This window comes from Sphingomonas sp. P3_C6 (genome assembly GCF_056402595.1).
On record NZ_JBFUHB010000004.1, the window covers coordinates 1 to 57,671 of the forward strand.

Genomic DNA, 57,671 nt, shown 5'->3' on the forward strand with positions numbered 1-57,671 from the left:
CCATCAGGCCGGCCGGCGTCTGGGTCGCCATGCCGAGATGGATCGAACCGTGGCGCGTCACCACGCCCGCCTCGTCATCATAGCGCGCGTTGATCATCGGGAAGTCGGGGATCGACTTGCAGATCGCGACGATCATCAGCGGCAGCATGGTCAGCTTGGGCCGGTTGCCGCGATTGGCATTGAGATCGGCGCGCATGTCTTCCAGCGCGGTGACATCGATCTCGTCGACATAGGTGAAGTGCGGAATGGCGCGCTTCGACGCCGCCATGTTCTCGGCGATGCGACGGCGCATGCCGATGACCTTGATCGGTTCATCGGCGCGGGCACGCGACGCATGCGGGGCATGATAGCCCTGGCCGGAGCCGTAGCGGAGATAGGCGTCGAGGTCGGCGTGGCGGATTCGGTCGCTTTCCGACTTCACCGAGGCGAGGTCGATGCCGAGATCGGCCGCGCGGGCGCGGACAGCGGGGGACGCGAGGACATGGGTGTGCGGGTTCGCGAGCGCCTCTTCCTTGTTCCCCGGCGAAGGCCGGGGCCCWGTTGCGACGTCCCCCGACTGGGCCCCGGCCTTCGCCGGGGAGCTKTCTGGTTCGATCGCGTCGTCCATCCCAGGCGTTTCTGCCTCGATCTGCTCCTCGACTTCCGCGGCTTTCATCACTTCGGCGCGCAAATTGGCCGGCGCAACGTCAGCCACGGTCTCTGCCGACGGCCCGATCGCCGCCTCATCACTCTCGCCTTCGGCCGCGTCCGTCTCGATCACCACCAGCGCAGCACCGATCGACACCTGGTCGCCGACCGCACCGGCCAGTTCGACCACAATGCCGGCAACCGGCGATTCCATCTCGACCGTCGCCTTGTCGGTCATCATGTCGGCGAGGCCCTGGTCCTCCTCGACCCGGTCACCGACCTTGACGTGCCACGCGACGATCTCCGCCTCGGAGATGCCTTCCCCGATGTCGGGAAGCTTGAATGTGAAACGTGCCATGTCAGAGTCCCATCAGGCTGATATCGGCCATCACGCGATGAAGTGCGGCGGCGACACGGGCCGGCCCGGGGAAATAATCCCATTCGAACGCATGCGGGTAGGGCGTATCCCAGCCTGCCACGCGCTCGATCGGCGCTTCGAGGTGATAGAAGCAGCGTTCCTGGACGAGCGCGGACAGTTCGCCGCCAAAGCCGCCGAACCGGGACGCCTCGTGCAGGATGATGCAGCGTCCGGTCTTCTTGACCGACGCCACGATCGTATCGACATCGAGTGGGACGATCGACCGCAGATCGATGAGTTCGGCATCGACCCCGCTGTCGTCGATGCCCGCCTTTGCGACATGAACCATGGTGCCATAGGCGATGACGGTCGCATCGTTGCCGGGGCGGACGACCGCGGCCTTCCCCAGCGGTACCGTATAATGGCCTTCGGGTACCTCGGCCGAAGGATGGTCGGCCCAGCTCGTCACGGCCTGGTCGTGGCGGCCATCGAACGGGCCGTTGTAAAGGCGCTTGGGCTCGAGGAAGATCACCGGGTCGTCATCCTCGATCGCGGCGATCAGCAGACCCTTCGCGTCATAGGGCGTGGAGGGGATGACCGTTTTCAACCCGGTGATATGCGCGAAGATCGCTTCGGGGCTCTGGCTGTGGGTCTGGCCTCCGAAGATGCCGCCGCCATAGGGCGAGCGCACCGTGATCGGTGCCCAGAATTCCCCGTTCGACCTATACCGCAGGCGCGACGCTTCCGACACGAGCTGGTCGAAGGCCGGGAGGATGTAATCGGCGAACTGGATCTCGGCGACGGGCCGCAACCCAAAGGCTCCCATGCCGATCGCCGTGGCGATGATCCCGCCTTCGGAGATCGGCGCGTCGAAGCAGCGCTTGAGGCCGTGGCGCTGCTGCAGCTTGTCGGTGACGCGGAAAACACCGCCGAAATAGCCGACATCCTGGCCGAAGACGAGCACGTCGGGGTCGCGTGTCAGCATGGTGTCGAGCGCCGAATTGAGCGCCTGGATCATGTTCATCGCGGTCATGACTGGATCCCCAGCTCACCGCGCTGCTCGATCACCCGCCAGTCGGGCTGTTTGAACACACCCTCGAACATCTCGGCGACGTCGGGCTTCGATTTGCCTAATGTGCCGACCGCTTCTGCCTCGCGCTGGGCGTCGCGCAGGATCTCGCTCAGTTCGGCCTCCATCTGTGCATGACGCTCCTCGGACCATTCGCCGATCAGGATCAGGTGCCGTTTCAGGCGTTCGATCGGATCGCCCAGCGGCCAGTGCGCGGCTTCGTCCGCCGGGCGATATTTGGTGGGATCGTCGCTCGTCGAATGACCCGAGGCCCGGTAGGTGACGAATTCGATCAGCGTCGCGCCGCGATTGGTCCGGGCCCGTTCGGCGGCCCAGAGCGTCGCTGCCCAGACCGCCAGGAAATCATTGCCGTCCACCCGCAGACCGGGCAGTCCATAGCCGATGGCCTTGGCGGCGAAGGTCGTGCTCTCGGCGCCCGCGATCCCCGAAAAGCTGGAGATCGCCCATTGGTTGTTGGTGACCGCCAGGATAACCGGCGCACGGTAAACCGCCGCGAAGGTCAGCGCCTCGTGGAAGTCGCCCTCCGCCGTCGTGCCCTCACCGATATAGCCAAGGGCGATGCGATGATCGCCCCTATAGGCAGACGCCATCGCCCAGCCGACCGCATGGCCGAAGCGGCTGCCGACATTGCCGGACAGTGAGTAGAACCCATAGTCGCGCGCCGAATAGAGGATCGGCAATTGCCGCCCCTTCAGCGGGTCGCGCGCGTTGGAATAGATCTGGTTGATCATGTCGACGATCGGATAGCCGCGCGCGATCAGCCAGCCTTGAACCCGGTACGTCGGAAAGCACATGTCGTCGCCGGCAAGCGCGAGCGACTGGGCGACGCCGATCGCTTCCTCGCCGGTCGATTTCATGAAGAAGCTGGTCTTGCCCTGGCGATGAGCCCGGAACAGGCGATCCTCGAACAGACGAGTCTGCACCATTGCCCGCAAACCCTTGCGCAACACGTCCGGGGCGAGTTTCGGGTCCCATTGGCCGACTGCCGCCCCATTTTCATCCAGTACGCGCACCAACCCATAGGGGAGCTCTCGCATCTCGGCTTCGTTCGCCGAAATATCAGGGCGGTGCATCGCACCGGCCGCGTCGAACCGCAGGTGGCTGAAATCGGCAACGTCGCCCGGACGTGCCGCGGGTTCTGGAATATGGAGCGACAACGCTATCGCGTCGGCCCCCGGTGTCGCCGGCTTGGTCATGGCCGCGTTATTGCCGATCCGGTGAGGAAAGGCTTATTCTCGTTTTTCCGATTTTACTGGCAATCGTGCAAGGATGTGCGAGTTATAACGATGAAATTAGGATACGGATTGCGTGGATAAGATAGATCGTAAAATTCTTGCGTCCCTTCAGGCGAATCCCCAGCGGTCGGTCGCCGATCTGGCGAGCGATGTGGGCCTGTCGCACACGCCGTGCTGGCGGCGCCTGAAGAAGCTCGAAGAAAGTGGCGTAATTCGCGAACGCGCGGTGCTCCTCGATCCGCTGCTGCTCGACCTGACGGTCAACGTGTTTGCCGAGCTGCGCCTGAAACAGCATGACGAGGAAACGCTTGAGGCGCTGGAGGCGCAGGCCCGCGACCATCCGGAAATTGTCGAATGCTTCTCGATGAGCGGGCAGGGCGATTATCTGATGCGTGTCGTCGTGCGCAGTGTCGGCGACTATGAGGTGTTCCTGAAGAAGGTGCTGCTCCACCTGCCGGGCGTTGGGTCGATCAATTCGAGTTTCGCGCTGAACTGCATCAAGCTGACGACGAAACTGCCGCTCTAGCGGTCAGGCTCGTCGCCTGGCTCGGTCTGGAACAATGCGCTGACGGTCGGGAGTTGGAGCCTCGGGCTATCTGCCGGTTCAATGCGTGAATCTGCTGAACCGGCAAAGACGAGCGCTGTAGCCGAGTGCCGCCCGCGGCTACGGCTTTACAAGATGGAAGGTCTCATATGGCATCGAGGCGAATGACAGCCGCGGATCTTGCGCGTCGCCATAGAATTTGATGCGATCATAGGGGCCACCCGCGCCCGTGCCGGTGATTTCCTCATATTCGTTCGGGCCGATCTGCTCGAAGGCAACCTTGCGGCCGGCGGTTGTCACCGTGACGATATGGTCGCCGCTCCCTTCCACCTTGATGTCGTCTTTGGGGTCGGGGGTTGCCGAATAATCGCGGCGATTGGCGCGATAGGCGCCGAGTTGTGGCTGGCTGCTGCCGGCGTAGCGCGGCGCGCGGGCCTGCGGGAACAGGCGCCCGATCAGCGCATTGCGCAGCTCGGTTCGCGCGATGCCGCTATCCGCGCCACCGGTGAACGAGATGAAGAAGCCGATGCCGCGTTCCGGCGCGATAACGAGATCGGAATGGAAATCGACCGTATTTCCGGCATGTCCCACCATCCGCGGGCCAGCCTCGCGCTCGACGAGGAATCCATGCGCCATTCCCGGCAAACCGGGGACGTTCGCCTGCAGGTCGCTTTCGAGCAATGCGACCGATTCCGGACGCAGGATGCGCTTGCCGCCGAGCGCGCCGTTGCCCAGCAAGGCGAGCATGAACCGGGCCATATCGGGCGCGCTCGCGCTCGCGGACCCTGCGGGCATGATCGAGCTGAGATACTCACGGAGCTTCGGGACCAACTGTCCGTCGACCAGTTTGTGCCCGTCCGCCAAGCGCGCCGTGAGCGCGGCGGGCTGGGGCTCGCGGAAGGTGGTGGAACTCATTCCCAGCGGCGTGAAGATGTGGCGCTCTACATAGTCGGCATAGGTCTCGCCCGAAACACGCTCGACAATATAGCCCGCGAGGGCGGCGCCATAGTTCGAATAGGCGATTTCGGTGCCCGGCGCCCACAGGCGCTGCGGAATGTGCGCCTTGATCCACTGTTGATAGGGGACGTTCTTGTCGGGGCTGTCGAACAGGAAGCCGCCGACATCGCTCATGCCGGGGCTGTGTGCCATAAGATCGCGCACGCGGATCGGCGCACCCTTGAAATCGGGAATCTTGAAATCGAGATAGCGATTGACGTCAGCGTCGAGATCGACCTTGCCGCTCTCGATCTGCTGCATCAGCGCGACCCAGGTAAACAGCTTGGAGACCGAGCCGGGGCGGAACAGCGTGCGTTCGCCGTCCACCGGCACCTGGTTCGCGACATTGGCGAAGCCGTAGCCCCGCGTGAACAGCACCCGGCCATCGGCCACCACGGTCACCACCGCGCCCGCGACCTGCCGGCTGGCGACCTGCCCGGCGACGACGCCGTCAACGAAATCGGCGAGCCCGGATGTTCGGTCCGCAGCGGTGACTGCAACGGGTGCCTTTTGCGGCGCCCCCGCTAGCGCGAGCGACGAAGAGGACGCGAGGGCAACGCAGGTGACGGCTCGAAACCATTGCATCAGGCATTCTCCAAATTCGTAACGTATGTCGAAAACGATTGACCGTGAGGGAGCCGACTGGCGCCGAGCCCGGGAGGTGCCTGCTTCATGGAGCGCCCAGGCAGTTCGCCACCAGCCGATCGAAAGCAGGGCCGCGCCTGATAGGATCTGCCACGGGCAGGCCCATTCGTTCCTCGTCGCGCGCCATCAGGCGGGCTGCGTCGTCGGGATCCAGCGCCGAGGTGTTGTAGGAAAAGCCGCCGCAGCGGATCGCCGGATTGGTGCGCCGGCCCAGCAGGATCGTAAGCTCGACGATTTCCTCGATGCTCGGAACACCGTAACCGGGTACACCGAGCATCTGTTCGCGACCGGGCTCGTGGCAGACGACGAACACGTCGGGTTGGCTGCCATGAAGCAGGCCGAGCGAGACGGCGGCATAGGCCGGGTGCAGCAGCGATCCCTGGCCCTCGATCACGTCCCAATGATCGGGCGCGGCGTCTGGCGAAAGCTGCTCGGCGGCGCCTGCCTCGAAATCCGAGATGATCGAATCCATCGGGATTCCGCCGCCGGCGATCATGATCCCGGTCTGCCCGCTCGCGCGGAAATCCGCCTCCACGCCACGCGCTGCGAATGCATCGGCGAGCGCGAGAGCAGTATATTTCTTGCCGAGTGCGCAATCTGTGCCGACCGTCAGCAGCCGCTTTCCCGAGCGCTTGCGCCCGGTGGCGACCGGGATGCCGGCAGGCGGCGTGCGTATGTCGATCAGCTTCCGGCCACGTGCGTGCGCCGCATCGGCAAGACCCGGCACATCGGTCAGGCGAGCGTGCATACCCGCGATGAGATCGAGCCCGGCGTCGAGGGCTTCGAAAAGCGCCGGTTGCCAGTTCGGCGCGATATAGCCGCCCTTGTTGGCGACGGCGATCACCATCGCCAGCGCACCCTTCGCGGCGGCTTCCGCGGGGCTCAGATAGGGCAGTCCAGTGCTCACGGCAGCCGGATCGCAAGAATATTCGCCGATGCATTTGTCACGGGCCCAGTCGCGCAAGCCGAAGGCGGTCTTGGCGAACCCCGGCTCGGCGACATCGCCCAGGAACAGGAGATATGGTGTCGGAAGGGTGAGAGCGGGGCCGCCGATATTGTCGGACTGGTCGGCTTGGATGGAGCCGGGCGCTTCTTCGATCAGGATATTCTTGTCGGCTGCCATTCAGGTGATCCTCTCGTCGCCGATCTCGTCCATGCGGCAGAATTTTCTGTATAGAGAATAAATTTCATATCAAGATAGTATTAGCGCCGGAATGCGCGGGCGCCGGGCATGGTGGCCGTCACGCAAGATGACGACCACCACCTCCAGGCTATCGAAAACCTGGCCCGGGATTGCGATCGGCGCAGGCAGACGGGCGGTCGCCGTGGCCAGCTCAGACGCGCGTCTGGACATCAGTATCTCGTCGAGATCGATATCAGGTTGAAGCTGAAGGCGACGTACAGCATCACCAGCGTCGCGAGGAAAATGAGCGCATTCCACAGCTTGCCGGTCCACTTGCGGCTATCGCGCAGCGCCAGCCACAGATTCCAGCCGGAGATGCCGACCGCGCCGACAAAGACGATCGCGCCGAAGCCCTGCAAGAGCACCAGCTGCGTATCGAGCGCGCCTGCGAGGTTCGTGAGATCGCCGAACATCGCGGTGACAAGCCATGCCCATCCGATCACCACGCCAAGCACGGCCCCAGCCATGATGCGCGTTGCGCGATAGCCCTTGAGTGCGATGCCGGAGAGACCGATCGACGCATTGTACCGGCGACGGACCGCCCAGCCGATCGGCCATGCAAGGAAGGTGAGCGCCAGAATGGCGAGGCTGACAAGGGCCGCCGGTTTCAGCCACGATGGGGAGATGCCGGCGGGAACGCGATCGAACACCATGAAGGGCGCGATGCCGTCGACGCTCCAGCGGACGATCCTGCCATCCACCACCTTGGCGGCAAGCCGCTCGTGACCGTAGCGATCATGCCAGACGAAGGGCGAAACCTCGACCCATTCGCGGGCCCGCCCTCCGGCTGTCTTCAGCGACGGGATGACGAGATCGCCCTTGGCATCGACGGAAACGTCGGTCGCCCCCAGCAGGCCGGTAACCGCGATGAAACTCGTACCCGTACGGCGACTGTTCCGCCACATCCCGGTCATCATCTGTGCGTGCTGGCGGGCTGTTGCCGCGTCGACGCGCGTTTCGACCGGCTTGCCGGGGAAATAGCGGTCCGCGAAATCCTCGAACAGCGCGGTGCGCACGCGGCCGACGGCTCCCTCGCGTCCGGGGCTGTTGAACGAAACATACAGGCCCACCCCGTCGTTGAGGAACAGGTGCAGCGACGTGTGAAAGGCCACCGTGTCGCCAAGATGGGCGATCACCTCATGCCCGTTCACATTCGTTTCGAAGAAGCCGAGCTCCATACGGTTGAGCGGTGGAAGCAGAGAATAGGGATTCACCCGATCGAGCGGACTGTTGTGCATCATCGCCGCTGTCCGCGCGTCCAGGATACGCTTGCCGTCCAGCTCGCCGCCTTGCAGATGCGCGAGCATGAATCTTGCCATGTCGACGCCCGAGGCGGAAAGCGATCCGGCGGGCGCGGGGCCGATGAGTTCGAACCCGGCGGCCTTGCCCGGCTTGGGATAACCGGTCGCCGCCTGACCCGCGAGGCGTTTTGGCAGCGGCTGGCGGAACGTAGCGTTCGTCATGCCGAGCGGCGTGAAGATGTGGCGCTCGACATAGTCGTCGAACGGTTCGCCAGAGACACGCTGGACGATATAGCCGGCCAGGGTCGTCGCCCAATTGGAATAGGACGGCGTGGTGCCCGCATCATAGATGCGCGTGGGCAACGAACCCTTGAGATAGGGGCCGAGGGCCTTCAGATGGCCGGCATCGAAGAAGATGATGTCCTTGGTCGTTTCCTCGAAACCAGCGGTGTGGGTCATGATCTCGCGCAGCGTGACCGGCTGGCCCTTCCGTGGCGGGATCTTGAAATCGAGGTAGCGGTTCACGTCCGCGTCCAGATCCAGCTTGCCCTGCTCGACCTGCTGCATCACCGCCGTCCAGGTGACGAGCTTCGATACCGATCCGGGCCGGAACAGCGTGCGATTGGGATCGACCGGCGTGCGCTTCGCCAGATCGGCGTAGCCAAAGCCTCGTGCGGTAACGATCTGACCGTCCTTGACTACGGTCACCACCGCGCCCGGAATGTCCCCGCTGCGCAGCGCGTAAGGCATATAGCCATCAAGCCAGACATCGACGTCGCTCCTGGTAAGCCCCGGGGCGCCTGCCGGAAGGGCTTGAACAGGCGATGTGCCTTGTCGCGCCGGGATCGGGGCAGGTTGGTTCGAGGCTGGTTTGGCATCGCCTTGGGCAAGCGCCGCACTGGCGACCAACGCCAGTGCCCCCACGGCCCAGGTCCGGATCGACCGCATTTTATGTCTCCCTGTTCTGCTCGTCGAGCAGATCGCTTCGGCCGGATAGGACAGATCGCTTCGGCCGGATAGGATAAATCCACCCATAATTTGACCAATATGGGATATATGATCCTAATTGGAGAAATGTGTCAATAAGCGGGTGAGCGATCGCCGGTCCCGCAGATGGCTTATCGGAAATTTCTCTGAACAGGTTAATTGTGCTCCGCGGAATGGGAGCGTTGCGCACCCGCGCGCAACGATGCTACGCGCGTCCCGATCAGAGATTTGGGGGCGCTGGAATGGTGAAACGACGCTCGACGCTAGGCGCGGTTATCAGGCGGTTGCGCGATGACAACGGCTGGACACTGCGCGAGATGAGCGAGCGCACCGGCATTCCTGTCTCCACCTTGTCCAAGGTGGAGCATAACCGGCTCACGCTGACCTACGACAAGCTGCAGGAATTGAGCGCCCGGCTCAATATCCGCATGGCGGACCTGTTCGTGGAGAACGAAACCGCGCCTGAAGCCGCCCAGATCACGGCGCGGCGCAGCATCGGCACGCGCGAAAATGCCTTTCGCGTGCAGACCGCGAACTATGATTATTACTATCTGTGCACCGAATTGCGCCGCAAGCGGATGATTCCGAACATCACCACGATCCGTGCACGCTCGCTGGACGAGTTCGGAGAGCTGGTGCGTCACGATGGCGAGGAGTTCATCTTCGTGATCACGGGAAGCATCGTCGTCCATACCGAATTCTACGATCCGGTGACGCTAGAGCAGGGGCAATCGATCTACATCGATTCGAACATGGGGCACGCCTATATCGCCGGGCCCGACTGTGAAGAGGCGGTGACGCTGGCGGTGATGTCCAGCGCGGAGGACGACCTGATGGATTCGCTCATCACGATGCACGGCGAACGCTGAGCGGCGGACGGCCCGGCCGAACGGGCCGCCCGCGACGCATGCCCTACTTCCAGGTGGCGCCGAGCAGCCGCCGGAAATTCCCGCCCAGCACCGCGCGAATATCGGCATCGCCATAGCCGCGCCGGACCAGTTCTTCCGTCAGATTGTACATCTTGAGCGGGCCGCTGAATTCCTCGATGTCGATCTTGTCGCGAAAGCCGTAGCTGCCCTTATAGCTCGCCTTCAGCATGGTATATTGGTCGGGGGCCATCTTGTCATAGCCATAGAGATCGGCGTCGGTGCCGATGCCGATATGATCGATGCCGATCAGCTTCCTGACATGATCGATGTGGTCGACGACGTCCGCGATCGTTGTCGGCTCGCCGCCCTTCACGAAATTGCGCACGCCGGTGATGCCCATGACGCCACCCTTCGCGCCCAGCGCCTTGATCGCTTCGTCCGTCTTGGTGCGCGGATGGTTGTTGATCGCGCGGCAGTTGCTGTGCGTGATCGCGATCGGGACGGGCGACGCGGCGATCGCATCGAGCGTGGTGCGGTCGCCGCAATGCGAGGTATCGACCAGCATGCCGGCGCTGTTCATCGCCTTCACGATCTCGACACCGTAATCGCTGAGGCCGCCATCGACGCGGTCCGTACAGCCCGATCCGATCAGATTCTGGCTGTTATAGGTAAGCTGCGAGCAACGCTGGCCGAGGCGGTAGAATTTCTCGACATCCTTGGCGCTGCGGAAATGATCGGAATCCTGGAGGCCCATGATGACCGCCGCCTTGCCCTGTCGCTTGGCGCGATCGAGGTCGGCGGCGTCGCGAACCAGCGTGAACACGTCGTCGTTGTGGCCGACATAGGCGCTCCACCCGGCGAGATATTCGAGCACCAGCGCATACGCGTCCGGGCCGCCGACCCCGAAGGAATTGTGGAAGGCGGTAATGCCGCTGGCCCGGAAATCGGCGATCTGCGCGGCAGTCAATTTGTTCGCGACGGTTTCAGGGCGCAGATCGAGCGACAAGGGACCGAGCATGTCGATGATGATCGAACCGCGCACCAGATCGACCACGCGCTTCGAATAGGTGCGCGGCGATGCGGCGTGGACGCGGTAGGCGCCGGTATTGAGCATCGGGAAGACGACCAGGCTCGATGCCGTGGCCATGCCGCCAATCATTGCCCTGCGTGTCAGGCGAGCCTTGTCCATATCATTCACTCCCGTTTGCGGCGGCGGCGTGCCGCGCCTGTCGCTGGCCCGTTGCCGGGCAAGGATGCGTCGCGCCGCCCGCGCCTGCAGGCGGCGCGCGCGGTTATGGCTTCAGATGGGCATCGAGAAAGCGCACCATCGCACGATCGGCACGAAGCCAGGAGTCGTGGCGAAGGAAGCCGTGGATCTCGTTGGGGAAGATCAATTCCTCATAGGGCGCGCCCTGCGCCGACAGTCGCCGTGCGAGATCCACCGTCTGGTCGAAACGCACGTTGCGATCGTCGTCGCCGTGGATCAGCAGCACCGGGGAGCGCCATCCGGCGATCGCGGACTCCGGCGAGCTTTCGAACGCGACGCGCATCACCTGGGCATAATCGCCCTGTTCGTAACGTTGCGGCGCGCTGCGCCCCATCGACCAATCGTGCACGCCGTGGAAATCCACGCCGACCTTGAACAGATCGCTGTTGCGGGCCAGCGCATGGGCGGTGAGCAGGCCGCCATAGGAGCCGCCCCAGATGCCGAGCCGCGACCCATCCACCTGGGAGAGCGACTGGAGATAGCGCGCGCCCGCGACCACATCCTGATATTCCGAATTGCCCGCCGATCCGGCCTTTTCCGGGTGCTGGAACTCGCGGCCATATCCTATCCCGAGCCGGTAGTTCACCGAGAGGACGACATAGCCGCGCGATGCCAGATACTGGTTCATCGCATAGCTGTGCGTGTAATAGTCCATGTAAGACCAGCCGAGCAGCATCTGGCGTGGCGGGCCGCCATGAACGAAGATCAGCGCGGAGTGCTTGCCGCCGCCGGCTGGAGTGAACAACTGGCCATGGATCGTCAGGCCGTCGGGCGCGGTGAAGGTGACGGGCTTCGGCGTCACCAGATTGGCGGACGGATAGGTCGCCGCGCTCGCGGGCAGAACGCGGCCGCCGCGCCCGTCCGCATCAGCCAGCGCGACGCGCGGCGGCTCGCTTGTGGTCGCCGTGACATAAGCGAGCTTGCCGCCGGCCAGCGGGACCGGCAGCCATTCAAGCCCGACGCCGTTGCTGAGCGCGGACGGACCGCCGCGATCGACCGGCACGCGATAAAGGTGTCGGCGATCGATATCGCCATCGGTCGCGCCGGTATTCGCGCTGTAGAGCAGGGCGCTGCGGTCTGGCGTCATCGCGACATGCTCGACCATGAATTTGCCCGGCGTCAGCAACACCGGCTCGCCACCCGTCGCCGCCAGCGCATAGAGATGCGGCCAGCCATCCATTTCCGCTCGGAACGTCAGGCGGTCGCCGGCTGCCCAATTCAGGAACAGGCCGCCGGGCACCTCGGGGTAGGAGCCGCGCAGCGTCTTCGGGCTTTGCCATACACGGGTGGCCTCGCCGCTGTCGGCCGAGGCCACCCAGAGCGAGAAGGGGTTGGGTGTGGCGACCAGCGGCGATTCCAGAATGTCGGGATTGCCGGTACGGCGCGCGAAAGCGACGCGCTTGCCGTCCGGCGACCAGGCGAGGGAATCGTCGAACGCGGTCGCCGGGGCAAGCCAGGTGATCGGCCTGTCGGGGCCGCCATAGACGCCGACGAAACTATGGTCGCCGCGCTGCGAGATGAAGGCGAGCCGGCTGCCATCGGGAGACCACGCCATCTCGTCGATCTTGCCGCGATCGTAGAACAGCTTCCGCGGTTCGTCCTTGCCGTCCGCGCCAACCGTCCAGACCTGATTGTCGCGGATGAACGCGATCCGCCCGGTCGCGGAGACTGTCGGCCCGTCGCCTTCGCCCACTTTCGTGGGGGATCGGCCATTCACGGACGCCCAGATCTCCATCGCCGGCTGCACGACCATTGATGCCGGATTGGCCGCCGGCAGGCCATTCGCCCAGGCGTTGTGCTCTACCGCGCCGCGCGCCCAGGCCAGCACATGGCCATCGGGCGAGAAGGCGAGTTCGGACAGTTCCTGGCCGTCGTCGGCGGTGCCGTTGGTCAATTGGCGCGGGCGATAGTCCGGGGCCTGCGCGATCCAGATATTGCGCCGCCCTTGATGTAGCTCCATCCACGCGACGCGATCGCCGGATACTGGTGCKACCAGTTCGCCCACGAATGTGTAGGAAAGAAACGCCTCGAGCGGGGCCGGCGCTTGCGCCAGCGCGACACCGGCGCAGGCGATGGATATTCCGGCGATCCCGGCAAAAATCGACGCGCGCTTCATCATGGCTTCATTCCCCCTGTCGCTCGCCGGTTTCGCTGAACATCGGGGAAATCCGACTATCGCAGTGGGGCGAACCCGAACCAATGGTGGCACGACTCGATCGGTCGATATTCCGATGAGAACGCTATTGTCCTGATTGAGACACGTCAATCGGGCTTTGCGCAGGGTGCGGCGGGCCGATTGAACGCCGTGGATACGTGACTGAGTCGCGTCACTCGATTCGATTTCAAAAAATGAAAATCGCGCTGGCGCATGGTCTGCTGCGTTCGGCGATTGGGTGTGCGCCGAATATCCTATTGATTCTATGGGTTCCTTGAGCTGCGTGCCGGCCATTCGAGCATAGTGCGGCTTCTCGAGAAAAGGTGAATTGACATAATTCCGTAATCGTGAAAATTATTCTCCATACAGAGAATCTGGTGCGTTCCGGAAACGGCGCTTCACTTTTACCATGAGGGGGTTATGCTGAAGCTCTTCGCCCATATCGCATTGATTGCGCTGTCCACGACATCCGCCAGCGCGGAACCGCTGCCCGCGAGCCCCACCGCTGCCCCGGCACGCCCGGTCGCGGCGTCGATCCAGCAAGCGACGAGCCTGCAGGTCGCCGCCCTTGAAAAACAGATCCAGGGCCGGATCGGCGTGGCATTCCGGCTGCTCGAAACCGGGGAGGGCGGGGCGGTCGCCGGTTCGGAACGCTTCCCGATGGCGAGCACGTTCAAGGTGTCCGTCGCCGGCACCCTGCTGTCGCTGGTCGACAAGGGGCAGATGCGCCTCGATCGCATGGTGACGATCACGCAGGACGACGTCGATCGGACCGGCGAGGTGGCCAATCGGCTGATTCATCCCGGCATTACCCTTTCGGTCGCAAACCTGATCGAATTGATGCTCACGCAGAGCAACAATACCGCGACCGACAAGGTTCTCGCGCTGGCGGGAGGCCCCGCGGCTGTTACCGCGTGGCTGCGGGCCAACGGCATCACCGACATGCAGGTCGATCGCGATGTGAACGGCCTGCTCAATGACTTTTACGGGGTTCCGGCCGGCTCTCCATTCGTCAAGGTCGTGATGGCGCGGGGCACGACTGACGCCGAGATCGAGAAGGCCGCCTATTCCGCAAACGCCGCGTTCGAGAAGGACCCGCGCGATAGCTCGGCGCCGTCGGCGATGGTGGACCTGCTCGCGAAGCTGCTCGCCGGCCCGTTGCTGAAGCCGGAGAGTCGCACCTTTCTGCGTGGCGTGATGGAGCGCTGCGAAACCGGGCAGGCGCGGATCAAGGGGATTCTGCCGGCCGGAACGACGGTTGCGCACAAGACTGGTACCATTGGCGGCACGATCAACGATGTCGGCGTCATCACGCTTCCGGGCGAGCGTGGACACCTGGCGATCGCGGTTCTCATCAAGAGCAGCAGCCTGCCGGCGGCGCAGCGGGAGCGCGCGATCGCGGAGGTCAGCCGAAGCCTGTTCGACTATTTCGCCACGCGCTGAGCGGGGACGACACGACTGTCGCACGCATATCAAAGGAGGACGGGGTTTATGTCGAATTCCACTTGGCGCCGCGTGGCATTTCGCCGCTTTCGCAACGAATTATGTACGACCATCGCATCCCGTCATTCGGCCCGTGCGGTAACCGCGATCACGCTGGCGACGCTGCTCGGGGCGACACCACTCCATGCCCAGGAGACGACACCCGCGGAGGCCGACAGCGAGGCGAACGAGGGCGCCGATATCATTGTCACCGGCTCCCAGGTGGCGCGCTCCGGTTTCGTTTCGGCCACTCCGCTGACGTCGGTGAACGCTGACGACATCCTCCGCGTCGGCGCGGTCAACGTAGCGGATGCGCTGAACCAGCTTCCCTCGATGAAGCCAAGCGTAACGCCGTCCTCGGTCAGCAATCTGTCGAAGCTTGCCGGCGGCAATTACATGGACCTGCGCGGGCTTGGCTATCTTCGCACGCTGACGCTGATCGACGGCAAGCGTTATGTGCCGACCACGCCGGAAGGCGTCATCAACACCAACCTCATACCGCAGGCGCTGATCGGCGGGGTCGATGTGGTTACGGGCGGCGCATCCGCGGCCTATGGATCGGACGCGGTCGCCGGCGTCGTCAACTTCAAGATCGACAACAAGTTCAACGGTGTGCGCGGCAGTATCCAGGGCGGCATCACCGACCATAACGATAATCGCAATTACCTGGCCTCGCTGGCGATCGGCACGAAGTTCGCCGGGGATCGCGGCCATCTGCTGATCGGGGTGGAAGCCGCGGAGAACAGCGGCATCAGGGATGCGAACCAGCGCAAATGGGCGGGCAATCGCTCGATGATCGTGAACCCGGCGAACGCGACCGATCCGTCGCAGCCATTCTTCATCCACGTCAATGATGCGCGCGCGTCATTCGCGGCGCCGGGCGGTCTCATCAACTCGGGCGTGCTGAAGGGGATTCAGTTCGGCCCGAACGGCACGACGCTGCCGTTCCGCTACGGCAATTATCTGACCGCCGACAATACGATGGATGGCGGCGATGGTGACGCGCTCGCATCTCCCTATGTGCTGGTCGCGCCGACCAAGCGGGAGAGCGGCTATGTCGGTGTGACTTTCGAGTTCACCCCCGCGCTGACCGCCTATGCCAGCTTCACCTATGCGCGCTCGCGTCTCAACGAACGCTCCGTTCCGTCTGACGATGTGTTCACGATCCAGGCCGACAATGCCTATCTGCCACAATCGCTACGCAATGCGCTGGCGACGGCAGGCGAGACCAGTTTCTCGTTCGGGCGCAGCCTCGAGGATTACGGCGTCGGCTCGATCAGGCAGAAGGCGACGACCTGGCAGGCGGTTACCGGATTGCGCGGCGGCCTTGGCGGGTCGTGGACCTTCGACGCCTCCTTCTCCTTCGGCAAGACCGATACGGTGACCCTGTTCACCGATAACGTGATCAAGGCGCGGCGGCTGCTGGCGCTGGATGCGGTGGTGAACCCGATGAACGGCGGCATCGTCTGCCGCTCGACGCTGACCAATCCGACGAATGGCTGCGTGCCGCTCAATCTGTTCGGCGTCGGCTCGGCGTCGCAACAGGCGATCGACTATATCACCGGCACCTCCGTTCGCGGATGGCGCCAACGCCAGCAGGTGGCGGATGTCGTCGTTCGCGGCGAGCCGTTCTCGACCTGGGCGGGGCCCGTTTCGGTCGCGTTCGGCGGCCAGTACCGCAACCTCGATGTCGACGTGACCTCCGATCCGATTTCGGCGACGCCGAATGCCAGCCTGTTCCGTGTCGGCAACGTGAAGCCTTATTCGGCGCGTGAAGCGGTGAAGGAAGGGTTCGTCGAAGCGGTCGTGCCGCTGGCGGTCGGTGAGAGCTGGGCCAAGAATCTGGATATCGATCTTGGCGGACGTATCACGGATTATCGCACCTCGGGCACGGTCGAGACGTGGAAGGTTGGCGTCAACTATGCCGTCAACAGCAGTATCCGGTTTCGCGCCACCCGGTCACGCGACATTCGCGCGCCCAATATCAACGAGATGTTCGCGGCCGGCCAGACGTTGCTTGGCGGGATCACCGATACCAAGACCGGCGCGACCTATGCCGTCAGCCAGACGACAGGCGGCAACCCGTATCTGAAGCCGGAGAAAGCCGATACCTTGACCGCAGGTGTCGTCCTCACCCCGACTTTCGTGCCGCGCCTGTCCGTTTCGATCGATTATTACGACATCAAGGTGAACGGCGCGATCGCCTCGCTCACCGCACAGACGATCGTCAATCGTTGCAATGGTGGAGATGCCGCAAGTTGCCTGCTCGTGCAGCGCGGCAGCGATGGCAGGATCGGCAACATCCTGCTGGCGCCGGTCAACTTCCAGCAGATCATTACCAACGGCATCGACGTCGAAACGGCCTATCGCCTGCCGCTTGGCGGTGGTTCGCTCGATCTGCGCGGGCTGGTGAGCTACGTCAACAAGCTCAATCTGGTGGGCCAGAACAACGATGTCACCAAATTTGCCGGCAATACCGATCAGCCGGTGCTCGACGGGCCCGGCGGCACGCCGCATTGGAAGGGCAGTGCGACCGCGAGCTATTCGACCGACGCTTATCGCTTCGGCGTGACGGGACGGTATGTCGGCGGCGGCCTGATCACGCGCGACGACGTGACGCTGGATTGGAACCATGTGAATGGTCGCTTCTACGTCGATCTTTCGGGCGAGTTGACCGTGTTCAAAATGGCGAATGGCGGGAAGGTGTCGTTCTTCGGGGTGATCCTGAACGCGCTCGACAACGACCCGCCGTTCACCGGTTATCAGTTCCAGACGGCGCGTCAGCTTTATGACGTGATCGGTCGCCAATATACCGCCGGCATCCGCTTCAATTTCTGAAGCACCGGCGAAACTTATGAAACCTGCGTCGGCTTGCCGGTGTCCCGCGCAAGCCGCGCAGGTCGAGAGGCTGTTTTGCTGAACCTCGCAACAATTCGCGACATGAGGATAAACCCCGGTGACAAGGGGCTTCCGCCCGGCTGCGACGGGATGAGACTGGGTGACGTCGCCGCCGCCGGCTGGTCGTTGCATGACGATCTCCAGTTGCCGGCGGCGGTGCTGCGGCGTTCCGCGATCGAGAATAACGGCGCGTGGATGAAGCGCTTTTCGGAGCGGTTCGACGTCGCGCTTTGCCCCCACGGCAAGACGACGATGGCGCCGCAATTGTTCGACCGCCAGTTGCGTGACGGTGCGTGGGGAATGTCGTGCGCGACGATGGCGCATCTGCGGCTCTATCGCCGCTTCGGCGTGCCGCGCCTGATCTATGCCAACCAGATCGTGTCGGCGTCCGCCGCCGGGTGGATGGCGCGCGAGATGGTAGCCGATCCGGGGTTCGAGCCATTCATATTCGTGGACTCGCGCTATGGCGCCGATCTGCTTGCGGCTGCGGCGATCGGCGCGGGACTGAAGCGTTCGATCCCGGTGCTGATCGAGATCGGCGCGGCGGGCGGCAGAACGGGCGTCCGCGGCCGCGACGCGGCGCTGGCGCTGGCCCGCGAGATCGCGGCGGAGCCTGCCTTGAGCCTGGCGGGCATCGCGACGTTCGAAGGCATCGTGCCTGGCGGTAGCGATGTGGGGATGGAACCGCACGTCGATGCATTGCTGACGGACATGGTGTGCGCGGCGGAGGCGATCGCGCGGGCGAACTTGTTCGATCCGTCGCGCCGGATCATCCTCTCGGCTGGCGGCTCGCGTTTCTTCGACATGGTTACGCGGCGGCTCAAGACCGCGGATGTCGGCGCGACGCCGCTCATCGTGCTTCGTAGCGGTTGCTATATCAGCCATGACGCGATCCATTATGAGCTTGCGTTCGAGCGCCTGCTCCAGCGCACGGGCGAGGCTCGCGACGGTGGGGGCTTGCGAAATGCGCTCGAGGTCTGGGCGGAAATCCAGTCCTGGCCGGAAGCCGGCTTGATGTTCGCCAATTTGGGCAAGCGGGATATTTCCCACGATACCGATCTGCCCGGGATCATGGTCGCGCGGGCCCGGGAGGGAAACGTGGTCGAACGCGTTCCTCCTGGCCTTTTCAACGTGGAGAAACTGTCCGATCAGCACGCGCATATCGCGGTGCACGGCCAGACCGCACTCACGATCGGCGATCAGCTGGGCTTTGGTGTCTCTCACCCCTGCACAACATTCGACAAATGGCGAACCCTGTTCGAGGTAGATGACGAGGGCCGCGTGCTGGATGCGATCGCGACTTTTTTCTGACCTGGCAATGCGGTGAACTGTCTCTCGACCCGCGCGCCGTTCGCGCGGTAAATGATGGCGGCGCGAAGCATTTCATTTTAAGGCTCGATGATCTCGTCCGGACGGTAATGGGCCGCCGGAATTTGGAGCTTGAGCATGGTATCTGGCCGCAGGACCCTGGGGGCCGTCATTACCGGTCTGCGCACGCGCAATGGGTGGACGCTGAAGGAGATGAGCAAACGCTGCGGCATCCCCGTATCGACCCTGTCCAAGGTGGAGCACGACCGGCTTTCGCTGACCTATGATAAATTGCAGCAGGTCAGTGATCGCCTGAACATCGGCATCGCCGATCTTTTTGCCGACAACAACAACAATGGCCCCACTGTGATGGGGCGGCGCAGCGTAGGCCGGCTCGACGCCGCGATCCGTGTCGATACGCCGAACTACGAATATTATTACGTCTGCACTGAATTGCGCCAGAAGCAGATGGTACCGGTGATCACCCGTATCCATGCCAAGTCGATCGGTGAATTCGGCGATCTCGTTCGGCATTCCGGCGAGGAATATATCTACGTCGTCGAGGGCAATCTGGTCGTCCATACGGAGTTTTACGATCCGATCGATCTCGCGCCGGGGGAGTCGATCTACATCGATTCAGGCATGGGGCACGCCTATGTATGCGCGGAGGGGACGTCCGAAGCGCTCACTGTCGGCGTCATGTCGAGCCCGGAAACGGATCTTTCGGAATTATCGCACGGCGCGATCCATCGGCTAACGCATGAGGGCCGCAAGCGAGCCTGATGCGACAGTCGTCGCTGATTTTCAATTTTTCACTCCATTTTCACATAATTCTCTAAACGGGATTGAAAAGTCCTGATGTGGCAAATATTGCGGAGCTGACCGATCGGGAGGGCCGCTGTGCCGGGGAGCATGGCACCCTCCCTGAAAGGCGCATCGAGCAATCACATCTGGAGTTTTCCGCAATGGCCAAATTGTCGCTGGGCGTGCAGGTCGAGCGCCTGCCCTACAAGGCGCCGTTCCGGATTTCGGGTTATGTGTTCGACGGCGTCGACTGCGTCGTGACGACGCTGACCGAGGGCGAGTATCGCGGGCGCGGCGAGGCCAACGGCATTTATTACATGGGTGACGACGCCCCCCACATGCTTGCCGAATTGGAGCGCGTGCGGTCGGATATCGAGGCAGGCGTGGATCGCGCCGACTTGCGTGAAATCCTGCCGGCGGGCGGGGCGCGCAATGCGATCGATGCGGCACTGTGGGAACTGGAGGCGCAGAAGACCGGTATTCCGGTGTGGAAGCTGGCCGGACTGCCCGAGGTGAAGCCCGTCGTCACCACGTTCACGCTTGGCGCGGACGATCCCGCCGTGATGGCGGAGCGCGCCATCCTGTTCGGTCCGCTCAAGGCGATCAAGATTAAGCTGACCGGCGACCTCGATCTCGACATCGCGCGGGTGCGTGCGATCCGCGCCGCGCGGCCCGATGTCTGGCTGGGCGTCGATGGCAACCAGGGGTTTGTGATCGCGGATCTCGACACGCTGGTCGCGGCGATGGTGGAGGAGAATGTATCGCTGATCGAGCAGCCGCTGGCGCGGGGCAGGGAGGAAGATCTCGCAGGCTATCGCTCGCCGATTCCACTCGCGGCGGATGAGAGCGCGCTGACGCTGGCGGATGTGCCGGGCCTGGTCGGCCGTTTTCAGGTGGTGAACATCAAGCTCGATAAATGCGGCGGGCTGACCGAAGGGCTGATGATCGCGAAAGCGGCGCGAGAGGTGGGGCTGGGCGTAATGGTCGGCAACATGTGCGGATCGTCGCTGAGCATGGCGCCGAGCTTCGTGCTGGGGCAGCTTTGCGATATCTGCGATCTGGACGGCCCGATCTTCCTGAAGCGGGATCGCGACCCGGCTATCGTCTATCGCGACGGAACCGCCTGGTGTGGCGAGGATATCTGGGGTGCGGAGTCGCAGGTCGCCGCATGACCAGCCCGATCGCGGCGCAATCCCCCAGCATTCTTGGGGCAGTCGATGATGCGGAAGACGCGCGCACCTGGTTCGGGCAGCCGCGCGGGCTGACCATCCTGTTTCTCACCAACATGTGGGAACAGTTTTCCTATTACGGCATGCGCGCGCTGCTGGTTTACTACATGACGCGGCAATTGCTGTTCACGCAGCCGCAGTCATCGTTCGTCTATGGTGCCTATACCGCGTGCGCATATTTCACGCCGATCGTGGGCGGCGTGATCGCGGACCGCTATCTTGGCAAGCGGCGCGCGGTCATCATCGGCGCCAGCATCATGGCGCTGGGCCATTTCATGATGGCGTTCGAGACGCTGTTCTATGTCGCGCTCGCCACCATCGCGCTGGGCAATGGCTTCTTCCTGCCGAGCCTGCCGAGCCAGATCAACAGCCTGTACAAGGCCGGCGATCCGCGTCGCGGCTGGGCGTATAATGTCTATTATGTCGGCATCAATATCGGCGGATTCCTGGCGCCGCTGATCTGCGGCACGCTCGGCGAATTTTATGGCTGGCACTATGGCTTCGGTGCAGCCGGGATCGGCATGTTCGTCGGGCTGCTGATCTATCTGGCCGGCCAGCGCTATCTGCCGGAGGACGTGAGACGGAGTGATGCGCGACCAGCAGCTGATCTGGAGACGGGTCTTCACGCCGAGGCGGGACGCGGTCGCCGGTTGGTCCTGGTGCTGGTCGCCATCGGCCTTGCGGTCACGGTGTTTCGCGGCGCGTATGAGCAGGTCGGCAATACGGTCGCACTATGGGCGGAAGGCGGGATCGATCGCCGCGCGGGCAGTTTTGCCATCCCGATGACATGGTTTCAGTCGCTCAACCCCTTGCTGGTGATGGTGCTGACCCCACCATTATTGTCATGGTGGCGGCGGCGCGCGGAGGCTGGCCGCGATACGTCGCCGGCGCGGCGCATGGCGCTCGGCGCGCTGATCGTGGCGCTCGCCTATCTCCTGCTGTCGGCGGTCACCTGGTTCTCGGGCGACAGTCGCGCAAGCTGGTTGTGGCTCGCGTTGTTCTTCCTGATTTTTACGATCGGAGAATTGTTCCTGCTGCCGACCGGGCTGGGCCTGTTCGCGCGGTTGGCGCCACCACGGCTTGGCGCGACCACGGTGGCGGCGTGGTATCTCGCGATCTTCACCGGCAGTCTGTTTGCGGGAATGGTGGGCGGGCTGTGGAGTTTGCTCGACCGGAGCAGCTATTTCGCGCTGCTTGCGGTGATCGCGGGCATGGCGGCGCTCTTCCTGCACTTGCTGGATTCTCCCATCCGACAAATCGATGGTGAATAGGATATATCGGTTGATATTTTTCCAATTAGGATCAAAATACCCAAATAGAGATTCTACTGGAAAAGGAATATGACGATTCTACATCAGCCGATCGAAGCCGGCGCGCTGACGCTCCCGCAGCCCTATCTGCTGTTTCTCGGTGACGCGACCGAGCGTGGCTATGTCAAAACCGGGCTCGGCCTCGCCGATTGGGCGGGCGAGCGCTGCGTCGGCGAATTCGTGCTTCCGGAATGCACCGTCACCACGGGGCTCGAGCGGATGACCCCGGTGGCGGCGCACGAGCGCGGCGCGCGGGCGCTGCTGATCGGTGTCGCCAATGTTGGGGGCGTTATCCCTGAACGCTGGATCGGGGCGCTGGTCGAGGCGCTGGAGGCGGGGCTCGATCTCATCAGCGGCATGCACCAGCGGTTGGGCGAAATCCCGGTGCTCGCGCGCGAGGCGGCGCGGCTCGGACGGCGGCTGATCGACGTGCGGACGCCGCCGGCCGGCATTCCGACCGGCACGGGGCGCAAGCGCAGCGGCAAAAGAATTCTGACGGTCGGCACCGATTGCGCGCTCGGCAAGAAATACACCGCCCTGGCGCTCGCCAACGGTATCAAGGCGCGCGGGATCGCCGCCGATTTTCGCGCGAGCGGCCAGACCGGGATCATGATCGCGGGCGTGGGCGTGCCGATGGATGCGGTAGTGTCCGATTTCCTGGCCGGCGCGGCCGAACTGCTCAGCCCCGATGCGGCGGACGACCATTGGGATGTCGTCGAGGGGCAGGGATCGTTGTTCCATCCCGCTTATGCGGCGGTGTCGCTGGGACTGCTGCACGGCAGCCAGCCCGACGTGTTCGTCGTCTGCCATCAGGTGGCGCGCGAGACGATCTTGGGCCTCCCGCAATTCCCGCTCCCGTCGATCCAGACCGTCATCGAGCATACCATCGCGATGGGCCGCCTGACCAATCCCGCGATCCGTTGCGCGGGCATCAGCCTGAACACCGCGGCGCTCGACCCGGAAACCGCCGCGGCGGAGATCGCCGAGCTGGCGCGCCTTCACGATATGCCGGTGGCCGATCCGGTTCGTGGTGGCCCCGCGTTCGAACGACTGATCGATTCCTGTCTCGCCTGAGCCACTATCCGGAGGCCTTATGAAGCACGTCCTCACCTCGCTCGTTCTCGCTTCGGCGGCCTTGCCCGCGACCGCGCTTGCGGCGCCGCCGAAGGGGTTCGAGGCGCGGGTGGAGGCGTTGCGCCGGGCGACCGGCGTTCCCGGCATGGGCATCGCGATCGTCGAGAATGGCGTACCTGTGCTGGTGAAGGGTTTTGGCGAAAAGCGGATCGGGTCGGGTGATCCGGTGACCGAGCACACGATCTTCCCGACCGGTTCGACCGGGAAGGCATTTACCGCCGCGGCGCTCGCGGTGCTCGTCGATCAGGGCAAGATCGGCTGGGACGACCGGGTGATCGATCACCTGCCGGACTTTCGCATGTGGGATTCCTGGGTAACGCGCGAAATCACGATCCGCGACCTGCTCGTCCATCGCTCCGGACTAGCGCTTGGGGCGGGCGATCTGTTGTTCGTGCCGCGCAGCGATACCCCGCGCGCGGAGGCGGTGCGGCGGCTGCGCTATCTCAAGCCGGTGACCAGTTTCCGCAGCGCCTATGCCTATGACAATGTGTTGTACATGGTCGCCGGGCAGTTGATCGAAGCGGTTAGCGGGCAGCCATGGGAAGGCTTTGTCCGCGATAAGGTGTTGAAGCCTGCAGGGATGCTCGATTCCACTGCCGACGACGATGATCGGTTCGCCAGGACCGATCGCGCGCAGCCCCATGCGCGGATGAATGGTGGCCTGCGCGGCGCTGGCGATCAGGAGTTGCTCGACGAACACGACGGGCTGGGGCGCAACGCAGCGCCGGCGGGCGGGCTGGCCGTCAGCCCGAACGACATGGCGAAGTGGCTGCAGATTCAACTAGGGCAGGGCCGGTTGCCGCAGGGGGGGCAGCTTTTCAGCACCGCTCAGGCGAGCCAGATGTGGAAGCCCGTTACGCCGATGCCGGTCGCATCGGAGCCGGCGGCGCTGAAAGCGACCCAGGCACAGTTCATGAATTACGCGCTTGGCTGGGTGGTGAGCGACTATCGCGGGACGAAGATCGTGCAGCACAGCGGCGCGGTTTTCGGTTTCCAGACGATCGTCGCGTTGATCCCCGAAAAGAATGTGGGTCTGGCGATAGAGATCAACAGCGAGGACGGCGAGATCCTGCGCGGGCTGATGTTCGAATTGCTCGACCATTATCTCGGGCAACCCGCCAGCGACTGGCCGGCGAAATTCGCAGCCGTCAAAAAGCAGCGGGTCACCGCAGGGCTCGCAGCTTCCAAGGAGAAGACGGCGAAGCCGGCCATTCGCGGCCCGTCTCTGCCAACCTCCGGTTATGTCGGCACATATAACGATCCGTGGTACGGCGATATCGCGGTGACGAGCGACCAGCGCGGCTTGCGGATCGATTTCAAATCGACGCCGCGCATGTCGGGCAGGCTCGATCATTTCCAGTATGACAGCTTCATCACCCGGTTCGACGACAGGACGATCGAACCGGCTTATGTGACGTTCAATCTCGACGCCGAAGGGAAGATCGAGCGCGTCACGATGAAGGCCGCCTCGCCGATCGCGGACTTCAGCTACGATTACCACGATCTGCTGTTCACGCCGGTGAAGGCGCGCTGATGCGCAAAAATCGAAGCGGAGAGAAGGACGCCATGAGGAAACATTTCACGATCGCAGCCGCGCTGCTGCTCGGCACTGCGCTTTCCCCTATCGCGACGCCGGCACAGGTGCCGACCGCCGAATATGACATCGTCATCCGCGGCGGCCGCGTGCTCGACGGCGCGGGCAATCCCTGGGTCTATGCCGATATTGCGATCAAGGACGGCCGGATAGCCAAGATTGGTGTGGTTGGTGGCAAGGGGCGCGACGAGATCGATGCGCGCAATCGCTATGTCTCGCCGGGCTTCATCGACATGATGGACCAATCGGGCGAGGTGCTGCCCAAATCCGGCGCGGCCGAGAACAAGCTGCGCATGGGCGTCACCACCGTCATCGCCGGGGAGGGCGGCACGCCAGTCGACGCGGTGGAGATCGGCAACTATCTCACTGCCATGGAAAAAAGCGGCATCGCCGTAAATTTCGGTACTTATTATAATGCAGCGCAGCCAAGGCTGAAGGTGCTGGGTGACGGGGCGGGAACGCCGACGCCGGAACAACTCGAGGCGATGAAGGCCGAGACCACGGTCGCCATGAAGAATGGCGCGTTCGGGGTATCGACCGCCCTGATCTATCCGCCCAACAGCTTCCAGTCGACCGACGAGGTGGTAGCGCTGGCATCGGTCGCCGGGAAATGCGGCGGCTTTTACGCCAGCCATATGCGCGATGAGAGCGCCAAGCTGATCGAGGCGATCGACGAAGCCATCGCGATCGGCGAGCGCAGCGGGGCAAAGGTGGAGATATTCCACCTGAAGGCGGCGTATCGCCCGCTGGCAGGCAAGCTGATGCCGCAGGCGCTTGCGCGGATCGCCGCTGCGCGTGCTCGGGGCGTGGATATCGCCGCGGATCTCTATCCCTACACCGCTGGCGGGACCGGGCTGGACATCACCGTGCCGAACTGGGTGTTCGCGGAGGGCGCGAAGGCCGGTTACGAAAAGCTGCGCGATCCGAAGGTGCGTGAACGGATCAAGCGCGAGGTCGCCGCCGGTTCGCTGCCGGGCTGGTCCAATCTGGTCGAGGCGTCCGGCGGCTGGGACCATGTCGTCCTCGCCAATGCCTATGATCCCAAGATGGATCGCTATCGTGGGCAGAGCCTCGCCGCGATCGGCAAAGCCGTGGGGCGCGATCCCGCTGACGTAGCGTGGGATATCTTGCTCAACGCGCTCCCCAACCGCGCCTATGGCCTCTATTTCATGATGGACGAGCCAGATATCGAACTGGCGTTGAAGCAGCCTTGGACCAGCATCGGCACCGATGCCGGGGCAACCGCGAAGTTCGGAGAACTGGACGCGCTCGGGTTGCCGCATCCGCGCGCTTACGGCACCTTCCCGCGTATCCTGGGCGACTATGTCCGCAAGCGCCATGTGCTGACGCTGGAGGATGCGGTGCGCAAGATGACGTCGTGGCCGGCGCAGCGGATGGGGCTCGCCGATCGCGGCGTGCTGCGCGAGGGGCTGCGCGCCGATGTCACGATCTTCGATGCCGACAAGGTGGAGGAAGGTAGTAGCTGGGAGAAGCCCGTCGCATCCCCGAGCGGGATCGATGATGTGATCGTCAACGGGGTGGCGGTGCTGCGCGGCGGCAAGACCACGTCGGCGCGGCCAGGTGTCGCGCTGCGCCATAGCTGTAGCTGACTGCTGAAGGCGGGCGGGGGAGGCGACGCCCCCGCCCACGCCAGAACCCTACCGGGTCAGGCGGCTACCTTGACGCCGCCGCCCCATACTTCCTCATCGCACCAGATGGTTCCGTCGCGATAGACGACGCCGGGCGTCCGATCCTCCTTCAGGAAGATTGGGCCGTCGAGATCGTTGAGATCGCAAAGCTGCCCCAGCACGAAGCCCGGCGCCATGCCGAGGCTGCTGCACACCATGCTGCCAACCATTACCTTCATGCCCGCCTGGCGTGCGGCTTCGGCAATCATCAGGCCCTCGGTAAGCCCGCCACATTTGTCGAGCTTGATATTGAAGACGTCGTACAGGCCGCACAGTGCGGGGAGATCGTCCAGCGTCTGCGAGCTCTCATCCGCGGCGAGCGGGATCGGTGAATCGAGGCCGTCGAGTTCTGCGTCACGGCCGCGCGCCAGCGGTTGCTCGATCAGCGACACCCGCGCGGCGACCATCGCGGCGACCAGCCGCTCGAGATCGGTGCTGGCGAAGCCCTGGTTGCCATCGACGCCCAACCACGCATCTGGTCGCGCGGCGCGCACAGCGTTTACGCGCGCGATATCCAGGTCGAGGTCGCCAGTCAGCTTGATCTTGATCGAAAGGGCGTGGTCATAGGCGATCGCGCCCGCCGCCATCTTCGCCGGTTCGTCGGCCCCCAGCGTGAAGGTGGTGCGCAGCGCGCGGGGCGACTCCATTCCAGCGACCGCCCAGACCGGCCTTCCCGCGCGTCCGGCCTCAAGTTCCCAATATGCCGCGTCGACGGCGTTGCGGGCACCACCTGGCGGCATGATCGAGCGCAGTTCCCGGTGCGGAGCACCGGCCTCTATCGCTTCGCGTGCCTGATCGAGCGCGGCGAGCATCTGCGGCAGGTTGTCGCCGATATAGTTGACGCCGCTCGCCTCGCCGCGCCCGATATGGTGGCCGTCGTCGAGGGTGACGAGGATCGCATCTCGCGCCTCGATCACTTCCCGGGCGATGCGGAACGGGGCGGCGAGACGCAGGGGCTCTACCGCGACATGCAGCTTCAGCCGGGGCATCAATAGTTCACCGACAGGGAGAGCAGGCCGAAGGTCCATGCCGTGTAGCCGAGCATCAGCAGGGCGGCCAGGATGAGCACGCTCCAGAGCCGGCTGAACCGGCTACGCCGTTCCGCGAAGGCGAACATCATGTTCCAGGCCGCCAGCGCGATGCCGCCGACAAGGACGATCAGTCCGCCGATCTGCAGCAGCCACAGCCACGGGTCGAACGCGGGGACAGGTTCCAGCAGGCCGAAGCCGATCATCCAGCCCGCCGTCAGGGCGATCGCCAGGCCGGCCGTCAATCGGACGCCGTGATAGGCGAGCAGCGAGCGGCGCTGCAGGCGGAGCGGGGCGCGATAGTGGCGGCGGACCAGGACGGCTGCCGGCCATTGCAGGACGGTGAGCAGCAGGATCGCGAGGCTCGCGATCACCGCCGGTATCATCCAGGCGCCGGATCTGGACAGCGGCACGCGATCGAATACCAGGAATGGAGACGTCGAATCCGTGCTCCAGCGCACCACCTTGCCGTCCACGACCTTGGCGGCAAGGCGATCATGGCCATCGGCGTTGCGCCAGACGAATGGGGCGATCTCGACCCATTTCATTGGCTTGCCGTTGGCATTGCGGGCCACGGGAATGACCGGATTGCCCTCAGCGTCGAGCGTCACCGAAACCTGGCCGAGCAGGTTCGGGAAGGCGAGAAGGGTGGTGTCCGCGCGGCGGCTCTTGATCCAGCGGCCGACCAGCAGTTTGGCGTGTTCGGCGGCGGTTTTGGCGTCCACCCGGCCATCGGGTGCGCCGATGGGCGGAAAGTATCGATCCGCGAATTCCTCGAATAACTGGTGGCGTACCGGGCCGATCGCGGTGTCTTCCCCCCAACTGTTGAACGAGGCGAAGAGGCCAACCTTTTCATTCATGAACAGATGGAGCGCGGTGTGGAATTGAACGGTGTCGCCCAGATGCCCGATCACCTGACGGCCGTTGATATTGCTTTCGAAGAAGCCCAGCTCCATCCGGTTGAGCGGGGGGAGGAGCGTCAGCGGCGTATCGTGCATCATTCGTGCGGTCTGTGGCTTCATCAGCCCGGCGCCCTGATCGAGATGCGCGATCATGAACCGCGCCATATCCACGCCGGATGCCGATAGCGCGCCGGCGGGCACCGTCGGCAGATATTCGAATTTCTGCGCGCTGCCGGAAGCGACACGATATCCCGAGGCCATGAACGGCGCGAGTGCCTTTGGCAGCGGCTGGCGGAAGGTAGAGTGTTTCATGCCCAGCGGCGTGAAGATATGGCGTTCGATATAGTCATTGAACGGCGTCTTGCTGACGCGCTCGACGATGTAACCCGCCAGTGTCGTGCCGTAATTCGAATAGGATGGCGTCGTGCCGGGCGCATAGATGCGCCGTGGCAATTGCGTCTTCACGAATTGCCCGAGCGGGAGGAAGTTCCTGGGGTCGCTGAACATCACATATTTGGCGTGTTCCTCGAACCCGGCGGTGTGCGTCATCAACTGACGCATGGTCACCGGCTTGCCGTCCTTGGGTGGTATCTTGAAATCGAGATAAGTGTTCACATCGGCATCGAGGTTGATCCGGCCCGCTTCCACCTGTTGCATCACCGCCGTCCAGGTGAGGAGTTTCGACACCGAGCCGTTGCGGAACATCGTGCGCGCCGGATCGACCGGTGATCGCGTCTTTACGTCCGCATAGCCGAAGCCTCGCTGGGTGAGTATCTGCCCGTCCTTTACCACCACGACGACAGCGCCCGCGATATCGCCACGCTTCAGCGCGAAGGGCATATAGCCGTCGAGCCAGGCGTCGACGTCCTGTTTGTCGAGCGACCGGGGCTCCGCCGCCGGCGCGGCCTGGGGCGTTGCCAGGCGCGCCGGGGCGGTGGCTGGCGTTGCGGGGCGCTGGGCGGTCGCGACGCTGCCGCCTAGCATTAACAGCGCGGCTGCGAGGGCGGTTACAGATCGCATGAGCCAATATTCTCCCATCGTGTCGCCGCGGGCGGCTCATCGCCGCGAGGGGCACATGTGTTGTCGGGGCCGGTATTTCGTGGGCGCTGTCAGCGCGAACGGATCATGGCGTGCCATCAGCCTTGGGCAGCGCCGCGATGATGCCGGCCATGTACTTGTTATGATCGAAGCGCTGGCCTTCCGGCGTCCAGCCCATCCGGACGATCACGGTGTCTAGCGACGGGATGATCGCGATCATCTGCTCGCTGTGCCCCATCGCCATGAAGGCATCTTCCGGCACATCCTTGAGAATCCGCCGTCGCTCGCCGCTCTCCTCGGCACGGTTGAGCCAGAACTGGCCACCATATACCGGGCGCGGCCCGGCCTTTGTCGGCGTACGGATGAAATCCACCCATTGCTGCGACAGAACGCGTTTATCCCCGACCATTCCGTTGTGGAGATAAAGCAGGCCGAAGCGCGCCCAATCCCGCGCGGTGGCATAGGCATAGGAACTGCCGACCGGCACACCCGACTCGTCCGGTTCGATCAGCGCGCTCGCCATGCCCGCCGGCTCGAACAGGCGCTTGCGGGCGAAACGGGTGACCGCGTCCAGCGATCCCCCCGTCGCGCGCGTGACGATGCCGGACAGGATATTGCTGGTGCCGGACGAATAGCTCCAGGTCGAGCCTGCCGGATGTTCGAGCGGCAGCGAGGCGGCCAGCTTCCCCATATCAGATGAATCGAACAGCATCTGGATCGAATCCGAGCCCGGAACATAAGGCTCCTTGAAGCGGAGCCCGCTGGACATCGTCAGCAACTGCTGCAGCGTGATCGCGCGGCGCGGATCGCCTTCGTGCTGCCATTCGGGTACCGGCGCCGGCGCGTCGAGCTTCAGCACGCCATCATCGACCAGCAGGCCAACCAACGTCCCCGCGATGCTCTTGCTTGCCGACCAGCCCAGCAAGCGGGTGTCGCGATCGAAGCCCGGTGCATATTGCTCGGCGACGATCTTCCCATGCTGCACCACGACGATCGCGCGCGTATCGGGATAGCCAGCCTTGTTCTGCTCCACGAAGGCGGCGTTGACCGCCGCTGCCAGCGTTTCACTGGCGATCACCGGGGTGCGGGGGCCGTCTCCTTGCGGCCAGGGGAGGGCCGGGCGTGTTTTGGCGGCAGGCAAGCGGGCAACCTGGCGCTCCAGTGCGGCGCGCGCGTTGGTGTCCGTGAGCAGGGTGCAGCCGACCGCAGGCCGGTACAAAGCGGTTCGCGTTGCCGCGTCTGGCGCCGATGCGGTCACGGTGCGACCCTTGCGGTCGACGGCGAGCGTCACGGCCTGCGTGAACGGCGCGAGCGCGTGGACGTCATCGCGCAGCACATCCTCCTCCTTGCGGCCCGCGACGAAGATGCTCGCGCACGCAATCTGTGCCGAAACTGCCGTGCCGAGGTCGGCAGGGCTCGCGATCGAGGCGGCTTGCGCGGGCGCGGCCAGTAGCATCGCGATCACGGAGAGGCTGGCGCGCTGGATAAAGCGTGGCATACGGACGTCCTTCATAAGCAGATGACGAATGGTCGGGAGTGAGTGCAGGCCGGGCTTGCTCATTTGCCGCGTGCCTTCGCTTCATCGGCGCGAACCGTTCGGATCACGTCATCCACGGCGGTGATGACGACATCCGGCCGGTCGACCTGAATATAGTGAGTGGCGTCAGGGACGATCCTCTGCTCGCCTCTGGTAGACCACTTGCTCATCTCGCTGTGCAATTGCCGCCATGTATCCTTGAAGCGCACCCCGCCTGCCGCCGGCAGGCCCAGCATCTTCAGCGCGGCGGGCTGGAGCGGCGCCATCGAGGTCAGCACGATCAGCGGCCGGTTTCCGAAATTGTGCGACGCGCGCGCCCGATCGAGCGTCCGGTCGAATCCCTCGACCTCGGACAGAGACCCGTTGATCGACTGGCTGCCATGCGCGGCGACCTCGGCGTTGGTTTGCTGCGTGAACTTTGGAGAGGCGCCGCGCGACGCCATCAGTCGCGGCACGCCCATCCACGAGAACGCCCCCGCAACGCGCAAAATGCCAACGACGCTGCTAGGATGGAGATTGGCCTTGGTGAGCGCGCCCAGGCGGGTGATCTGATCGGGGTGCGTGGGATCGACGAGCACCAGCCCCGCAACCTGATCGCCGAACTTGGCGGTGTAGATCGTCGTATAGGGGCCGCCGATCGAATGACCGACCAGCACGAGGGGGCCGGTTATCCCGGCGCGGCTCAATGTGGCGTGAAGATCATCCGCGACCGCTGCGCCATCCTGCGGCGTCGATTTGCCATCGCTCCACATGATGCCGGCCCGGTCATAGCTGCACGCGCGCGTGACGGTGGCGATCTTGTCCTGCACCAGTCGCCAATCGGTCGATCCACCGGAGCCGAGCCCGGATTCGAACACCACGGTCGGCGACCCGGATCCGCGACAGTCGAGATGCATTTTGCGACCGCCGATATCGACCAGCTTGCCGGGTGGCGGGTAATCCCGATTCGCATTCCGCCGACCGATCCATTCGTAAATGGCGCCGGCGGCGACCACGAGGGCCAGCAGGACGAGCACGCCCTTGCCGATGCGCGTCAGCCAGCGCCTGGTACGGGACCGGTGACCCGGCGTGTCGACGTTTGGCATCATCTGCACCCTTCTCCTGATCGGCGGCTTATGGCGTCAGACTCAGGAATTTTCAATATGTGAAAATTCTCTGATCAGGATTTATCGCCCTGATTGCCCCACGCATCGCTCGGATGATTTTATGATTTTATATAAAACTCTGAAAATACATATAATATTCCTGAAATTATCGAAATTCGATTGGTTGCGGCGCGGCGTTCGTCCGCGGCTACCAGATTTCAGGATTAGCATTTACAGCCGAATTGGGATTGCATTCTCCAATACGGCGTGCTCAACCCCGATCGGATTGCTGTTGTTGCGGGAGGTAATCAGCCAGCGGCGCGACATCGGAAATAGCCGATGCGGCACTGTCCACACACATAGAGGGGAGTTTAATGAGAGCGAAACGCGTATTCTGGTCGGCGGGCACGGCCCTTTCGGTGATATTGAGTTCAGCCACGGCAGTGGCGCAGACCGCGCCGGAGGCGCGCGACGCCGCTCCCGACCGTGAGGAAGCCGAGCGCAGTGATCCCAATCAGGACATCGTGGTAACCGGGTCGCGCATTCAGCGGCTGGGCTTCGATGCCCCGACGCCGACGACGGTGATCAGCGAGAACGAGTTGCGCCTCGGCAATCGCCCCAGCATCGCGCAGGTGCTGAACGATATGCCGCAGTTCCGCGCGACCTCTACCCCCTCCACGACTGTCGGCAATACCACCAGCGGCACCTCGAACGCCGATTTGCGCGGTCTGGGCGCGGTGCGGACGCTGACGCTGCTCGATGGGCACCGGTTCATAGGCAGTACCGATCTCAACACCGTGCCGCAGAGCCTTATCAAGCGCGTGGACGTCGTAACCGGCGGCGCTTCTGCTGCCTGGGGTTCGGGCGCGGTTGCCGGCGTCGTCAACATCATTCTCGATGATGAGATGAAGGGTGTGCGTCTCGGTGCGCAGACGGGCGTCTCGTCGCGTGGCGACGGGATGCGTTATAGTGTCGACGGTGCATGGGGCACGACGTTCGCCGGCGGCCGCGGCCATTTCATGGTCGGCGCCGACTATACCGACGAGAAGGGCATCTTGAGCCGCAAGGGCCGCCCCAATCTGGAAGCGGGCGTCTTCCAGCGCTCGGACGGCCAGCTTATCCTGGCCAACGACGTAAATTATACCATCGTCAATCGCGGCGGATCGATCCTTGGCCTCACCGCCGCGCCGTATAATCTCGTGTTCAACCCGGATGGCAGCGTGGGCCCGCTCCCGTTGGGCAGCCAGACGGCAGGACAGTTTACGGTCGGTGGCAACGGGCAGAACATCTACGACTATGTCGCGGTCTCGTCGCCGTACCAGCGGACAAACGTGTTCGCCCGCGCGACCTATGAACTGACCGAATCGCTGAAACTCTGGGCGAACGGCAATTTCAACCGGATGCACGGCGATTATGGCTTCTTCCCGGAAACGCCGACCCCGGTAATCAGGGCGGACAACGCGTTTCTCACGGCGGCGGCGCGCGCGCAGCTCGCTGCGAGCGGCGTCACTACTCCCTTCGTCCTTGGGCGCATCCTGGATGACGTGGGTCCCGAGCGGGTACTCAACTTCAAATATACCCGCCGCAATCTGGAAGGTGCGATCGGGCTGAAGGGCACCGTTGGCGAGAAATGGGGCTATGACGTCTATTACGATCATGGCGAGACACGATCCGATCAATCGCTCTACAATCAACGGATCACTACCCGCTTCAACAACGCGGTCGATGCCGTATTGGTGAATGGCGTGCCGACTTGCCGTATCAACGCGGTGACGGCTACCGATCCTGCCTGCGTGCCGATCAACCTGCTCGGTAACGGCAATATTTCGGCTGCCGCGCAAGCCTATGCTTTCGGCGCCAATCAGTCCATCGTCACCAACAAGCTCGATGCGGCGGGCGCGAGCGTTCATGGCCAGCCATTCTCCATGGCTGCTGGCCCGGTCGATATCGCGTTCGGCACCGACTGGCGGTGGGAGAAGCTGACCACGAATTTCATCGATCCGCTGTCGCTGGCGAAGGCGTTCGCGACGCTCAATTCTGCGCCGACCAATGGCGCGTTCAGCGTCAAGGAAGTGTTCGGCGAGGTCAATATGCCGCTGATCGACGTGACCGATACCGTGCACCTCGAGGTGAACGGCGCGGCGCGTTATTCCGATTACAGCACCAGCGGCGGCATATGGACGTGGAAGACCGGTGGCACGTTGCGCGTCGTCAACGATCTGTTGCTGCGCGCGGTATATTCGCGCGATATCCGGTCGCCCAGCATCGTCGAATATTTTCTCAACCGATCGACGAATATCGGAAACGTCCAGGATCCGTATCTCAACATCCAGCAGGCGAACGTCTTCCTCTATTCCGGCGGCAACGCAAAGCTGACACCTGAAATATCGCACACGCTGACCCTGGGTGGATCGTATTCGCCCCGGTATCTCAAGGGGTTCAGTGTGTCGGTCGATTACTATTCGATCGCTATCGACAATGTGATCACCACCGTTACCGCGCAGGATACGCTCTCGCAGTGCAAGCTGGGCGCACCGACCGATCCGACCTGCGGCGGCGTCATTACGCGCAAGGCTGACGGCACGATCGAGTCGATCTCCATCGCTTATCGTAATCTCGCGTCATACAAGACGCGCGGGCTCGATATCGAAGGCTCTTATCGGACGCGGGTGGGCGATGGCACGGTCACGGCGCGTGTGGTCGCCAACCATGTCTTCGATCTGCTGGTCAACGGCGTCGATGCCGCTGGTGTAGTCGGCGGGGATACCGCATTCTCCACGCCGAAATGGCGGGTGACGGGCGCGTTAAGCTATTCCGATGCCGGCTTCGGCGCCGATTTGCGCGCGCGCTATGTCGCTGGTGGCATCTATAGCGCCACGCTGAGGGGCGCGAATGGTAAGCCGATCCTCAACAATGATATCAGCAGCCGTACCTATTTCGACTTCGGGATGCAGTTCAAGGTGAACCAGTTCACGCTGTTCGGCAACGTCAACAATATGTTCGACGCGAAGCCCCCATACACCCCCTATACCAACCCGAACTATGATGTGATCGGGCGCTATTATTCGGCAGGTGTGAAACTGAAATTCTGAGCGCTCCCTCGCGCACGCCAGAATAGCACTCGGGCGGTGACCAACTGGTCGCCGCCCTTTTTTTGTGCCCGGTGCAACCTGGGGGGCATTTTCACCATGATCGCCCGGAGAGACCCGCCGGCGCAGCTGCGCGAGCGGACAAGGAGCAGTGGGGGGCTCTTCCGTCGACCGTTCCACAGCGGGGGGAGGGTACCGCCCTGAGGCGTTGGGATGGTGCGCACGCTGCTGGATATCGGGGGCTTCCACAGGAATAGCCGACCATGCACGGAAAAGCCCCGGTCAGCACATTGCTACAATGCGCTGACCGGGGCGAGGGGACGATCGCGCCCGGTGACGTCCGGGGCGGTATTCTGGGGCGTCAGGAGGCGCCTTCTTCGACGACGCGGGGATCTGGCCTTCGCCGCAGCAGGCGGGCGACGCCGATCGTCAGCAGCGGAACCACGTAGATCAGCAGGATCGCATAGCCCATCGTGCGATATCCCTGGGCGATCAGCTCCACCAGGCCGACATTCGCGGCGATGAAGACGGAACCCAGCGTGATCGCCGCCGGCACGACGATACGCAGCGATTGCGGCGTCTGGCGGCCGCGGTGCTCGTTATGAACGTCGAGCCGCGCCATGAACGCCTGGACGAAGCCCACGCTGCATTCGAGCAGCGCGAAGAACACCATCGCCTGAAACGCGAAGTGGAAAGCGGGGAAGTTCAAAGCCTTCAGGACGAAATCCGACGGCAGCGGCTCATGCAGGATGTTCGGATAGAAGGGGATGAGACAGACGAAGAAGGCGAGTGCCGGGATCATCGCCAGCGGGCCGGACAGAAGGCCGGCGATGACGGCGTCGCGATCGGATTTCAGGTGCCGAAGCACCGGCAGGATCAGCACCGCGCCGATGACGTTATAAGACGCATAGGTGATGCCGCCCGTCGCCCAGCCGGTGGTTGGGGCCGTCTGATTCAGGCCTGCGCGGATTTCCGGCAGGAAATAGGAAAGGCAGAGGACGAGGAAAATCGCATAGACGCCGTACAGCAGCACCGAGACATATTTGAACAGGCTCTCGGCCGCGCCTTGCCCGAGCGCCACGACGACGAGCGTGAGCGCTATCAGCGCCAGTGTTCCGACGATCTGGGGCAATTCGAACAGCGAGGTTCCAAGCGTTCCCGCGGCTGAGCCGAAAACCGACAGCACCAGAATGAGAAAGGCGAAGTAGATCACTTCAAACAGGAAATCGAACCGCCCCAGAAGGCTACGGAAGAAATTGTGGTAATCCGTGGCGCCGATTCTGAACGCGAACAGGAAGGTCAGCGCGCAGACAATGCTCCAGATCAGCGTCGCCAGCAGCATGCCTTGCAGGCCGCCGACCGGGCCCGCCGGCATGAAGAATTCGACCAGCTCGCGTCCGGTGGCATATCCGCCGCCGATCACCACGGCTTTGAAGGCCAGGCCCGGCAGCAGATAACGATTCAGCGCGCTCCAAAACTGCATCCAGCCGCTCCCCGATAGAATTTTCTTTTCGTGACAAATAAGTCCTAATCAGAAATTTTATCGAGAGCAAGGATCGAGAGCAAGGGAGGCGAGGCGCGCTTGCGGGCCTGGCGGCTGTCCGGCGTGACGAGAGGCTGTGGTGCGATCGGCTCGACCAGGAATATTGTCAGCCCGCACCGATCGGACGAAGTAAAGGTTTGAGCTCATCTTCGCCAACCGAGCACACGCACAATATGCGGCATGGCGCGTTACCGACCGCGACATAGGCATGGCCCATAACGCCATCGAAATAGATCGAATCCCCCTGCTTCATCGCAACCGGCGCGTACAGGTCGCAGTGGAACTCGCATTCCCCCTCAAGCACCATGGCATATTCCTCGCCAGGGTGGCGCATAAGGTCGCCGAATTCCTCAATCGATCGGGCGCGGACATCGATCACCATCGGATTGAGCGATTTGTGAAGCAGGTCGGCCGCTGGATACACATAATTGTAGGTGGCGGTGCGGATCGACGGGCCACTCTGCGCCGGCGTGAAGCTGCGGCGTCCGCTGGTCTTCGTCGGCGGCGTCGGTGCCGGGCCGGGTAGCGGGTTGGCGTCGGCGAACAGCCGGGTAATGTCGAGATTCAGGCCCTGGCTCAACCGAAGCAGCTTGCTGTAGTTTAGCGGCATCTTGCCGGTTTCGATCTTCGACAGCGTGGAGATCGGCAGGCCGGTACGCTTGCTGACTTCGGCGAGCGTCATTTTCTGCTCGGTGCGGAACTGTCGCAAGACCGCCCCCGGATCGGTGGGTTCGGGCACCACCGTCCGATCGCTTTCCCGATTCTGAAAATTGGCCGCAGACATTGTGATCCTTCCTCGCGTTCACTGCGATCTAGCAGGCGAAGCCCATCCTGTCAGGCACCCGATTTACCACGCGTAAACCTAGGGTTCCCGGCTCAGCGCTTCAACCTGAATGGAAAATCGTATCGATTTTTTCTAATTTTCATCCTGCATTGACAAAAATTCAGAATATGAAAAATTTCGCGTCCGCTGAGGAGATGATGATGGAACCGATTTCACGATCGCGCGCCTGGCTGGCGAACGGGCTGCTGTTATGCGTGGCGCCTTTATCCGTTGCTGTCGCATCCAGCGCCACGGCTGCTCCTGCTCCGGCTGATGCACCGTTGACCGCACAGCAGTTTGCCGCGATCGGGGCGCGGGTTGAGATGGCGGCGCAGGCCGAGATCGCGGGCAAGCAGGTTCCCTCGATCGCCGTGGCGCTCATCAGTCGCGATGGCGTCGTCTGGCAGCGGAAATGGAGCGGCGGTGCGGACGAGGACGCGGCCGACAGCCTCTATCGCGCGGGCTCGGTGACGAAATTGCTGACCGACATCGCGGTGATGAAGCTGGTGGAGCAGGGCCGGGTCGATCTCGACGCGCCGGTGACGCGCTACCTACCCGATTTCCATCCGCGCAATCCCTTCGGCGTACCGATCACGCTGCGCCAGCTGATGGCACACCGCAGTGGCCTGGTGCGCGAGCCACCGCGCGGCAACTATTTCGACGATGCGCAGAAAGGGCAGGCGGACACGGTCGCCAGCCTCGCTCAGACCACGCTGGTCGCGCGGCCCGGCACCGTCACCAAATATTCGAATGCCGGGATCGCCGTGGTTGGCGAGGTTGTCGCCCATGTGATGGGGACGTCATTCGAGCGAGCTCTCGACGAACTGGTTCTGTCGCCACTCGGCATGAAGGCCAGCATATTGTCGCGTGCGGCGTCGAAGCATCCGGTCGCGCGATCCCAGATGGCATCGTTCGATGGGCCGCGCTTCGATGCGCCGCCACTCGAACTGGGCACCCCGGCGGCGGGCAGCCTCTATACCGATACGAACGATATTGGGCGGTTCGTCCAGGCGCTGCTCAATCGCGGCGCATTGTCGACGGGCGGAGCGTTGTTGCGGCCGGATACGCTGGAGAAGATGTGGCAACCGCAATATCCGGGGGGTGACAGCAAACGCTATGGCCTGGGCTTCGCGCTCGGCGAGGCGGCGGGCCAGCGTATCGTGGGGCATGGCGGGGCGGTGTATGGGTTTGCCACCGACGTAAGACTCGCGCCCGAGGCCGGACTGGGGGTGGTAGTGTTCAGCACGATCGACGCGGGCACAAGCGCGCGCCGACTGGGAGAGTTCGCGCTCAGCAGTCTCCTTGCCGCGAAGCGGGGGGCGCCCGTGCCGGAATGGATCGGATCGACGCCGGTCGACGGGAAGCGCGCGGCGCTCCTCTCCGGGCGCTTCGTCAACGGTGACGACAGCGTCAATTTGCGGGTCTACAAAGGCGGGCTCGTGCTGGATGCGCCCGAACTGGCGGGGGAAGTACGCGAGGCGCAGGGGCGTTTCCTGATCGACGATGCGCAGACCTTCGACGATCGCCTTGCGCTCGATCCGGGCGGACAGTGGGTGGAGCTTGATGGCCGACGCTACCGGCGGGAGGAATGGCGCAGGCCGCCAGCGCCCGATGCCGAACTGGCGGCGCTCATCGGCGAATATGGTTTCGACCACAACATCCTGCGCATCTATCAGCGCGACGGAAAACCTTATGCGCGCATCGAGTGGGTCGACTGGCGACCGCTGACCCGCGTCGCGAAAGACACCTACGCCTTCCCGACCGATCGTGGCCTGTACCCGCATGAGCAACTACGCTTCGAGCGCGGGAAGGATGGCGCGGTGACGGCCGCGCTGCTTGGCGGCATCCGCTTTCCGCGGCGCGATTTCGGGGCGGAGGCCGAGGCCGCCGTTCGCGCGACGATGCGGACCGGGATCTCGGACCTGCGCCGCGAGGCGCTCGCCGCCACGCCGCCGGCGGAGCCCATTGCGGCGCGTGCATCGGACCTGGTCTCTGTGCAGGCGCTGACGCCCGCCATCCGGCTGGATATACGTTATGCGACGCCGAACAATTTCACCGGGCATCCGATCTACGAGAGCGCGGGCGCGTTCATGCAGCGTCCGGCGGCGTCGGCATTGGGGCGGATCAACCGGACGCTGAGCGAACAAGGCTTCGGACTGTTGATCCACGATGCCTATCGGCCGTGGTACGTCACCAAGATTTTCTGGGATGCGACCCCACCGCAGAACCGGATGTTCGTCGCCGATCCCCGGCAGGGATCGCGGCACAATCGCGGCGCGGCGGTGGATCTGACGATGGTCGACCTGAACACCGGCAAACCGATCGTCACGACCGGCCGTTACGACGAATTTTCGAGCCGATCCTATACCGATTATGTCGGCGGCAGCGACGAGCAACGCTGGCTGCGCGAGGTATTGCGATCGGCGATGGAAGGAAATGGCTTCACGGTTTATCCGGAGGAATGGTGGCATTTCGATCTGGACGGATGGCAGGCTTATCCGATCGGCAACCAGACCTTCGAACAGCTCCTAAGGCGTTGAGGGGGCGGGCGAGCGGCGGGCTCGTCCGGTCCTGCCCATTGGAACAGGCGGGATTGGGCAGATGAACCTCCGACATATCGACATCTTTCATTCCGTCTATGTCAGCGGGTCCATCTCGGGCGCGGCGCGCATACTCAACGTCTCGCAGCCATCGGTCACCAAGACGCTCCGCCATGCCGAGCAATTGCTTGGCTTCCCGCTCTTCCTTCGGAACAGCGGAAAGTTGATTCCGACCGAGGAGGCGCACGCGCTTTTCAACGATGTCGCGGATATCCAGGCGCGGGTGATGGCGCTGAAGCATGCAAGCAAGAACATGCGCAGAGGAATTGGCGTGACCTTGCGGATTTCCGCACTGCCATCGCTGGGGCTCAAATTATTGCCGCAATCGGTGGCGGAGTTCATGCGCGCCACGCCGGGAGTCTTTTTCGACCTGCAAACCGTGCATCATGATGAGATCGCCCGCCGGCTTTACGAGCGGGAGACGGATCTGGTGATCGCTTTCGAAGTGCCGAAGGGGCTGCCCGTGACCACCAGATGGCTGGGGGAGGGCGAACTGGGTCTTCTGTACCGCGAGGCGGAGGTGCCCGACGCGCCTGCGCGGATCCCGCTCGAAATGGTGGCCGATCGTGATTTCATCAGCGTCGCTCATAGCGGGCCGATCGGAGAGCTTCTGCGCGGTGAGCTGGGGCGGATGGAACTCGATCTCACCGAGGTGGCTTCCGCGCGGACCTTCTATATTGCGTCCGCACTGGTTCGTGAGGGCGTCGGCATGACGATCGTCGACAATTTCACCGCGCAAGCGGCGATCGGGGAGGGCGTGTCCTTTCGGCCGCTGCGTCCGTCGTTGACGTTCGATGTTCACGCGATCGCGCTCGAGAACAGGCCACCGTCCCAACTTGCCGGCGAGTTTCTCGATATGCTCGTCGCGAAGATGGACGAGCTCGCGTAACGACAGGCCTTCAATTACTCGTCCGGCTCCTCCCACCGTGCCACCACGGAGGCCACGGTTAGATTCGCGCTCGCGCTGGGAACGGTTCGCGTCATGTCCAGCAATCGGTCGAACGGCAGTATCAGGCCGACGACGAGGGCGGTCTGCTCAGCGCTCACCCCTACAGCGGCGAGCACCGCCGCCAGCATGAACAGCGACGCGGAGGGAATCGGCGCGGTGCCGAACGCCGCGAGCGCGCCGGTCAGCAGCATCATCGCAAGCATCTCGATCGTCGGGGTTATCCCGAGCGCCTGAAGCGCGAAGACGCTCAGCATACCAACGTACATCGCGGTCCCGTCCTTGCCGATGCTCGCGCCGACCGGGAGCACGGTGGACACGACCGGCCGGGGCAGCCCCAGATTGTCGGTGGCGACGCGCAGCGCGACCGGCAGCGTCGCGGAAGAGGAGGCGGTCGAGAAGGCGACCACCAGCGCATCGACGATGCTCCGGAAGAAGTGAACCGGGGACATTCGCGCGATAAATGCCAGCATCGCACTATGCACGACAAGCATTTGTGCCAGCGCGCCGATCAGCACGCATCCGGCCAGCCAGCCGATATTGACGAATATTGCGGTGCCGTTCGCCGCCAGCGCACTGGCGATCAGCGCGGCGACGCCGAATGGCGTGACCTCCATCACCAGCCCGATGACCTGAAACAACATGCTCGCGGCGGATTGCAGCAGCGAGGCGAGCGGCTGCCCGGCGTCGCGCGCCAACGTCGTTCCCACCCCCACCAGCAGCGCGAAGAAGATGATCGCGAGCATGTCGCCCTGTACCAGTGCCTCGATCAGGTTGGTCGGCACGATGCCGACCAACTGGTCATGCACCGATTTGGCGGGGCCGAGCGGATGCGCGACGATGCCGGCGAGCGTCGCGCCGGTCCCCGGCTGGATCACCAGCGCGATCGTCATGCCCAATAGCACCGCGATGATCGTGGTGGCCGCGAACAGGGCGATCGTGCGGCCGCCGATCGCGCCAAGCCGCTTGGGATCCCCGAGCGATGTCACGCCCGAGGCGATGGTGATGAACACGACCGGCACGACCAGCATGCGGATCAGCCGCATGAAGATTTCGCCGACAAACGCTGTCCAGGGCGCGGCGGCCGGCCACAACAGTCCCAGCGCGATGCCGGCCGCCAATCCGCCGAGCACGCGCTTCCACAAAATGATTCCAAACCAGGCGCGCAGGATCGTCAACGGGAGTCACCCGCCATTGGCGTGCGCATCAGCAGGCGGCAATGCCCCATGTCTCACCGCCCCTTCCAAGAAACGTTGCCGATAGTGCAATGTAAGGCCGAGGATAGGAAGCCACTGATCGGCGCTATCGATCGGCAACCTTATGCGCCGCCCCAGAAACCAGGCTCCGGAGGCGCGAGCACGCCATTCCCGGCGCGCGCGCCGCCGTCACGGTCGTGCGCCAGCCACAATGGGCCATCGAGGTCAACGAAGCGCGATCGGGCCGCGATCACCAGTGCCGGGGCGATCGACAGCGAAGTGCTGATCATCGATCCGGTCATCAGCCCGAGCCCCGCGCGCTCAGCCGCATCGGCAAGCGCGATCGCTCCGGTGAGTCCGCCGGTCTTGTCGAGCTTGATGTTTATTACCTGATAGCGGCTGCGCAATGCGTCGACGTCGTCCGCAACATGCGCGGACTCATCCGCCGCGAGCGGGATGCGGGAGGTGAAACCTTCGAGCGCCGCGTCCTCGCCGGCCGGAAGCGGTTGTTCGAGCAGATCGACGCGCAGGTCGGCGAGGTCGGCCTGAAGCCCCTCGACCTCCGCCATCGTCCAGCTTTCGTTGGGATCGACGATCATCGCGGGCGACGGCGCCACGTCGCGGACAGCGCGGATGCATGCGATGGGGTCGCTGCGATCGACCTTCACCTTGATCAGCGGTACGTCTTTCAACGCAGCCGCGGTGTGTGCCATCGCCTCCGGGGTGTCGAGGGTCACGGTGATCGCGGTCGGCGTCGCGCCGATCGGTGGCCGGCCGAGCAACGCCGCCACCGTGCGCCCGGCGCGACGGGCTTCGAGATCCCATAATGCGCAATCCACCGCATTGCGCGCGGCGCCGGGCGGCATGAGCTGCTGCACCGCGTCCCGATCCGCGCCTTGCTCGATCGCTGCCTGCACCGCCGCGATCTGGGCGAGAGACCCCTCGATCGTCTCGCCATAGCGCGGATAGGGCACGCCCTCGCCGCGCCCGACCAGTCCGTGCTCGGTGATTTCAACGGTTATCACATCGGCGACGGTTTTGACGCCGCGCGAGATGCGGAACGGCGTGGCTAGCGGGAAAGCGTCGTGGCGGGCGCGGAGAGATCGAAACATTGCTGCATCCAGTCGAGAATGGGGTCGACGCCCATGGCGAAGGGGTCGGTACAGGGCAGGCCGAGCGCGTCGGCGGTTTCGGCACACAAGCGCGCCGCTTCCGTGCGGTCGAGCTTCGAGGTGTTGAGCGCGATACCGACGGCAAGTACCGCAGGGTTGGTGAGACGTGCGGTGCGCAGGTTCGCCTCAAGCGTCTCGGCAAGGCCCGGCATCCGATAATGCGGCAGACCCCGCATATGTTCGCGCGAGGGATCGTGGCACAGTACCAGCGCGTCCGGCTGCGCGCCGTGCAGCAGACCGGTGGAGACACCCGCGAAGGAGGGGTGGAACAATGATCCCTGGCCCTCGATCAGATCCCAGCCTCCGTCGTGGCGCGCGGGCGAGAGCTGCTCGATCGCGCCGGAGATGAAATCGGCGACCACCGCGTCCAGCGGAACGCCGTCGCCCGCGATCAGAATGCCGGTCTGGCCAGTGGCACGGAAATCGGCGGTTATGCCGCGTTCGCGCATCCCGCGCTCCAGGCACAGCGTCGTGTACATCTTGCCGACCGAGCAATCAGTGCCGATGGTGAGCAGGCGATTGCCCGCGCGCGGCCGGCCGTTGCCTACCGGGATATCCGGCGCTGGATCGCGCACATCGTACAATTGACGGTCATGCCGCGCGGCGGCCTCGACCAGGCGCGGATTGTCGCGAAGCCGCTGGTGCAGCCCGCAGGCGATATCCAGCCCGGCCTCGATCGCGGCGACGGCATCGTCGATCAGCTCGGGTGCGAGGCGTCCGCCGGCGATGGCGATCCCGAGCACCAGCGTCCGCGCGCCCGCCGCAACGGCTTCGGCAAACTCCATCCGTGGCAGGTCGAGCGTCAACGGGCATTGGTCGTGCCGGAACTCACCAACACAATCGGCCCGCCGGAATACGGCCAGGCCGCGCGACGTCTTGATGTCGGCGGCGTCCTGCGATCGGCCAAGGTAGAGGAGGTAGGGGCTGTCAATCATCGAGCGTTCCCGCATAAGCTGCAACGGCTGGCCTAGCCGGAAAAGGCGCGGCCCCGCCAATATCGATGTGGGGCGGGGGTATAACCTCAGGTTATCGTGTGCAGGACTTGCGGGCGCCGCTTCGCGACCCTGAATCTACGTCATCGACGCTACCGATGGCGTCCTGGGACATGGTGTAGCTCGACGGTAGCCTTGCGGAGATTCGGATGACCGACAACAGCACCAGCTTCAGGGCGTTTGGGAAGAGCACTTACGCCGACTCCCTTCGCGAGACGATCGGCTTTGCCGCGCAGCGGCTGGTGGTCCTCGAGGTCGGTGGCCTAAGCGGCGCGGCCCGCCTCATGGGCGCGATCCTGCTCGAACAGAATGACGAATGGGCCGTCCAGCGCGCACGCTACATCTCCGGCAGGCCTGTCTTCCCGATATGGTGGCCGCTATTGTTCGTGGGCATTTCCTATCACGCGAAAACGCTCTAAGGGGCGCCGATGGCATCGTATAAAGAACCCTCCTTCAAGGACCGCGCCGCGCTTTCCGCGCAGGCAAAGCAGGCTGCTCTCGAGAAACTCAAGACCAAGCCGCCCATCGACCCAGCCGTCGCCGCGGAGCGCGCCGCAGCCCGCGCCGCCAAGGAAGAGGCCGAGGCCCAGAAGCGCGCCGAGAAGAAAGCCGCGATGGAGCAGGCCAAGCTCGACAAGATCGCCAAGGCCGAGGCCGCGAAGCTGGAGGCAGAGCAGGCCGTCGCCAAATCGCAGATGACCGAGGCCGAGAAGAAGGCGGCCCGCGACGCTCGCTACGCAGCGCGTAAGGCGCGCAAATAGGCTTCCCGTGGGCGGCCTGATGGGCTGCCGGTGACTCGCTCTCTCAAGCTGCTTCCCCGACGAACACCAAGGCGTGGCCCAGTTGGGAGAGGATCATGGCGATCGCCACACGTCGTTACGGCGATCACCGCGACTGGGCCCCGGCCTTCGCCGGGGAAGATTAAGTAGCCTAGGGCAGGTTCTTCGCCAGCTCGTCGAGCCACGGCTTCGCCGTGCCGTCCGAGGGCGCACGCCAGTCGCCGCGTGGGGACAGCGCTCCGCCGGCCGACACTTTCGGTCCGTTGGGAATCGCGGATCGCTTGAACTGGCTCGTCACGAAGAAGCGGACGAGGAATTTCTCCAGCCAGCCGCGGATCGTGGCCAGATCATATTCATGGCGCGATGCCGCGGGGAAATCGCGCGGCCAGCGGCCCGCCGCTGCGTCGCGCCACGCATGGAGCGCGAGGAAGGCGATCTTCGACGGCGCCAGGCCGTGCCGGACGACATAGTGCAGAAAAAAATCGTTGAGTTCGTACGGGCCGATCCGTGCCTCGGTGCTCTGCATCGTACCATCGGCGCCGGCCGGGACGAGTTCGGGCGAGATCTCCGTCGAGAGAATCGCCTCGAGGATCGCGTCGGTGTCGCGATCATATTGGTCGGTACGGATGCACCAGCGGATCAGGAACTGGATCAGCGTCTTGGGCACCCCGGCATTGACGGCGTAGTGGCTCATCTGGTCGCCGACGCCATAGGTGCACCAGCCGAGCGCGAGCTCGGACAGGTCGCCTGTGCCGACCACCAGCCCGGCGCGCTGGTTGGCGAGGCGGAAGAGGTAATCGGTGCGCAGGCCGGCCTGCACATTCTCGAAGGTCACGTCATAGACCGGCTCGCCGCCGCCGAAGGGGTGGCCCATGTCCTTGAGCATCTGGGTCGCGGCAGGGCGGATATCGATCTCGTCGCCATCGACACCAAGCGCGCGCATCAGTGCCCAGGCATTGCTCTTGGTGTGCTCACTGGTAGCGAAGCCGGGCATGGTGAAGGCGAGGATGCGGTTGCGGGGCAGGCCGAGCCTGTCCATCGCCTTGGCCGCGACGATCAGCGCGTGGGTCGAATCGAGTCCGCCCGACACGCCGATCACCAGCCTTTCGGCCCTGGCCGCCTCGAAGCGCTTTAGCAGCCCTTCCACCTGGATGTTGAACGCCTCGTAGCAATCGGCGTCGAGCTTTTCCGGCGTGTTGGGCACGAAGGGGAAGCGGCGGATGTCGCGTTTCAGCCCGATATCGGCGAAGTCGGGCTTGTGCTCGAACGCGACGCGCCGAAAGCGGGTCTCCGGATGCCCGGCCAAGGCAGCCGCATCGTTGAAGGTGCCAGTGCGCATCCGTTCCTGGCGGATCTGCCCGCAATCCACATCGGCCAGCACCATGCCGGGCTTTTGCGGGAAACGCTCCGACTCGGCCAATAGCGCGCCCAGTTCATGGATCATGCCCTGGCCGTCCCAGGAAAGGTCGGTGGTGCTCTCCCCGGGGCCTGCGGCCGAGAAGACATAGGCGCAAACCGCGCGCGCGCTCTGGGAGGCGCAGAGCAAGGCCCGCTCGCGCGCCTTGCCGACCACGATATTCGATGCGGAGAGGTTGCAGCAGACCAGCGCGCCAGCAAGCGCCCCCATGGTCGAGGGCGGGGTTGGCGACCAGAAATCCTCGCAGATTTCGGCATGGAAGACGAAATGGGGCAGGTCGCTTGCCGCGAAGATCAGGTCGGGGCCGAACGGCACGATCTGGCCGGCGACCTCGATCTCGCCGCTCTGGCCGGCGCCGCTCGCGAACCAGCGTTTCTCGTAATATTCGCGGTAATTGGGCAGGAAAATCTTGGGCACCACGCCCAGCACCCGCCCGCGCGCAATGACCACGGCGCTATTGTAGAGCCGCCCGTTGCGCGGGAGTGCGGCGCCTACCAGCAACACCGGGCGCAGCTTCGCGCTGGCCGCGACCACTGAGGCTATCGCATCCTGCGTCGCACGCTGGAGCGCATCCTGCAGATGCAGGTCGTCGATCGCATAGGAGCTGATGTTGAGTTCAGGGAACACCAGCAGGTCGCCGCCGCGCTTGTGGCCGTCCCTGGCCAGCGCGATCACCTCCCTGGCGTTGGCGGCGGGATCGCCCACCGACGCGCGCGGCGTGCACGCCCCGGCGCGGATCAGCTCATGGCTGTGGATCGAATGAAAAGGATGTGCCTTCGCCATGCGACAAGCGCTTAGCGGTGTTTCGTCATCAATGCATCAGGGCAGCTTGGCGATCAGCACGCCGGCCACCGCGTCGCGCCCGCCCTCGATCTGCAGCACATAAGCGCCGGGCGTCAGGGTGAAGTCGACCATCTTGCGGATTCCGGCACAGCCAAACTGGTGGGTATGAGCGACCGATTTCTGGAAGACGCCGTCCTTCGCGACGTTGATCCAGGCACTGGTGCCGAGCGCGATACGGTAAGTGCCCGCCGCGGCGACGGTAAAGCTCGCCATGCCGCTGCTGGTAGTCTCGGCCGGCGCCTTGTTGGGGGCGGTAGCGAAGCTGAGCTTCGGTGACGGCGCCAGAGTCAGATCGGTGCGAGCGCCGATCGTTACGACCGTCTTGGCCAGATCGGCCGGGTTCGTCGCGGCCACCAGCGGGGTGGGTGACGCCCAGGCCGCCAGTTCGGGCGGCAGGGCAGGGCAGGCGGGTTTCGCGTCCTGTGCGAGTGCAGGAGAAGCGAAGGCCATCGTCAGCGCCAGCAGGGGGACAATTTTCATACGTCACCTCATCGATCGATCGGTGCCCGTCTTAGCGCCGAGCGGTCTCCGCCGCCATCCGCTTGACGGCCCGCACCCCGACGTTACGCAAGTGTTTCAAGCAATTGGAGTCGGGCAATGAAAACAATGCGGGCGGCGGCGATACTGGCACTCGGGACGACCTGCCTCTGCGGGACCGGCGTTGCGGCAAAGACGGTGGCGCATCCCGAGGCCGAAGCCCAGGCGCTCGATCTTGCAAAGAAGGCGATCGCGCTGCGTTCCGTACGCGGGCCGGGCAACGAGACGAACAAGGTTGCCGCACTTTACAAAGCTGCGCTGGTCGAGGGCGGGTTCGCTGATGGCGATGTCGAGATCACGCCGGTCGACGACACCGTCTATCTGATCGGGCGTTGGCGCGGGTCCGATCCCAAGGCCAAGCCGCTGGTGATTTCAGGCCATATGGACGTGGTCGAGGCCAAGCCGTCCGACTGGCAGCGCGACCCTTTCACCGCCGTGGTCGAGAACGGTTATCTGTTCGGTCGCGGTGCCAGCGACATGAAGCTCGACGGCACCATGGCGATCGCCGCGCTGATCGAGCTCAAGCGATCAGGTTACAAGCCGAAGCGCGACATCGTCATCGAATTCTCGGGCGACGAGGAAACGACGATGAAAACCTCGGGCATCATCGCCGACAAGCTGTCCAACGCCGATATCGTCATCAACATCGACGGCGGCGGTGGCACGCTGGACGAGGCGACGGGCAAGCCGTTGTTCTTCACCTGGCAGGGCGCCGAGAAGACCTATGCCGATTTCGAGCTGACCGTGACCAATCCGGGCGGCCACAGCTCGGCACCGCGGAAGGCCAATGCGATCAACCAGCTGTCGGCGGCGCTGGCGCGGATCGGCGACTATCAGTTCAAGCCGGAAGTCAGCGACCTGACCCGCGCCTATTTCGCCGAAGCGGCGAAATATGAGGATCCGGAGACGGCCGCGGCGATGAAGGCCTTTGCCGCAGATCCCACCGACAAGGCGGCGATCGCCACGCTGACCGCCAATCCGTCGACGATCGGCAAGATCGGCACGACCTGTGTCTCGACCATGATCAGCGGGGGGCATGCGCTCAACGCACTGCCGCAAAAGGCGGTCGCGAACATCAACTGCCGGATTTTTCCGGGCCATAAGCCGGCCGACATCATGGCCGAACTGCAAAAGGTTGCGGCCGAGCCGGCGGTGACCTTCAAGGACGTGACCGAGGGCTCGATCCCCAATGACGCATCGCCGATGCGGCCCGATTTCATCGCTGCGGTAAACAAGGCGATGAAGGCGACCTATCCCGGCGTGCCGGTCTTCCCGAGCATGTCCTCGGGCGCGAGCGACAGCATGTGGTTCCGCTCGCGCAACGTGGCGAGCTATGGCGCGAGCCCGACCTTCAGCAAGGATTCGGACGATTTCAGCCACGGCCTGAACGAACGCGCGCTGGTGTCGAACATCGCGCCCGGGATCACCTATTATCTGTCGCTGTTCACGGACCTGTCGAAATAAGGACGCCCGGCCGGGCGCACCTGGGTGCTCGGGGGCGTGCCGATCTTCTCACCGCGCATAGGCGGTAAAGACGAAATCGGCACCGCCTTCGAGTTTCTCCAGCTTCTGGTGACAGGCAAAGCACGTCTGAACGACAGCCGGGTCCTTGTCGGCAAGGCCTCCCTCGAACTGGCCATAGCCCCAGCCGCCGGTGAGGGCATAGCGTTTGGTATCCTTCACGCTGACCTGCACGTTCGTCGGGTCTCCGGCGACGAATGACTGCGGCGCGGCAAACACTTTGTCGTTGCGAGGCGATGATTGATAGCGCCAGGCGAGCCGCACGATGATCGACCCGTCGGGGAAGGGGCGTTTTCCGTCCCTGAAAGCCTTCACCGCGATGTCGTTGCCAAGGATCGCGCGGATGTCGTTGTTCTTCCCATTCTCCTGCGCGACGCTGATCAGCGTCCAGTCGCGATAACCCTCGGGAAGTTTCACGCCGAAGATCGGCGATCCCTGCTCGTCCGGCAGTCGGGCGGGGGACGCCGAGGCCGAGAGCAGCCCGGCCGAGAGGTGCAGCGCCAAGGTTCCGAATTTTCCGATGCCGATTCTCCTCGGAATCATCCTACACAAGACTGTTTCCGTTGCTCGGATGCCGCCGCCGTTATGACAGGTCTGGCCGGCCAAGGACATAACTCGTGCATATCAGGGGCCGGCCGTAGCATCGTGTGTCCACCGGCTTTTCAGGTTTGTCGACTCGCCTTGCGGGCATTGCGGCCGATCTCGTCCGGGTGCCGTAGCAGCCGCCGAAGATGTCGATGCGCGGCATCTACATGTTAGGCACTCCAACAGCCAACCGCTCCAGATAAGCGCACAGCATTTCCGCAAGCGCACCCGCATAGGCCTCGATCTCGGCCGGCGTGCGCGGGGTCTCCGAAAAGCTGCTGCCTACTTCGCTCAGTGTCGTCTCGACGAGATCTCCCACCAGCGATCGTGTGCTCTCGGTGACATCAGGCAGGAGTTCGCGCAGGAATGACTGGAAGGCCTTAGCGCTGGAAGCGTGAACATCGATCGCCTCGGGCGCATCGCGATAAAGCGGTGCCGCGTCGTTGAGTGCGCCGCGGATTTCCGCTTCCTCGCATTCCGAGCGGACGAAGACGTGCACCAGGGTGCGCACCCGTTCGAGCGGTGGCTTTGCGCGGTCTTCCAAGATGTCGCGCATCAGGTCGCTGGTTGCCCGCCATTCGTCGCTTTGCAGCCTGAACAGGATCGCCGCCTTGTTGGGGAAATATTGATAGAGCGAACCGACGCTCACCCCGGCGCGCTCGGCCACGCGGGCAGTGGTGAATCGCTGCGCGCCTTCGGTCGTCAAAACCTGAACAGCGGCATCGAGAATCGCTGTGACAAGGTCGTTGGAGCGGGCCTGTTTGGGGTGCTTGCGCAAGGAAACACGGGCGCTTCGTCGGGTCGTCATCTGCGGTTCGGCCAATGCGAATAGGAAAGCTGACGAATTAGTCGTATTTCTTCCGGCGAGCAAATAGCTGCTCGAAACCGGAGAAAATCGATGCCTATCCTTACCAGCGCGCCTGTGGCGCCGCTGCTCGATCGCCTGTTCGCCGAAGCCGATGCAGCGCACCCGTCGATGAGCCCCGCCTTTGCGTCCGTCTCGGGCGACGAGCGCCGGCGGCTCATGATGAGCAAGACCGATTATCGCGAACTCTATGACGGGCTGAAGGACTTCGCGCTCCCAGTGTCGCGCGAGACGGGCAAGCTCCTTTACCTGCTGGCACGTGCCGGCAATGCGCGATCGATCGTCGAGTTCGGCACCTCGTTCGGCCTTTCGACGCTTCACCTCGCTGCCGCCTTGCGGGAAAATGGCGGCGGGCGGTTGATCACCTGCGAATTCGAGTCGTCCAAACTGGCCATTGCCAGGGACAACCTTGCCGCCGGGGGGCTGGCCGACCTGGTCGAGTTCCGCGAAGGCGACGCGCTGGAGACCCTGGCGTCCGATTTGCCCGAGACGATCGACCTGCTCCTGCTCGACGGCGCCAAGTCGCTGTACATGGACGTGCTGGCGCTCGTCGAAAGCCGCCTGCGCCCGGGTGCAGTGGTCGTCGCCGACAACACCGATTATTGCCCGGACTATCTCGACCATGTCGGCTCGGCAGAACGCGGCTATTGGTCGATGTCGTTCACCGACGATGTGGAGTTGTCGATCCGGCTCGCTTGAGAAAGTGCCGTGGAGACCTCGGCCTCTGTCTCATCGCCGATCTTGCAGCAGTGCGTCGATATGGCGCTCGGCGATCGCGCTTGCTTCGGCTGGGGTGAACGCGTCGGGTGCCAGGCAGAGTTCGAGCCACAGGCCGTCGACGATCGCGCTGATGCCGATCGCGGCGAGGCGGCGGTCGGGTTCGGGCATGTCACAGGCGGCAAGCAGGGTTTCGAGGTCGCCCCGATACGCTGCGTAGAGATTGCGATGGAGTCCGGCGATGTCCGCGTTGCTCTTCACCAGGCTCCAAAAGGCGATCCAGGTCGCGAGCAGGCCGGGATCGGCGATCGGCTTGGTGAAGCTGGCGGTGACATGGGCGAGCAGGCGGGCGCGGGGCTCCGGCTCGGCGCCCGCCATTGCGGCTTCGAACGCGGCGGATACCTGCGCGTCGACATGCGCATAAGTGGCGGCGATCAGCGCATCGATGCCGTCGAAATAATGGCCGAGCAGCCCGGGCGACACGCCTGCCTCGGCGGAAATGGTACGCACCGAAACCCCCGCCGCGCCATGGCTGGCGAGCACGCGCGCGGTTGCCTCGATCAGGCTCAGGCGGCGCGCATCCGGCTCGGCGCGGGTGAAGGCGGGTTTGGTCAATTGCTCTTCCCATCCGTCATGCCGGACTTGTTCCGGCATCCATTGGTCCGCGAACGCATCGGCGTGCGGGTATGCGGAACGATGGGCGCCGGAACAAGTCCGGCGTGACGGGCATCTTGTGTTGCCGCATTGCTTGTTATACGATCGTTCAACAAGCAATGGAGGCCGGCATGGCGCATCGATACGCGGACGCTGGCGAAGGAACTGCGAAAGGCGAGGGGCATGATCCCGACGCCGATTTCAGCCTGCCCGGCTGGCTCTACACCGATCCCGAATATTTCGACGTCGAGGTGGCGCGGGTGATCCGACCGTCCTGGCAGATCGTCTGCCACGTCAGCGATATCCCGACGCCCGGCGATTACCACACGCTCGACTATGTCGGCGAAAGCGTCATCGCGGTGCGCGGCGAGGATGGGGCGGTCCGCGCCTTCGCCAATGTCTGCCGCCACCGTGCAATGCGGCTGGTCGAAGGGCCGGCGGGCTGCGCCAGGAAGCTGGTCTGCCCCTATCACGCCTGGGCCTATGAGCTTGACGGACGCCTGACCGGCGTACCGATGAAAGCCGACTATCCGGCGCTCGACATGGCGAAGAACGGGCTGGCGCCGGTCGACGTCGAGATCTGGAACGGCTTCATCTTCGTCCGGCTGGAGGACGATAATGGTCCCTCGGTCGCCGAGATGATGATGCCGTACGAAGCGGAGATCGCGCCGTACCGGTTCGAGGAGATGCGCACGCTCAGCCCGGTCCGGCTACGCGAGCGGGGGGTGAACTGGAAGAATGTCGGGGACAATTATTCCGACAACCTTCACATCCCGGTCGCCCATGCCGGCCTGACCCGGCTGTTCGGGAAGAGCTACAAGATCGAGGCGCAGCCCTGGGTCGACAAGATGTCCGGCTATCTCGCCGACAAGCCATCCAACGATCGTTGGGAGCGGATCTACCAGGCACACCTGCCGCGTGCGGAGCACCTGCCGGAGAATCAGCAGAAGCTGTGGCTCTATTACAAGCTATGGCCGAACATGGCGTTCGACATCTATCCCGACCAGGTCGATTTCATGCAATGGCTGCCGTTATCGCCGACCACCTGTGTGCTGCGGGAGATGGCCTTCGCGCTGCCCGATGACCGTCGCGAGATGAAGCTGGTACGCTACGCCAACTGGCGGATCAACCGCACCGTCAATGCCGAGGATACCTGGCTGATCACCCGCGTGCAGCAGGGCATGGCGTCGCAAAGCTATACGGTCGGGCCGATCGGCGCGAGCGAAGTGTGCCTGCGGAGTTTTGCGAAGAAGATCCGGCGGCTGATCCCGGAGGCGCGGCTTCACCGGGCGCCGGCGCCTGGGTGGAGCCAGCGGCCTCGCCCCATCACTACACCCCCGTCACCCTGAACTTGTTTCAGGGTCCAACTCACCACCGCGATGCCATCGCCCGCTGCGCGATGGATGCTGAAACATGTTCAGCATGACGGAAGCAGAAAGACGCTCATGACTCAGAAATACGACGCGCTCATCATCGGCGGTGGCCATAACGGGCTGGTTTGCGCCTTCTATCTCGCGCGCGCCGGGCTGAAGGTCCGCGTTCTCGAACGCCGTCATGTCGTCGGTGGCGCCGCCGTAACCGAGGAATTCCACCCGGGGTTCCGCAACTCGACCGCGAGCTACACCGTCAGCCTGCTCCGCCCCAAGGTGATCAAGGACATGCGCCTGCACGAACGCGGCTGGCGGATCATCGAGCGGACCATCTCCAACTTCTTCCCCAACGAGAACGGCTATCTAAAGCTCGGCGGTGGCGAGGATCGGACGCGTGCCGAGTTCGCCCGCTATTCGCAGAAGGACGCGGATACCTTCCCGAAATATGAGGAAGCGCTGGAACGCGTCGCCGAGGTGCTGCGCGACATGGCGCTCAAGACTCCGCCCAATGCCGGCGGCGGCATCCGTGCGCTGCTCGCCGCGGCGGCACAGGGCAAGCGACTCGCCGGCATGTCGATCGAGGCGCAGCGCGACGTGATGGACCTGTTCGTCAAATCCGCCCGCGACTTCCTCGATAGCTGGTACGAGGACGAATATGTGAAGGCCGCGTTCGGCTTCGACGCGGTGGTCGGCAACTATGCCAGTGTCGACACGCCGGGCAGCGCCTATGTCCTGCTCCATCACGTCTTCGGCGAAGTGAACGGCAAGAAGGGCGCCTGGGGCCATAGTGTCGGCGGCATGGGTGCGATCACCCAGTTCATGGCCGAGGCGTGCGTCGAGATGGGCGTCGAGATCAGCCTGGAGGCGCCGGTCGCCAAGGTGCTGGTCGACGGCAACCGCGTGGCGGGCGTGAAACTGGAGAGCGGCGAGGAAATCGCCGCAGACATCGTCGCTGCCAATGTCGGGCCCGCGCTGCTCTATCGCCAGCTGGTCGACCGGGCGGACATGACGCCGGAATTCGCCCGGCGAATGGACAATTTCAAGACAGGGTCCGGCACCTTCCGGATGAACGTCGCCTTGTCGGAACTGCCCGATTTTTCGGTGCTGCCGGGCAAGGACGTGGCCGAGCATCACACCTGCGGCATCATCATCTCGCCGACGCTGGATTATATGGACAGGGCGTTCACCGACGCGAAGGCCAAGGGCTGGTCGGACGAGCCGATCGTCGAGATGAAGCTGCCGACCTCGATCGACGACAGCCTCGCGCCGCCGGGCATGCACATCGCCAGCCTGTTCTGCCAGCAATTCGCGCCGGTGCTGCCGAACGGGCGCTCATGGGACGACGAGCGCGAAGCGGCGGCCGATCTCATCATCGATACGGTCACGAAGCACGCGCCGAACTTCAAGGGCGCGGTGATCGCGCGGCAGATTCATTCGCCGCTCGACCTGGAGCGCAAGTTCGGGCTGATCGATGGCGACATCATGCACGGGCATATGTCGCTGGATCAGCTCTGGGCGTCGCGGCCCGTGCTCGGGCACGGCGATTACCGTGCGCCGATCGCCGGTCTCTACATGTGCGGTGCCGGTACCCATCCCGGCGGCGGTGTCACCGGCGCACCGGGGCATAATGCCGCGCACGAGATCCTGGCGGATCGCTCGGTGCTGGGCCGCCTGTTCCGCAAGCGCGCCTGAGCCGCCGGCTCAGGCGACGACCGGCCGGATACGAACGGGTGCAGGCTTCGGCTTGGGGCGTTTGAACCAGAAGGTCCAGACCGTCAGGCTGCCGAGCATCGCCATCGCCAGCCCGGACAGGGTCAGCAGCAAGCGATAGGCGAGCCCGCCCACTTTCGCTGCATGGAGCGGGTAGGCGCCGTTGAAGACCTGAGCCACCATCGGCATGGTCAGCGCGTCCTTGGAGGCGAGCACATGCCCGTCGGCCGCGTCGAACCACAGCACCGACCGACCATTGGGCAGCCATTCGGCAGCGCGCTTCATGCGGATCGAGATCGGGGCGCCGGGTTTGCGCGGCAGGGTGAGAATGCGGATCTGCGCATCGGGAAAGCGCCGATGGGCGGCACCTATGATGCCCTGCCAGTCGGGCGTCGGCGATAGCGGGCCGCTCTCTACCTTGGGCGGCGCCATTGCCGCCGCCATGGTCTTGGGCGAGCCGAACGGCAGGAGCACGAGTCCGGCGAACGGCTTGAAGATCATCATCGTGCCGGTCACCGCGGACATCAGTAGCAGCGGCGCCATGACGATGCCCAGGTCGCGGTGTTGCATCACGATCGCGGGGCGGCTCAGCCGTTTCGGCCAGAAGCGGAACTTGAAGGTGCGCCGGGTCCGCCACCACAGGATCACGCCCGTCACCACGAACAGGATTGCGGCCAGACCGGCCACGCCGATCACCGTCTCGCCCACATCGCCGGTGAAAAGATGATGGTGCAGGTCAAAGATCCACAGCTCGGGCCGTTCCCACTGGCTCGACCAGCGCAGCACGACATTGCCCGCCTGATCGGCATAGACGCCGGCACCCTTGGCGAGGCGTAACTGGTCGAGCCCGAACCTGTCGCTGGCATAGATGATGCTCTGCGCTTTCGGATTGGCGGTCAGCAGCTTCTCGGTCGTCGTCGCGATCAGCGCCGGATCGGCGATGCGCTGATCGCCGGAATGGGGCAGGGCGATCCAGCTGTCCTTGTGGACGAGGATCGCGCCGGTCAGGCCCATGATCGCCAGCACCAGCCCAATGATGCCGCCGGTCCAGCGATGGATGAGGTCGAGCCACTTCATCAGAAGCGCTTGTCCCAGCCCAGCGTGAAGGAACGCCCGCGCCCGGCGAAATAGCTGAGATTGTCGGCGGGAAGGCGGGTGTCGCTGCTATAGTCGATATACTGCCTGTCGAATAGGTTCGACACGCTGAGCGTGATACCGCCAAAGCCGGTCTCGTACCGGACATAGGCGTCGGTCAGCGTATAGCCGCCAAAATCGTTGCGCGGATCGCGGACAAGGCCCTGGAAGGTGCGCGACAGGTAGAATTGGGTCTGGACCCGCATCGACAGCGGCCCCCTGGCATAATTGGCGGCCAGGTTGAGGCGGTCGGGCGAGATGTTGGTGCCGTCCAGGTCGGTATCGACCTTGCCGTCTGCCACCGGGCTGGCGTCATAGCGCCCGTCGAGATGGGCGTAGCCAGCCGACACGCGCAGCCCGGTGATCGGCAGTTGCACGCCCAGGTTGATTTCCAGCCCCTGGATCTCGACCCGCTGGCGCTGCACGTCGAAGATGCCGCCGGGATTCGCGATCAGCAGCTGCCCCTTGTCGCTCGACGACCAGAAATAGGTGGCCGATGCGTCTAGCGGACCGCGCTTCACCTCGACGCCGACTTCGCGATTGTTGGAGACGATCGGCTGGATGTCGACATAGGTGTCGATATCCTGATTGGGCTTGTTCACCGCGCGGGTGATGCGGCCGATGTCCGGGACGGTGAAGCCCTGGGCATAACTCATATAGGCGCGGACGCCCTTCAGCGGCTCGAACACCACGCCGCCGTTGAGCAGCAGGTCGTTGAATTTCGGCTTGCCGCCCGAAACCGCGACGCCGCCATAGGTTGCTGTATTGGGCGCGACGTAGGTGGTCGAGGCGAGGGTGTGATAATCGTCGACCTCGATCTGTACATTTTCCCAGCGCGCGCCGCCGGCGAGGCGCAGCACGCCGTCGAACAGCTTGAGATTGGCCTGGCCGAACGGCGCGATGCTGCGGAACTGGCTTGGAGGCACCCAGGCCCGGTTGGTCGC

General features: G+C 64.0%; 45 protein-coding genes (1 of these 45 running past the window's edge). 20 read left to right on the forward strand and 25 right to left on the reverse strand.

Going from position 1 to position 57,671, the window contains the following annotated elements; genetic code table 11:
• The 3 genes from AC1DT7_RS06365 to AC1DT7_RS06375 all read right to left on the reverse strand — a co-directional run.
• A partial coding sequence (locus tag AC1DT7_RS06365; RefSeq protein WP_478034995.1) for a dihydrolipoamide acetyltransferase family protein occupies positions 1–985 on the reverse strand: 985 nt, incomplete at its 3' end.
• Position 986: 1 nt separating this feature from the next.
• Positions 987–2,009: an alpha-ketoacid dehydrogenase subunit beta gene (locus AC1DT7_RS06370; RefSeq protein ID WP_478035348.1), complete on the reverse strand. Its 1,023-nt coding sequence runs from the start codon at positions 2,007–2,009 to the stop codon at positions 987–989.
• 5 nt (positions 2,010–2,014) lie between these two features.
• Complete coding sequence (locus AC1DT7_RS06375; RefSeq protein WP_478034997.1) at positions 2,015–3,271, reverse strand: thiamine pyrophosphate-dependent enzyme; 1,257 nt, start codon at positions 3,269–3,271, stop codon at positions 2,015–2,017.
• Positions 3,272–3,383: 112 nt separating this feature from the next.
• On the opposite strand from AC1DT7_RS06375, the gene AC1DT7_RS06380 reads away from it, so the two are divergent.
• Positions 3,384–3,836 (forward strand): Lrp/AsnC family transcriptional regulator, encoded by a 453-nt coding sequence (locus AC1DT7_RS06380; protein ID WP_478034998.1) that lies wholly within the window; start codon positions 3,384–3,386, stop codon positions 3,834–3,836.
• A 138-nt stretch (positions 3,837–3,974) separates the two neighbouring features.
• Here the strand turns inward: AC1DT7_RS06380 and AC1DT7_RS06385 are convergent, their stop codons facing one another.
• From AC1DT7_RS06385 to AC1DT7_RS06395, 3 genes are all read right to left on the reverse strand, one after another.
• On the reverse strand, positions 3,975–5,435 hold the full coding sequence (locus AC1DT7_RS06385) for a serine hydrolase domain-containing protein (RefSeq protein WP_478034999.1): 1,461 nt from the start codon (positions 5,433–5,435) through the stop codon (positions 3,975–3,977).
• Between the two features lie 85 nt (positions 5,436–5,520).
• Positions 5,521–6,618: an N-acetyltransferase DgcN family protein gene (locus AC1DT7_RS06390; RefSeq protein WP_478035000.1), complete on the reverse strand. Its 1,098-nt coding sequence runs from the start codon at positions 6,616–6,618 to the stop codon at positions 5,521–5,523.
• A gap of 230 nt (positions 6,619–6,848) precedes the next feature.
• Complete coding sequence (locus AC1DT7_RS06395) at positions 6,849–8,867, reverse strand: serine hydrolase domain-containing protein (RefSeq protein WP_478035001.1); 2,019 nt, start codon at positions 8,865–8,867, stop codon at positions 6,849–6,851.
• 221 nt (positions 8,868–9,088) lie between these two features.
• Here AC1DT7_RS06395 and AC1DT7_RS06400 point away from each other — a divergent pair, with 221 nt between their 5' ends.
• Entirely contained in the window at positions 9,089–9,775 is a 687-nt protein-coding gene (locus AC1DT7_RS06400; RefSeq protein ID WP_478035002.1) for a helix-turn-helix domain-containing protein, read from the forward strand.
• A 43-nt stretch (positions 9,776–9,818) separates the two neighbouring features.
• On the opposite strand, the gene AC1DT7_RS06405 is transcribed toward AC1DT7_RS06400, so the two are convergent.
• Both AC1DT7_RS06405 and AC1DT7_RS06410 read right to left on the reverse strand, forming a co-directional pair.
• Positions 9,819–10,964, reverse strand: coding sequence for a dipeptidase (locus AC1DT7_RS06405; protein WP_478035003.1), 1,146 nt, complete (start codon positions 10,962–10,964; stop codon positions 9,819–9,821).
• A gap of 103 nt (positions 10,965–11,067) precedes the next feature.
• Positions 11,068–13,161 carry a S9 family peptidase gene (locus AC1DT7_RS06410; RefSeq protein WP_478035004.1) on the reverse strand — a complete coding sequence of 698 codons (2,094 nt, stop codon included), beginning with the start codon at positions 13,159–13,161 and terminating at the stop codon, positions 11,068–11,070.
• A 456-nt stretch (positions 13,162–13,617) separates the two neighbouring features.
• Between AC1DT7_RS06410 and bla the strand changes: the two genes are divergently transcribed.
• The 9 genes from bla to AC1DT7_RS06455 all read left to right on the forward strand — a co-directional run bounded on the left by bla (position 13,618) and on the right by AC1DT7_RS06455 (position 26,566).
• Positions 13,618–14,640 carry a class A beta-lactamase gene (gene bla, locus AC1DT7_RS06415; RefSeq protein WP_478035005.1) on the forward strand — a complete coding sequence of 341 codons (1,023 nt, stop codon included), beginning with the start codon at positions 13,618–13,620 and terminating at the stop codon, positions 14,638–14,640.
• Between the two features lie 48 nt (positions 14,641–14,688).
• Complete coding sequence (locus AC1DT7_RS06420; protein WP_478035006.1) at positions 14,689–17,517, forward strand: TonB-dependent receptor plug domain-containing protein; 2,829 nt, start codon at positions 14,689–14,691, stop codon at positions 17,515–17,517.
• A gap of 150 nt (positions 17,518–17,667) precedes the next feature.
• Entirely contained in the window at positions 17,668–18,888 is a 1,221-nt protein-coding gene (locus AC1DT7_RS06425) for an alanine racemase (protein ID WP_478035008.1), read from the forward strand.
• A gap of 135 nt (positions 18,889–19,023) precedes the next feature.
• Positions 19,024–19,668: a helix-turn-helix domain-containing protein gene (locus AC1DT7_RS06430; protein WP_478035009.1), complete on the forward strand. Its 645-nt coding sequence runs from the start codon at positions 19,024–19,026 to the stop codon at positions 19,666–19,668.
• Positions 19,669–19,850: 182 nt separating this feature from the next.
• The gene (locus AC1DT7_RS06435; protein ID WP_478035010.1) at positions 19,851–20,861 is read left to right on the forward strand and encodes a dipeptide epimerase; all 1,011 of its coding nucleotides are present in this window, start codon (positions 19,851–19,853) and stop codon (positions 20,859–20,861) included.
• A gap of 113 nt (positions 20,862–20,974) precedes the next feature.
• A complete protein-coding gene (locus AC1DT7_RS06440) occupies positions 20,975–22,189 on the forward strand; it encodes a peptide MFS transporter (protein ID WP_478035349.1) in 1,215 nt (404 codons plus the stop codon).
• A gap of 69 nt (positions 22,190–22,258) precedes the next feature.
• Complete coding sequence (locus tag AC1DT7_RS06445) at positions 22,259–23,302, forward strand: N-acetyltransferase DgcN family protein (protein ID WP_478035011.1); 1,044 nt, start codon at positions 22,259–22,261, stop codon at positions 23,300–23,302.
• A 19-nt stretch (positions 23,303–23,321) separates the two neighbouring features.
• Positions 23,322–24,896, forward strand: coding sequence for a serine hydrolase (locus tag AC1DT7_RS06450; RefSeq protein ID WP_478035013.1), 1,575 nt, complete (start codon positions 23,322–23,324; stop codon positions 24,894–24,896).
• Between the two features lie 32 nt (positions 24,897–24,928).
• Complete coding sequence (locus AC1DT7_RS06455; protein ID WP_478035015.1) at positions 24,929–26,566, forward strand: N-acyl-D-amino-acid deacylase family protein; 1,638 nt, start codon at positions 24,929–24,931, stop codon at positions 26,564–26,566.
• Between the two features lie 56 nt (positions 26,567–26,622).
• Here the strand turns inward: AC1DT7_RS06455 and AC1DT7_RS06460 are convergent, their stop codons facing one another.
• The 4 genes from AC1DT7_RS06460 to AC1DT7_RS06475 form a co-directional block, all read right to left on the reverse strand.
• A complete protein-coding gene (locus tag AC1DT7_RS06460; protein WP_478035016.1) occupies positions 26,623–27,633 on the reverse strand; it encodes a dipeptide epimerase in 1,011 nt (336 codons plus the stop codon).
• Positions 27,633–29,594, reverse strand: a complete 1,962-nt coding sequence (locus tag AC1DT7_RS06465) for a serine hydrolase domain-containing protein (RefSeq protein WP_478035018.1) — start codon at positions 29,592–29,594, stop codon at positions 27,633–27,635. The genes AC1DT7_RS06460 and AC1DT7_RS06465 overlap by 1 nt, the downstream gene beginning before the upstream one ends.
• Before the next feature lie 103 nt (positions 29,595–29,697).
• A complete protein-coding gene (locus tag AC1DT7_RS06470) occupies positions 29,698–31,110 on the reverse strand; it encodes a serine hydrolase domain-containing protein (protein WP_478035020.1) in 1,413 nt (470 codons plus the stop codon).
• A 59-nt stretch (positions 31,111–31,169) separates the two neighbouring features.
• On the reverse strand, positions 31,170–32,237 hold the full coding sequence (locus tag AC1DT7_RS06475; protein ID WP_478035021.1) for an alpha/beta hydrolase: 1,068 nt from the start codon (positions 32,235–32,237) through the stop codon (positions 31,170–31,172).
• Positions 32,238–32,608: 371 nt separating this feature from the next.
• Here AC1DT7_RS06475 and AC1DT7_RS06480 point away from each other — a divergent pair, with 371 nt between their 5' ends.
• Positions 32,609–35,326, forward strand: coding sequence for a TonB-dependent receptor plug domain-containing protein (locus AC1DT7_RS06480; protein ID WP_478035023.1), 2,718 nt, complete (start codon positions 32,609–32,611; stop codon positions 35,324–35,326).
• Positions 35,327–35,684: 358 nt separating this feature from the next.
• Here AC1DT7_RS06480 and AC1DT7_RS06485 read toward each other — a convergent pair whose 3' ends face one another.
• The 3 genes from AC1DT7_RS06485 to AC1DT7_RS06495 all read right to left on the reverse strand — a co-directional run bounded on the left by AC1DT7_RS06485 (position 35,685) and on the right by AC1DT7_RS06495 (position 37,942).
• Entirely contained in the window at positions 35,685–36,806 is a 1,122-nt protein-coding gene (locus tag AC1DT7_RS06485; protein ID WP_478035024.1) for a YkvI family membrane protein, read from the reverse strand.
• A 166-nt stretch (positions 36,807–36,972) separates the two neighbouring features.
• Complete coding sequence (locus AC1DT7_RS06490) at positions 36,973–37,650, reverse strand: helix-turn-helix domain-containing protein (protein WP_478035025.1); 678 nt, start codon at positions 37,648–37,650, stop codon at positions 36,973–36,975.
• A gap of 160 nt (positions 37,651–37,810) precedes the next feature.
• The gene (locus tag AC1DT7_RS06495) at positions 37,811–37,942 is read right to left on the reverse strand and encodes a hypothetical protein (protein WP_478035026.1); all 132 of its coding nucleotides are present in this window, start codon (positions 37,940–37,942) and stop codon (positions 37,811–37,813) included.
• A 28-nt stretch (positions 37,943–37,970) separates the two neighbouring features.
• On the opposite strand from AC1DT7_RS06495, the gene AC1DT7_RS06500 reads away from it, so the two are divergent.
• Both AC1DT7_RS06500 and AC1DT7_RS06505 read left to right on the forward strand, forming a co-directional pair.
• On the forward strand, positions 37,971–40,229 hold the full coding sequence (locus AC1DT7_RS06500) for a serine hydrolase (RefSeq protein ID WP_478035027.1): 2,259 nt from the start codon (positions 37,971–37,973) through the stop codon (positions 40,227–40,229).
• A gap of 61 nt (positions 40,230–40,290) precedes the next feature.
• On the forward strand, positions 40,291–41,178 hold the full coding sequence (locus AC1DT7_RS06505) for a LysR family transcriptional regulator (protein ID WP_478035028.1): 888 nt from the start codon (positions 40,291–40,293) through the stop codon (positions 41,176–41,178).
• A gap of 14 nt (positions 41,179–41,192) precedes the next feature.
• Here the strand turns inward: AC1DT7_RS06505 and AC1DT7_RS06510 are convergent, their stop codons facing one another.
• The 3 genes from AC1DT7_RS06510 to dgcN form a co-directional block, all read right to left on the reverse strand.
• The gene (locus AC1DT7_RS06510; RefSeq protein WP_478035029.1) at positions 41,193–42,413 is read right to left on the reverse strand and encodes a dicarboxylate/amino acid:cation symporter; all 1,221 of its coding nucleotides are present in this window, start codon (positions 42,411–42,413) and stop codon (positions 41,193–41,195) included.
• A 140-nt stretch (positions 42,414–42,553) separates the two neighbouring features.
• Complete coding sequence (gene dgcA / locus AC1DT7_RS06515; protein ID WP_478035030.1) at positions 42,554–43,543, reverse strand: N-acetyl-D-Glu racemase DgcA; 990 nt, start codon at positions 43,541–43,543, stop codon at positions 42,554–42,556.
• The gene (gene dgcN / locus AC1DT7_RS06520; RefSeq protein ID WP_478035031.1) at positions 43,501–44,538 is read right to left on the reverse strand and encodes an N-acetyltransferase DgcN; all 1,038 of its coding nucleotides are present in this window, start codon (positions 44,536–44,538) and stop codon (positions 43,501–43,503) included. Before dgcN ends, dgcA begins: the two co-directional genes overlap by 43 nt.
• A gap of 206 nt (positions 44,539–44,744) precedes the next feature.
• On the opposite strand from dgcN, the gene AC1DT7_RS06525 reads away from it, so the two are divergent.
• Entirely contained in the window at positions 44,745–45,014 is a 270-nt protein-coding gene (locus AC1DT7_RS06525) for a hypothetical protein (RefSeq protein WP_478035363.1), read from the forward strand.
• Positions 45,015–45,023: 9 nt separating this feature from the next.
• Positions 45,024–45,356: a DUF6481 family protein gene (locus AC1DT7_RS06530; protein ID WP_478035032.1), complete on the forward strand. Its 333-nt coding sequence runs from the start codon at positions 45,024–45,026 to the stop codon at positions 45,354–45,356.
• Between the two features lie 169 nt (positions 45,357–45,525).
• Here AC1DT7_RS06530 and AC1DT7_RS06535 read toward each other — a convergent pair whose 3' ends face one another.
• Both AC1DT7_RS06535 and AC1DT7_RS06540 read right to left on the reverse strand, forming a co-directional pair.
• Entirely contained in the window at positions 45,526–47,574 is a 2,049-nt protein-coding gene (locus AC1DT7_RS06535) for an NAD(+) synthase (RefSeq protein ID WP_478035033.1), read from the reverse strand.
• A gap of 36 nt (positions 47,575–47,610) precedes the next feature.
• Entirely contained in the window at positions 47,611–48,114 is a 504-nt protein-coding gene (locus AC1DT7_RS06540) for a homogentisate 1,2-dioxygenase (RefSeq protein ID WP_478035034.1), read from the reverse strand.
• 126 nt (positions 48,115–48,240) lie between these two features.
• Here AC1DT7_RS06540 and AC1DT7_RS06545 point away from each other — a divergent pair, with 126 nt between their 5' ends.
• The gene (locus AC1DT7_RS06545; protein ID WP_478035350.1) at positions 48,241–49,635 is read left to right on the forward strand and encodes a M20/M25/M40 family metallo-hydrolase; all 1,395 of its coding nucleotides are present in this window, start codon (positions 48,241–48,243) and stop codon (positions 49,633–49,635) included.
• A 48-nt stretch (positions 49,636–49,683) separates the two neighbouring features.
• Here the strand turns inward: AC1DT7_RS06545 and AC1DT7_RS06550 are convergent, their stop codons facing one another.
• A complete protein-coding gene (locus AC1DT7_RS06550) occupies positions 49,684–50,298 on the reverse strand; it encodes a cytochrome P460 family protein (protein ID WP_478035035.1) in 615 nt (204 codons plus the stop codon).
• Between the two features lie 142 nt (positions 50,299–50,440).
• Positions 50,441–51,085, reverse strand: a complete 645-nt coding sequence (locus tag AC1DT7_RS06555; protein WP_478035037.1) for a TetR/AcrR family transcriptional regulator — start codon at positions 51,083–51,085, stop codon at positions 50,441–50,443.
• Positions 51,086–51,175: 90 nt separating this feature from the next.
• Here AC1DT7_RS06555 and AC1DT7_RS06560 point away from each other — a divergent pair, with 90 nt between their 5' ends.
• Entirely contained in the window at positions 51,176–51,841 is a 666-nt protein-coding gene (locus AC1DT7_RS06560) for an O-methyltransferase (protein ID WP_478035038.1), read from the forward strand.
• A 30-nt stretch (positions 51,842–51,871) separates the two neighbouring features.
• Here AC1DT7_RS06560 and AC1DT7_RS06565 read toward each other — a convergent pair whose 3' ends face one another.
• Positions 51,872–52,474 carry a TetR family transcriptional regulator C-terminal domain-containing protein gene (locus tag AC1DT7_RS06565; RefSeq protein ID WP_478035039.1) on the reverse strand — a complete coding sequence of 201 codons (603 nt, stop codon included), beginning with the start codon at positions 52,472–52,474 and terminating at the stop codon, positions 51,872–51,874.
• A gap of 170 nt (positions 52,475–52,644) precedes the next feature.
• Here AC1DT7_RS06565 and AC1DT7_RS06570 point away from each other — a divergent pair, with 170 nt between their 5' ends.
• Both AC1DT7_RS06570 and AC1DT7_RS06575 read left to right on the forward strand, forming a co-directional pair.
• Entirely contained in the window at positions 52,645–53,862 is a 1,218-nt protein-coding gene (locus AC1DT7_RS06570; RefSeq protein WP_478035040.1) for an aromatic ring-hydroxylating oxygenase subunit alpha, read from the forward strand.
• Between the two features lie 96 nt (positions 53,863–53,958).
• Positions 53,959–55,575, forward strand: coding sequence for a phytoene desaturase family protein (locus tag AC1DT7_RS06575; protein ID WP_478035041.1), 1,617 nt, complete (start codon positions 53,959–53,961; stop codon positions 55,573–55,575).
• 9 nt (positions 55,576–55,584) lie between these two features.
• Here the strand turns inward: AC1DT7_RS06575 and AC1DT7_RS06580 are convergent, their stop codons facing one another.
• Together AC1DT7_RS06580 and AC1DT7_RS06585 are read right to left on the reverse strand one after the other, a co-directional pair.
• A complete protein-coding gene (locus AC1DT7_RS06580) occupies positions 55,585–56,670 on the reverse strand; it encodes a PepSY-associated TM helix domain-containing protein (RefSeq protein WP_478035042.1) in 1,086 nt (361 codons plus the stop codon).
• On the reverse strand, positions 56,670–57,671 hold the 3' end of the coding sequence (locus AC1DT7_RS06585; RefSeq protein WP_478035043.1) for a TonB-dependent receptor. It continues 1,188 nt past the right edge of the window; 1,002 of the gene's 2,190 nt are visible here — the last part of the coding sequence; its start codon lies beyond the right edge, outside the window — the gene reads right to left on this strand; the stop codon is at positions 56,670–56,672. Before AC1DT7_RS06585 ends, AC1DT7_RS06580 begins: the two co-directional genes overlap by 1 nt.

What these genes read in the sequence shown, in the direction of transcription:
- bla (WP_478035005.1), top strand. Translation starts at nt 13,618, where the DNA reads ATGCTGAAGCTCTTCGCCCATATCGCATTGATTGCGCTGTCCACGACA.
- AC1DT7_RS06395 (WP_478035001.1), bottom strand. Translation starts at nt 8,867, where the DNA reads ATGCGGTCGATCCGGACCTGGGCCGTGGGGGCACTGGCGTTGGTCGCC.
- AC1DT7_RS06535 (WP_478035033.1), bottom strand. Translation starts at nt 47,574, where the DNA reads ATGGCGAAGGCACATCCTTTTCATTCGATCCACAGCCATGAGCTGATC.
- AC1DT7_RS06420 (WP_478035006.1), top strand. Translation starts at nt 14,689, where the DNA reads ATGTCGAATTCCACTTGGCGCCGCGTGGCATTTCGCCGCTTTCGCAAC.
- AC1DT7_RS06465 (WP_478035018.1), bottom strand. Translation starts at nt 29,594, where the DNA reads ATGCGATCTGTAACCGCCCTCGCAGCCGCGCTGTTAATGCTAGGCGGC.
- AC1DT7_RS06530 (WP_478035032.1), top strand. Translation starts at nt 45,024, where the DNA reads ATGGCATCGTATAAAGAACCCTCCTTCAAGGACCGCGCCGCGCTTTCC.
- dgcA (WP_478035030.1), bottom strand. Translation starts at nt 43,543, where the DNA reads ATGTTTCGATCTCTCCGCGCCCGCCACGACGCTTTCCCGCTAGCCACG.
- AC1DT7_RS06490 (WP_478035025.1), bottom strand. Translation starts at nt 37,650, where the DNA reads ATGTCTGCGGCCAATTTTCAGAATCGGGAAAGCGATCGGACGGTGGTG.
- AC1DT7_RS06450 (WP_478035013.1), top strand. Translation starts at nt 23,322, where the DNA reads ATGAAGCACGTCCTCACCTCGCTCGTTCTCGCTTCGGCGGCCTTGCCC.
- AC1DT7_RS06460 (WP_478035016.1), bottom strand. Translation starts at nt 27,633, where the DNA reads ATGCCCCGGCTGAAGCTGCATGTCGCGGTAGAGCCCCTGCGTCTCGCC.
- AC1DT7_RS06540 (WP_478035034.1), bottom strand. Translation starts at nt 48,114, where the DNA reads ATGAAAATTGTCCCCCTGCTGGCGCTGACGATGGCCTTCGCTTCTCCT.
- dgcN (WP_478035031.1), bottom strand. Translation starts at nt 44,538, where the DNA reads ATGATTGACAGCCCCTACCTCCTCTACCTTGGCCGATCGCAGGACGCC.
- AC1DT7_RS06435 (WP_478035010.1), top strand. Translation starts at nt 19,851, where the DNA reads ATGGCCAAATTGTCGCTGGGCGTGCAGGTCGAGCGCCTGCCCTACAAG.
- AC1DT7_RS06580 (WP_478035042.1), bottom strand. Translation starts at nt 56,670, where the DNA reads ATGAAGTGGCTCGACCTCATCCATCGCTGGACCGGCGGCATCATTGGG.
- AC1DT7_RS06370 (WP_478035348.1), bottom strand. Translation starts at nt 2,009, where the DNA reads ATGAACATGATCCAGGCGCTCAATTCGGCGCTCGACACCATGCTGACA.
- AC1DT7_RS06390 (WP_478035000.1), bottom strand. Translation starts at nt 6,618, where the DNA reads ATGGCAGCCGACAAGAATATCCTGATCGAAGAAGCGCCCGGCTCCATC.
- AC1DT7_RS06385 (WP_478034999.1), bottom strand. Translation starts at nt 5,435, where the DNA reads ATGCAATGGTTTCGAGCCGTCACCTGCGTTGCCCTCGCGTCCTCTTCG.
- AC1DT7_RS06475 (WP_478035021.1), bottom strand. Translation starts at nt 32,237, where the DNA reads ATGATGCCAAACGTCGACACGCCGGGTCACCGGTCCCGTACCAGGCGC.
- AC1DT7_RS06425 (WP_478035008.1), top strand. Translation starts at nt 17,668, where the DNA reads ATGAGACTGGGTGACGTCGCCGCCGCCGGCTGGTCGTTGCATGACGAT.
- AC1DT7_RS06555 (WP_478035037.1), bottom strand. Translation starts at nt 51,085, where the DNA reads ATGACGACCCGACGAAGCGCCCGTGTTTCCTTGCGCAAGCACCCCAAA.
- AC1DT7_RS06570 (WP_478035040.1), top strand. Translation starts at nt 52,645, where the DNA reads ATGGCGCATCGATACGCGGACGCTGGCGAAGGAACTGCGAAAGGCGAG.
- AC1DT7_RS06405 (WP_478035003.1), bottom strand. Translation starts at nt 10,964, where the DNA reads ATGGACAAGGCTCGCCTGACACGCAGGGCAATGATTGGCGGCATGGCC.
- AC1DT7_RS06455 (WP_478035015.1), top strand. Translation starts at nt 24,929, where the DNA reads ATGAGGAAACATTTCACGATCGCAGCCGCGCTGCTGCTCGGCACTGCG.
- AC1DT7_RS06560 (WP_478035038.1), top strand. Translation starts at nt 51,176, where the DNA reads ATGCCTATCCTTACCAGCGCGCCTGTGGCGCCGCTGCTCGATCGCCTG.
- AC1DT7_RS06430 (WP_478035009.1), top strand. Translation starts at nt 19,024, where the DNA reads ATGGTATCTGGCCGCAGGACCCTGGGGGCCGTCATTACCGGTCTGCGC.
- AC1DT7_RS06480 (WP_478035023.1), top strand. Translation starts at nt 32,609, where the DNA reads ATGAGAGCGAAACGCGTATTCTGGTCGGCGGGCACGGCCCTTTCGGTG.
- AC1DT7_RS06485 (WP_478035024.1), bottom strand. Translation starts at nt 36,806, where the DNA reads ATGCAGTTTTGGAGCGCGCTGAATCGTTATCTGCTGCCGGGCCTGGCC.
- AC1DT7_RS06375 (WP_478034997.1), bottom strand. Translation starts at nt 3,271, where the DNA reads ATGACCAAGCCGGCGACACCGGGGGCCGACGCGATAGCGTTGTCGCTC.
- AC1DT7_RS06445 (WP_478035011.1), top strand. Translation starts at nt 22,259, where the DNA reads ATGACGATTCTACATCAGCCGATCGAAGCCGGCGCGCTGACGCTCCCG.
- AC1DT7_RS06545 (WP_478035350.1), top strand. Translation starts at nt 48,241, where the DNA reads ATGCGGGCGGCGGCGATACTGGCACTCGGGACGACCTGCCTCTGCGGG.
- AC1DT7_RS06470 (WP_478035020.1), bottom strand. Translation starts at nt 31,110, where the DNA reads ATGCCACGCTTTATCCAGCGCGCCAGCCTCTCCGTGATCGCGATGCTA.
- AC1DT7_RS06575 (WP_478035041.1), top strand. Translation starts at nt 53,959, where the DNA reads ATGACTCAGAAATACGACGCGCTCATCATCGGCGGTGGCCATAACGGG.
- AC1DT7_RS06525 (WP_478035363.1), top strand. Translation starts at nt 44,745, where the DNA reads ATGACCGACAACAGCACCAGCTTCAGGGCGTTTGGGAAGAGCACTTAC.
- AC1DT7_RS06505 (WP_478035028.1), top strand. Translation starts at nt 40,291, where the DNA reads ATGAACCTCCGACATATCGACATCTTTCATTCCGTCTATGTCAGCGGG.
- AC1DT7_RS06440 (WP_478035349.1), top strand. Translation starts at nt 20,975, where the DNA reads ATGTGGGAACAGTTTTCCTATTACGGCATGCGCGCGCTGCTGGTTTAC.